This is a genomic window from Streptomyces sp. NPDC040432, from assembly GCF_055595445.1.
The window spans coordinates 1-57219 of sequence record NZ_JBVIVP010000036.1 but is presented as its reverse complement, the minus strand read 5'-3'; the positions used below and the strand labels follow the sequence as shown (position 1 = coordinate 57219).

47 protein-coding genes, 3 pseudogenes and 1 CRISPR repeat array are annotated in these 57219 nt (G+C 70.3%); of the genes and pseudogenes, 10 read left to right on the top strand and 40 right to left on the bottom strand.

Going from position 1 to position 57219, the window contains the following annotated elements:
• Positions 1 to 95: 95 nt before the first annotated feature.
• The 9 genes from ACZ58N_RS37255 to ACZ58N_RS37215 all read right to left on the bottom strand — a co-directional run bounded on the left by ACZ58N_RS37255 (position 96) and on the right by ACZ58N_RS37215 (position 17099).
• Positions 96 to 1730, bottom strand: coding sequence for a S1 family peptidase (locus ACZ58N_RS37255; protein WP_471169563.1), 1635 nt, complete (start codon positions 1728 to 1730; stop codon positions 96 to 98).
• Positions 1731 to 1844: 114 nt separating this feature from the next.
• Complete coding sequence (locus ACZ58N_RS37250) at positions 1845 to 2342, bottom strand: hypothetical protein (protein ID WP_471169560.1); 498 nt, start codon at positions 2340 to 2342, stop codon at positions 1845 to 1847.
• Between the two features lie 183 nt (positions 2343 to 2525).
• Positions 2526 to 6053, bottom strand: a complete 3528-nt coding sequence (locus ACZ58N_RS37245) for an ALF repeat-containing protein (protein ID WP_471169557.1) — start codon at positions 6051 to 6053, stop codon at positions 2526 to 2528.
• Positions 6054 to 6756: 703 nt separating this feature from the next.
• Positions 6757 to 7428: a TetR/AcrR family transcriptional regulator gene (locus ACZ58N_RS37240; RefSeq protein ID WP_471169554.1), complete on the bottom strand. Its 672-nt coding sequence runs from the start codon at positions 7426 to 7428 to the stop codon at positions 6757 to 6759.
• Between the two features lie 91 nt (positions 7429 to 7519).
• Positions 7520 to 8722 (bottom strand): cytochrome P450 family protein, encoded by a 1203-nt coding sequence (locus tag ACZ58N_RS37235; protein ID WP_471169551.1) that lies wholly within the window; start codon positions 8720 to 8722, stop codon positions 7520 to 7522.
• Positions 8723 to 8859: 137 nt separating this feature from the next.
• Positions 8860 to 9699 carry a patatin-like phospholipase family protein gene (locus tag ACZ58N_RS37230; RefSeq protein ID WP_471169548.1) on the bottom strand — a complete coding sequence of 280 codons (840 nt, stop codon included), beginning with the start codon at positions 9697 to 9699 and terminating at the stop codon, positions 8860 to 8862.
• A 769-nt stretch (positions 9700 to 10468) separates the two neighbouring features.
• Entirely contained in the window at positions 10469 to 10867 is a 399-nt protein-coding gene (locus ACZ58N_RS37225; RefSeq protein ID WP_471169545.1) for an XRE family transcriptional regulator, read from the bottom strand.
• Between the two features lie 721 nt (positions 10868 to 11588).
• The gene (locus ACZ58N_RS37220) at positions 11589 to 12284 is read right to left on the bottom strand and encodes an RES domain-containing protein (RefSeq protein WP_471169543.1); all 696 of its coding nucleotides are present in this window, start codon (positions 12282 to 12284) and stop codon (positions 11589 to 11591) included.
• 273 nt (positions 12285 to 12557) lie between these two features.
• Positions 12558 to 17099, bottom strand: a complete 4542-nt coding sequence (locus tag ACZ58N_RS37215; protein ID WP_471169540.1) for a hypothetical protein — start codon at positions 17097 to 17099, stop codon at positions 12558 to 12560.
• Between the two features lie 20 nt (positions 17100 to 17119).
• Here ACZ58N_RS37215 and ACZ58N_RS37210 point away from each other — a divergent pair, with 20 nt between their 5' ends.
• Complete coding sequence (locus ACZ58N_RS37210; RefSeq protein WP_471169537.1) at positions 17120 to 18610, top strand: alpha/beta hydrolase; 1491 nt, start codon at positions 17120 to 17122, stop codon at positions 18608 to 18610.
• A gap of 395 nt (positions 18611 to 19005) precedes the next feature.
• On the opposite strand, the gene ACZ58N_RS37205 is transcribed toward ACZ58N_RS37210, so the two are convergent.
• Positions 19006 to 19656: a DUF6461 domain-containing protein gene (locus ACZ58N_RS37205; RefSeq protein ID WP_471169534.1), complete on the bottom strand. Its 651-nt coding sequence runs from the start codon at positions 19654 to 19656 to the stop codon at positions 19006 to 19008.
• A 167-nt stretch (positions 19657 to 19823) separates the two neighbouring features.
• On the opposite strand from ACZ58N_RS37205, the pseudogene bla reads away from it, so the two are divergent.
• Positions 19824 to 20441 (top strand): annotated as a pseudogene (bla, locus tag ACZ58N_RS37200) (class A beta-lactamase); the annotation flags it as partial.
• A gap of 152 nt (positions 20442 to 20593) precedes the next feature.
• Here the strand turns inward: bla and ACZ58N_RS37195 are convergent.
• From ACZ58N_RS37195 to ACZ58N_RS37170, 6 genes are all read right to left on the bottom strand, one after another.
• Positions 20594 to 21016 (bottom strand): hypothetical protein, encoded by a 423-nt coding sequence (locus ACZ58N_RS37195; RefSeq protein WP_471169532.1) that lies wholly within the window; start codon positions 21014 to 21016, stop codon positions 20594 to 20596.
• 50 nt (positions 21017 to 21066) lie between these two features.
• Entirely contained in the window at positions 21067 to 21453 is a 387-nt protein-coding gene (locus ACZ58N_RS37190; RefSeq protein WP_471169529.1) for a hypothetical protein, read from the bottom strand.
• A 290-nt stretch (positions 21454 to 21743) separates the two neighbouring features.
• Entirely contained in the window at positions 21744 to 22253 is a 510-nt protein-coding gene (locus tag ACZ58N_RS37185) for a GNAT family N-acetyltransferase (protein ID WP_471169526.1), read from the bottom strand.
• Positions 22250 to 22669 (bottom strand): arsenate reductase ArsC, encoded by a 420-nt coding sequence (locus tag ACZ58N_RS37180; RefSeq protein ID WP_471169524.1) that lies wholly within the window; start codon positions 22667 to 22669, stop codon positions 22250 to 22252. The genes ACZ58N_RS37185 and ACZ58N_RS37180 overlap by 4 nt, the downstream gene beginning before the upstream one ends.
• Positions 22669 to 23442, bottom strand: a complete 774-nt coding sequence (locus tag ACZ58N_RS37175) for an aquaporin (RefSeq protein WP_471169521.1) — start codon at positions 23440 to 23442, stop codon at positions 22669 to 22671. Before ACZ58N_RS37175 ends, ACZ58N_RS37180 begins: the two co-directional genes overlap by 1 nt.
• A complete protein-coding gene (locus tag ACZ58N_RS37170; protein ID WP_471169518.1) occupies positions 23439 to 23819 on the bottom strand; it encodes an ArsR/SmtB family transcription factor in 381 nt (126 codons plus the stop codon). The genes ACZ58N_RS37175 and ACZ58N_RS37170 overlap by 4 nt, the downstream gene beginning before the upstream one ends.
• Positions 23820 to 23905: 86 nt before the next feature.
• Between ACZ58N_RS37170 and ACZ58N_RS37165 the strand changes: the two genes are divergently transcribed.
• Together ACZ58N_RS37165 and ACZ58N_RS37160 are read left to right on the top strand one after the other, a co-directional pair.
• Entirely contained in the window at positions 23906 to 24379 is a 474-nt protein-coding gene (locus ACZ58N_RS37165; RefSeq protein ID WP_471169516.1) for an ArsI/CadI family heavy metal resistance metalloenzyme, read from the top strand.
• A 215-nt stretch (positions 24380 to 24594) separates the two neighbouring features.
• On the top strand, positions 24595 to 25407 hold the full coding sequence (locus ACZ58N_RS37160) for an aldo/keto reductase (protein ID WP_471169513.1): 813 nt from the start codon (positions 24595 to 24597) through the stop codon (positions 25405 to 25407).
• A 147-nt stretch (positions 25408 to 25554) separates the two neighbouring features.
• Here the strand turns inward: ACZ58N_RS37160 and ACZ58N_RS37155 are convergent, their stop codons facing one another.
• A complete protein-coding gene (locus tag ACZ58N_RS37155) occupies positions 25555 to 26301 on the bottom strand; it encodes an AraC family transcriptional regulator (protein WP_471169510.1) in 747 nt (248 codons plus the stop codon).
• A 52-nt stretch (positions 26302 to 26353) separates the two neighbouring features.
• Here ACZ58N_RS37155 and ACZ58N_RS37150 point away from each other — a divergent pair, with 52 nt between their 5' ends.
• Positions 26354 to 27541: an MFS transporter gene (locus ACZ58N_RS37150; RefSeq protein WP_471169507.1), complete on the top strand. Its 1188-nt coding sequence runs from the start codon at positions 26354 to 26356 to the stop codon at positions 27539 to 27541.
• Between the two features lie 206 nt (positions 27542 to 27747).
• On the opposite strand, the gene ACZ58N_RS37145 is transcribed toward ACZ58N_RS37150, so the two are convergent.
• Complete coding sequence (locus tag ACZ58N_RS37145; protein ID WP_471169504.1) at positions 27748 to 27921, bottom strand: CsbD family protein; 174 nt, start codon at positions 27919 to 27921, stop codon at positions 27748 to 27750.
• A 145-nt stretch (positions 27922 to 28066) separates the two neighbouring features.
• On the opposite strand from ACZ58N_RS37145, the gene ACZ58N_RS37140 reads away from it, so the two are divergent.
• Entirely contained in the window at positions 28067 to 28537 is a 471-nt protein-coding gene (locus tag ACZ58N_RS37140; protein WP_471169502.1) for a hypothetical protein, read from the top strand.
• Between the two features lie 263 nt (positions 28538 to 28800).
• On the opposite strand, the gene ACZ58N_RS37135 is transcribed toward ACZ58N_RS37140, so the two are convergent.
• The 3 genes and pseudogenes from ACZ58N_RS37135 to ACZ58N_RS37125 form a co-directional block, all read right to left on the bottom strand.
• On the bottom strand, positions 28801 to 30084 hold the full coding sequence (locus ACZ58N_RS37135) for an APC family permease (protein ID WP_471169499.1): 1284 nt from the start codon (positions 30082 to 30084) through the stop codon (positions 28801 to 28803).
• Between the two features lie 109 nt (positions 30085 to 30193).
• Positions 30194 to 30545, bottom strand: a pseudogene (locus ACZ58N_RS37130) (arsenate reductase/protein-tyrosine-phosphatase family protein).
• Positions 30546 to 30793: 248 nt separating this feature from the next.
• Positions 30794 to 31399, bottom strand: a complete 606-nt coding sequence (locus ACZ58N_RS37125) for a dihydrofolate reductase family protein (RefSeq protein ID WP_471169496.1) — start codon at positions 31397 to 31399, stop codon at positions 30794 to 30796.
• Positions 31400 to 31791: 392 nt separating this feature from the next.
• On the opposite strand from ACZ58N_RS37125, the gene ACZ58N_RS37120 reads away from it, so the two are divergent.
• Positions 31792 to 32508, top strand: a complete 717-nt coding sequence (locus tag ACZ58N_RS37120) for a dienelactone hydrolase family protein (RefSeq protein ID WP_471169493.1) — start codon at positions 31792 to 31794, stop codon at positions 32506 to 32508.
• A gap of 350 nt (positions 32509 to 32858) precedes the next feature.
• Here the strand turns inward: ACZ58N_RS37120 and ACZ58N_RS37115 are convergent, their stop codons facing one another.
• From ACZ58N_RS37115 to ACZ58N_RS37040, 16 genes are all read right to left on the bottom strand, one after another.
• Positions 32859 to 33395: a hypothetical protein gene (locus tag ACZ58N_RS37115; RefSeq protein WP_471169491.1), complete on the bottom strand. Its 537-nt coding sequence runs from the start codon at positions 33393 to 33395 to the stop codon at positions 32859 to 32861.
• Between the two features lie 24 nt (positions 33396 to 33419).
• Entirely contained in the window at positions 33420 to 33887 is a 468-nt protein-coding gene (locus tag ACZ58N_RS37110; protein ID WP_471169488.1) for a hypothetical protein, read from the bottom strand.
• 216 nt (positions 33888 to 34103) lie between these two features.
• Positions 34104 to 34421 carry a hypothetical protein gene (locus ACZ58N_RS37105; protein WP_471169485.1) on the bottom strand — a complete coding sequence of 106 codons (318 nt, stop codon included), beginning with the start codon at positions 34419 to 34421 and terminating at the stop codon, positions 34104 to 34106.
• On the bottom strand, positions 34418 to 35590 hold the full coding sequence (locus tag ACZ58N_RS37100; protein WP_471169482.1) for a S1 RNA-binding domain-containing protein: 1173 nt from the start codon (positions 35588 to 35590) through the stop codon (positions 34418 to 34420). Before ACZ58N_RS37100 ends, ACZ58N_RS37105 begins: the two co-directional genes overlap by 4 nt.
• Positions 35580 to 36182 carry a recombinase family protein gene (locus ACZ58N_RS37095; protein ID WP_471169479.1) on the bottom strand — a complete coding sequence of 201 codons (603 nt, stop codon included), beginning with the start codon at positions 36180 to 36182 and terminating at the stop codon, positions 35580 to 35582. The genes ACZ58N_RS37100 and ACZ58N_RS37095 overlap by 11 nt, the downstream gene beginning before the upstream one ends.
• A 249-nt stretch (positions 36183 to 36431) precedes the next feature.
• The gene (locus ACZ58N_RS37090) at positions 36432 to 36734 is read right to left on the bottom strand and encodes a hypothetical protein (RefSeq protein WP_471169476.1); all 303 of its coding nucleotides are present in this window, start codon (positions 36732 to 36734) and stop codon (positions 36432 to 36434) included.
• A gap of 244 nt (positions 36735 to 36978) precedes the next feature.
• Positions 36979 to 37332: a hypothetical protein gene (locus tag ACZ58N_RS37085; protein WP_471169473.1), complete on the bottom strand. Its 354-nt coding sequence runs from the start codon at positions 37330 to 37332 to the stop codon at positions 36979 to 36981.
• A gap of 125 nt (positions 37333 to 37457) precedes the next feature.
• Entirely contained in the window at positions 37458 to 38804 is a 1347-nt protein-coding gene (locus ACZ58N_RS37080; RefSeq protein ID WP_471169470.1) for a competence protein CoiA family protein, read from the bottom strand.
• A gap of 337 nt (positions 38805 to 39141) precedes the next feature.
• Entirely contained in the window at positions 39142 to 39570 is a 429-nt protein-coding gene (locus ACZ58N_RS37075) for a helix-turn-helix domain-containing protein (protein WP_471169468.1), read from the bottom strand.
• A gap of 270 nt (positions 39571 to 39840) precedes the next feature.
• Complete coding sequence (locus tag ACZ58N_RS37070) at positions 39841 to 40026, bottom strand: hypothetical protein (RefSeq protein WP_471169466.1); 186 nt, start codon at positions 40024 to 40026, stop codon at positions 39841 to 39843.
• 130 nt (positions 40027 to 40156) lie between these two features.
• Positions 40157 to 41311: a hypothetical protein gene (locus ACZ58N_RS37065; protein ID WP_471169464.1), complete on the bottom strand. Its 1155-nt coding sequence runs from the start codon at positions 41309 to 41311 to the stop codon at positions 40157 to 40159.
• Between the two features lie 432 nt (positions 41312 to 41743).
• Positions 41744 to 42394 (bottom strand): class I SAM-dependent methyltransferase, encoded by a 651-nt coding sequence (locus tag ACZ58N_RS37060; protein WP_471169461.1) that lies wholly within the window; start codon positions 42392 to 42394, stop codon positions 41744 to 41746.
• A gap of 1376 nt (positions 42395 to 43770) precedes the next feature.
• Complete coding sequence (locus tag ACZ58N_RS37055; RefSeq protein WP_471169458.1) at positions 43771 to 44793, bottom strand: UDP-N-acetylmuramate dehydrogenase; 1023 nt, start codon at positions 44791 to 44793, stop codon at positions 43771 to 43773.
• A 16-nt stretch (positions 44794 to 44809) separates the two neighbouring features.
• Entirely contained in the window at positions 44810 to 45841 is a 1032-nt protein-coding gene (locus ACZ58N_RS37050; RefSeq protein ID WP_471169455.1) for a serine hydrolase domain-containing protein, read from the bottom strand.
• Entirely contained in the window at positions 45838 to 47157 is a 1320-nt protein-coding gene (locus ACZ58N_RS37045) for a UDP-N-acetylglucosamine 1-carboxyvinyltransferase (protein WP_471169452.1), read from the bottom strand. Before ACZ58N_RS37045 ends, ACZ58N_RS37050 begins: the two co-directional genes overlap by 4 nt.
• 5 nt (positions 47158 to 47162) lie before the next feature.
• Positions 47163 to 47891, bottom strand: a complete 729-nt coding sequence (locus ACZ58N_RS37040; protein ID WP_471169449.1) for a hypothetical protein — start codon at positions 47889 to 47891, stop codon at positions 47163 to 47165.
• A 189-nt stretch (positions 47892 to 48080) separates the two neighbouring features.
• Between ACZ58N_RS37040 and ACZ58N_RS37035 the strand changes: the two genes are divergently transcribed.
• Entirely contained in the window at positions 48081 to 49475 is a 1395-nt protein-coding gene (locus ACZ58N_RS37035; protein ID WP_471169446.1) for a sporulation protein, read from the top strand.
• A gap of 233 nt (positions 49476 to 49708) precedes the next feature.
• Positions 49709 to 50226: a CRISPR direct-repeat array (repeat unit 29 nt; unit sequence GGGTCCATCCCCGCGGGTGCGGGGAGCAG).
• A 297-nt stretch (positions 50227 to 50523) separates the two neighbouring features.
• Positions 50524 to 51144 carry a DUF4352 domain-containing protein gene (locus ACZ58N_RS37030; protein ID WP_471169443.1) on the top strand — a complete coding sequence of 207 codons (621 nt, stop codon included), beginning with the start codon at positions 50524 to 50526 and terminating at the stop codon, positions 51142 to 51144.
• Between the two features lie 164 nt (positions 51145 to 51308).
• Here the strand turns inward: ACZ58N_RS37030 and ACZ58N_RS37025 are convergent, their stop codons facing one another.
• From ACZ58N_RS37025 to ACZ58N_RS37015, 3 genes are all read right to left on the bottom strand, one after another.
• Entirely contained in the window at positions 51309 to 51725 is a 417-nt protein-coding gene (locus ACZ58N_RS37025) for a hypothetical protein (protein WP_471169441.1), read from the bottom strand.
• A gap of 51 nt (positions 51726 to 51776) precedes the next feature.
• Positions 51777 to 52484 (bottom strand): hypothetical protein, encoded by a 708-nt coding sequence (locus ACZ58N_RS37020; protein WP_471169438.1) that lies wholly within the window; start codon positions 52482 to 52484, stop codon positions 51777 to 51779.
• A 3655-nt stretch (positions 52485 to 56139) separates the two neighbouring features.
• Positions 56140 to 57098 (bottom strand): IS5 family transposase gene (locus ACZ58N_RS37015; RefSeq protein ID WP_471169435.1). Its coding sequence is split into 2 segments (ribosomal slippage): positions 56140 to 56759 and positions 56759 to 57098, totalling 960 coding nucleotides; the frame shifts between segments, so codons are not numbered across the junction.
• Between ACZ58N_RS37015 and ACZ58N_RS37010 the strand changes: the two are divergent.
• Positions 57003 to 57219: pseudogene (locus tag ACZ58N_RS37010) on the top strand (hypothetical protein); the annotation flags it as partial. The gene ACZ58N_RS37015 and the pseudogene ACZ58N_RS37010 sit on opposite strands and share 96 nt — an antisense overlap.

Here is a 57219-nt window from a genome sequence, read left to right as displayed (position 1 = left end):
GGTCGAGCCGGATTCACTGGTGCGGTCGGGCCGTTTTCACTGGCGTTGTCGATCCGATGTCACCGCTGTGGTCGGGGCCGGGTTGCGACGGTGGGTCAGCCGTTCCAGGTACCGGTGAGGGCGAGGTGACCCGGGGCGGCAGGCAGGCCCGGGGTGGGGACGGTGGTGGTGGCGGCCCAGGTGCGGTCGGTGCGGCGCGTGGTGTGCAGGAACTTTCCGTCGGCGGTGGTGACGGCCACCTGGACCTCACCGGCGATGTTGGCGGTGGCAACGGACTTCGCGGTGACCGTGCCGAGGATCGACTTGATCTCGGTCAGCGGGCTCCAGGTGCCGTTGAAGTTGCGTGCGGCGTGGTACTGACGGGTGCCGTTGTCGGTGGCGATGACGATGTGGGTCTCGTCGCCGGCGCCGATCGTGCTGAGCGAGGTGATGGGCCCGGTGGCGCCGGCGGCGCCGGCCACGTCGCCCCAGTTGAGCCAGTTGCCGTTGCTCTGGCGGATGGTGTGGTAGGCCTTGCCGCCGCTGAGGGTGGTGACCTGGAGTTCGCCGCGGACGACGGCGGTGGCGGCGCCGGTCACGTTGGCTACCTTGCCGGTGGTGATGTCCTTGAACGGCGTCCAGTGGCCGGTGGCGTTGCGAACGGTGTGCAGGGCCTTGCCGTCGGCGACGGCGACGACGTGGAGGTCCCATCCGATGTTCGTCGCGGTGACGCTGCTGAGGTTGCCGAGGGTGCCGGCGACCTCGAAGACGTCACCGAAGGTGCCCCAGGTGCCGTCCTGCTTGCGGATGGTGTGGAACAGCTTGCTGTCGTTGCTCACGGCCAGCACGTGGGTGTCGCCGTTCATACCGACGGCCGCCGAGTTGCGAAGCCCGCCGGGGACCGCGCCGGTCCGGCTCTGGACGTCGTTGAAACCGGTCCAGGAGCCGTCGTTGCCGCGGGTGGCCTGGTAGAGACCGCTGCCGGACTGCACCAGGGCCTGGGTCTTCCAGCCGGGGGTTTGCGGCAGGATCTCCTGCCGCATCCAGCCGCGGAGGTCGTCCGCCCGTGCGGCGATCGCCTGGGTGCGGGTTTCGGTGGCCGGGGTTCCCAGGCATCCCCCCTTCCAGGAACGGCTGTTGATGCCGATCAGTTCACCGTTGCCGTTGACGAGGGGCCCACCGGCATCGCCCTGGCAGATCGCGTCGGTGCCCTTGGCCGTCAGGGCCAGCGTCGTCGCATCGGCGGAGGAGACACCGAACGCGGCGGTGTGGACCTTGTCCTGCACCCACTCCGTCCTGGTCCGGCCGAAGCCTGCCGCCGACACGGAGGCGTTCACGGCGGGCTGCGCGGCGGCGAGCTTGACGGGGGCGACGCCGGTGACGGGGGCGGACAGCCTGGCGAGCACCACGTCCCGGTCGGCGCGAGGAACGATGCTCACCACGTCGAGCGTGGTCGTGCCGATCCTCGCGGTGGCCTTCAGCTCCGGCTTGCCCGCGGCCACCGACGTTCCAGGCGTTTTCGCGAAGCAACTGGCCGCGCTCAGGACCCAGCTCTCGTCGACGAGGACCGCGGAGCAGGCTCGGCCGTTGGACTCGTCCCCGATGGTCAGCCGGGCGGTGTGGGTGTAGGTGCCGGCGGCGGCGGGAGTGCCGGCGGCTGCCAGAGCCGTACCTGCGGGAAAGAGCGCGGTGGCGCTTGCGATGGTGAGGGCCGTGGCCGACCACTTCGTGCGCGGACGTATGCGGGACATGGTTTTCCTTCGATGTTTCCGAGAACTGTGGCGGATGACTGGGGCGCCGCTGGGGCGACCGGGACCGGGCACGCGTGGCGCCCGGGTCGCGATCTCGTCGTAGGGCGGCGCGGACTACTTGGTGACGCGGATCTCGACCAGGACGTGGTCCCGGCCGTCCACGGACTCGCCGACGCCTTCCCAGGTCTTCGCGGGGATGTTGTATTCGACGCGGTCGTTCTCGGCGGTCATCGCAAGGTGCGTGTTGCCCGAATCGTCGGTCCGCACTCCGTGCACGGACTTGAGTTCCAGGGTCAGGAAGCCCTCATCGCCGATGACCTTGAAACACACGTCCGCCCGATCACGGGCCAGGAACTTGAGGAGGTTCTCCTCGCTCCGGCAGTCGGCGAGCACGATGTGGCCATCGCCGCGCTTGAGGACGATGCCCTGCTCGGCCAGGATCTTGTCGGCGTTCGGGTAGTTGTAGTCCTCGATGGCGTAACCCGGCCCCGTTTCGGCGACGGGTCCGGCGCTGACGTCGGAGGACTGGCCCCCGGCCGTCACGGCCAAGGCGAGAACACCGGCCGCGGCAGCGGTTCCGAGAATGCGCTTCCATGCGTTGCGTGACTTCATGACGGTCCTATCGGTAGGGATGGATCAGAGTTGATGTCTGCATTGATCAGATTTGGTTCCTGAGGGGCGGCAGCGCGCGGCGTGGGCGAGGCCGCCCCTTCGGCGACGCTTCGGGGAGGGCGACCCGTCAGGATCGGGACGCCGTGGTGGCCTTGTGTCCGTGTGCGCCCGTCGTTCCGTCCGTCACGGCTTCAGCGTGACGTCGAACTCGATGACCTGGGTCTTGGGCGACATCGGACCGGAATCACCGACGATCTTGTCGATGAGCGCACCGACGTTGTTGCTCCACCAGTCCGTGTAGCCGATGACCGGGGGGTGGGTCGCGGACTCGATGTCCGACTCGTTGTACGCGGTGTACCGCCATACGACGGAGCCGTCCGCGTTCTTGCGGGTGGGCGTCATCCGGACCTGGTGCGAGCCCATGAACGTGTACGCGAGGTTTCCCGTGAGGCCGGCCGTGGCGAGCGTCCCGTAGTCCCTGATGTACTTCCCCACCCCGTCGAAACCGCCGAGCGAGTAGTCGTACAGATAGGAGCGGCCGAGTTCGAAGTTCCCGTTCCGGGTACGGTCGGCGAAGAAGGCGAGGGCCTTCTGCGTGTGCTCGTGCTCACGGTAGACGCGGGTGAGTTCGTCATTCGGGCCGAAGCACTGGGCCCGGGGCCCCGTTCCGCTGATCCAGTCGACGCCCAGTTCCCACGGATTGGTGTTGTTGTTGGACTCGATGGGCGTACCGAACGGCGTCAGGCAGCTCTCCGCGCCTTCGGGGAGGCCGTTCTTGCCGGGGACGATGGGGACCTTCGAGTTGTCCAGGGCCTTCTGGATCGCCTCGCGCATCGCCGCCTCGATGACGAGGTGCTTGGCCTCCGACGCGGCCTGGGAGGCCGCGCCGGCGCTCGCCCCGGCCGCGAGCGACGCCTTGCGGGCCGCGGCGGCCGAGGCCGCGGCATCGGCGGCATGGGAAGCGGCCTCGGTGGCGGACCGTACGGCGCGGGTCGCCGCGCTCCGGGCCACGCTGCTCGCCCTGCGCGCCGCGACGGCCGCCTGACGCGCGGTCTCGGCGGAGCGTGCCGCGGAGGCGGCGGAAGCCTCGGCGGACGCCGCGTTCTTGCGCGCCTCCTCGGCGGACTGTTTGGCGGCCGCGGCGTATCCCTTGGCGAGGTTGGCCCATTCGACCGCCTTGGCGGCGGCGTCCCGTGCGAGGGCCGCCGCCTCGGAAGCCCGTGCCGCGTTCTCCTGCGCCTCTTGGGCCACCTTGGCAGCGCCCGCGATCATCGCCCGGATGGCGCTGATGTGCGTGGCGTGGTCATGGTCGATCCGTGCGAACTCGTGCTGTGTGGTGCCGATGAACCGGCGCAGCATGTGGGTATTGCCCTCAAGCGCGATCTTGGCGGCCGCCTTGACGTAGGGGCCTCCGTTCGCCAGGAGGGTGGTCGCCTTCACGCGGTCGTCCTCGCGGACGGCCGCGGCACGCTCGACGTGCAGGAACACGTGCAGGGCTTGGGCGGTGCCCTTCTCCAGTGCCGCCACGGCCGCACGGCGCTCGGCCGGGCCGGTGTTGTCGTCGGCCAGGATCGTCGTGGCCTCGACCCGGTTGTCCTCCTTGGCCGCCTCAAGCGCCCCGTTTTCGAGGAACGTCCTCACCTTCGTGGGGTCCTCGGTCCTGAGCACGGCCACGGCCGCCACGGCCACGTTCTTCGTCGAGATCGCGGCCATGGCCGCGACGTTCTCGACGTTGTCCTGCCGCAGGGCGATCAGCCGATCGGCGTCGATCCAGTGGACGACGTCCTCGTCCGAGCCGGCGAGCGCGAACTCCGCGGCCTGATGGGTCCACGTTCCCGCCCGCCCGATCAGCTGGATCGCCGCCTTGCGCCCGGCCACCACGGCGTCCGCGGTCCTGCCGGCCTTCAGCGCCGCTTCCGCGGAGCCGATGAGCGCGAGCAGCTCCTGGGACAGGCGCGCTTCCTGGGTCCGCTCCCGGTCGTACCGTTCGAGCTGATTCGCCTCCGCGCTCGCCTCCAGCCGCGCCTGTTCGATCGCCTCGGCGGTCTCCTCGGCCAGTCGGGCGGTTTCGGCCTCACGGGCCGTCTGTTCGACCGCACGTGCCTTGTCGACGGCGTCGGCGGCCTTGTTCGCCGCCTCGACGGCCGCGTTGGCGGCTGCCGTCGACCGGTTGGCGTAGTCGACCGCCTGGCCCGCGTGGTTCGCCGCCTCCGTGGCAGCCGCTGCCGCCTTCTCGGCATGATCGGCGGCACTGTTGGCGGCGTCACGTGCCGCACGGGCGGCCGTGGCCGCCTGCCCGGCCAAGGTCCGCGACTTGCTCGCGGCCCGCGTCGCCCGGCCCGCGGCGGCCTCGGCCACGGCGGCCTCCCGCTGCGCCACTGCGGCCTCGGACTGCGCGGCGCCGGAGGCGACGGCCGCGTCGGCCGACGCGCGAGCGGCGGCGGCGGCGTTGAGGGCCGAGCCGGCGGCGGCCGCACCCGCGGCGTCAGCCGCTTCGGCGGACTTGGCCGCGAGATCGGCCTTCTCCGCCACGGCGCGGACGAACTTGACCATGGCCGTGGCGGCCTGCGCCGCCGCTCGGGCCGCGTCCGCCATGCCCGCGTCCTTGGAGGCGCCGATCGCGGCCTGGTAGGCCCGGGTCGCCGCCCGTCCCGCCGACGCGGCCGCTGCCGCGGCGGCGTGCGCGGCCGCCACCGAACGCTGCGCGGCGGCCTGCGCCGTCCGCGACGCCGACACCGCGGTCGACGCGGCGGCCGCCGCACCCCGGGCCGCCTGCGCCGCCTTGTTCGCGGCCCTCGCGGAACGCTGGACGTCCTGGTTGGCGGCCTCGGCCTCGGCCTTGGCCTCCAGCGCCGCCTCCTTCGCCTTCTCGGCGGCCTTGACGGCCTGCTGGGACAGCTCGACGGCCTCGTCGGTCTTCCGGCCGGCGCGCTGCCCCTCCGCCTCCACGACCTTGACCAGTTGCTGGATCGTCGCGGTCTCCTCGTCACGGGCACGGGCGATGTACTGGCCCGTTTCGAGGAACCACCGGATCGCCCTCGGCGTCCCGTCGTCCAGTGCCCGCTGTGCGTAGACCCGCACCTGTGGTGAGGCCGTCACGAGGATGGACGTCACCTGCACCCGGTCGTCCTCCTCGTGGGCGGTGAACTGTCCGCCGCTGAGGAAGGCGCGCAACGCGAATTCCGAATCGGCCTGCAGCGCGGCGGACGCGTCACGCTTCACAGCACGACCACCGCGGGCCATGACCGTGGTCACGGCCACCTTCAGATCCTCGCGCACCGCGCTCTGGAACCCGCCCTTGAGGAAGGCCTCGACCGACGCGGTGCCCCCCGAGAGCGCCGCTCCGATGCCGTCGCGGGTCGCCTTGCCGGCCATGACCAGCGACTGCGTGAGGGTGAACCTGTTGTCCTCGGCCCGGGCCGCGGCCAGCTTCTCGTCGAGGAACGCCTTCACGTCCGCCGCGCTGCCCACCAGGGCAGCGGCGGCAGCGGCGCGGACGGCTCGTCCGCCCGTCCGGTACGCCCAGACGACCTTGCCGCGGTCTGTGTCCGGCAGGCCGGATCCCTCGGGCACCGCGGCGGATCCGATCGGACCGGCCGCGTACGCGGACCGGCTGAGCACCGTGCAGTGGGGCAACGCACAAGCGGCCGCCACCCCGGCGAAGGCGGTGATCATCTGACGTCTGTTGAGCTGTCGTGAACGTGATGCCATCACGACTCCCTTCTCTTGCGCTGATCCCGACCAGGACGTGCTCCCGGCCTGACGGGTCGTCATGGTCGGTGGTCCGCACCGGGTGTGCCGTTCGGACTCCGGAACCACGACCGCGATGTCGTGTTCTCCGGTGATGCCGACCGGAGGTGCGTTTCGCTCCCCGGCGGCGATCACCACTCTCGGCGCTCCGAGGGGGTGGGCGGAAGGGAAAACAGCAGGCCGGAAGGGGCCCTGACCTGTTCCGGCCCGGGTGGGTCCCCTGCGGCCCGGCAGCTGGTCAGGGGCATGCCGAGTGCACCCACGGACCTGACCCGCAGGTCGGAAACGACGTCGGGCGACGCCGTGGGCCGGGGGGCGGCGGTTCCGGATGGTGCATCGCGATCGGTGGGTGCCCCTTGCCCACCACCACACGGTTGCTCCTTGCCCACGACCGCCCGGTTGCACCCTGCCGGCCGGAGCCGGCGGGCTCGGCCGACGAATCACCGGCTGCTCCGGTCCGGCTCGTACTCCGCCGACCCGCCGGCACACCACCTCAGCGGTATGGCGACCTCAGGTGTCGACGACCGGATCACCGGGGGTGGGCATCAGGGTTCATCCGGCGTCACCGCCGGTCCTGGCAACGCCGTGACCGCCGAGATCCCCGTCGAACCACGCGTGCGGCCTCACGGCCGGCGTCGGCGAGGTCGAGCCCGGTCGGATCGGCTCAAACGGGGCGGTGGGACCCCAGGTCGAGGAGGACCGCAGCCAGTTGCTCCGCGGTCGGGGCCGGCGCCGGCAGGCCCGACGGGGGGCGCGTTCCGGCGCGCAAACCATCGAGGAACAGGGCCAGTTGCCGACGCCAGGCGTGCGGCGGTCCCGCCGCTGCCAGGGAGGGGACCGAGCGGCCCAGCGTGGCCAGGTTCAGGAGCATGTCCTCGACGGTGACGTCGGTGCGCATCGCCCCGTCGCGCTGGGCGCGGCCCATGAGCAGGGCGATCGTCTCGTGGTTGTGGACGTGGACCGCGTCGAGGGAGGTCACGCCCTCGATCGGGGTGGTCATCAGGTCGTTGACGCCCCGGTCCGCCGCCAGCACGGTGAAGACCGCCTCCAGGTAGGTGGCAAGCCCCGCCCAGGGATCGGCCGCGCCCCGGGCCCCCTCCCCGGCGTCGACGGTGCCCTGGAGGGCGTCCCGGAACACCGCGTCGATCAGGGCGGCACGCGTCGGGAAGTGCCGGTACAGGGTGGCGTTTCCGACACCGGCCCGACGGGCGATCTCGTCGAGGCGGGCATCCAGGCCCTGGGCGGCGAAGGCCTTGCGCGCGGCGGCCAACAGCGACTCGCGGTTGCGCAGCGCGTCACGCCGTACCGGCGCCGGCCGCTCCCTGCCCGGGGTCACTGTCCACTCCTCGCGTCGTCGGTGCCCACGCGGGCGCCCCGGCAGCGGGGATCGTGGTCCGGTACGGATGCTATCCCCATCGGGGACGGCGTCACGCGGGGAGCCGGCGCGACCAGCGCACCGGTAGGGCGGCGAGGCCGCTGAGCATGGCGCTGCGGCGGTGCACGAGGGGGGCCGGATCCGCCGCGGGGGCGAGGTCCGGCAGCCGCCGCAGCAGGGTCTCCACGGCGATCCGCCCTTCGACGCGGGCGAGCGGAGCGCCCAGGCAGTGGTGGATGCCGTGGCCGAACGCGAGGTGTCCCCTGGGGGCGCGACGGATGTCGAAGCGGTCGGGGTCGGCGAAGTGCTCGGGATCCCGGGAGGCCGCTGCCAGGGACAGCATCACGGTGTCGCCGGCCGGGATCCGCACCCCCGCGATCTCCAGGGGCTCCGCGGCGTACCGGAAGGCCGCCGCGGTGACGGGCCCGTCGTGGCGGAGCATCTCCTCGACGGCGCCGTCGAGGAGCCCGGGGTCCGCCCGCAGCGCGGCGAGCTGGTCGGGGTGGCGCAGCAGGTTCATGACGCCGCCCGAGATCAGGTTGACGGTGGTCTCGTGCCCGGCGACCAGCAGCAGGAAGGCCATGCCGAGCAGTTCCTCGGCGTCCAACCCGTCCGGCGCCGCGGAGGCTCCGACGAGGGCGCTCATCAGATCCGGCCCGGGGTCACCGGCCTTGGCGGCGACGAGCGCGGCGAAGTACGCGCCCATCGCCGCGGCGGCGGCGCCGGCCGCGGCGGGGGAGGACGGGGCGACGAGCTCGGTCGACCAGGTGTGGAAGAGGTGCTGGTCCTCGACGGGAACTCCGAGGAGTTCGCAGATGACGGTGAGCGGCAGTGGGAGCGCGTAGTGGGCGACCAGGTCGACGGTCCCGGCCGGCGGAAGGGCGTCGATGAGGCCGTCGGCGATCTGCTGCACGCGCGGCCGCAAAGCCTCGATCCGACCGGCGGTGAACTCCCTTGCGACCAGGGCGCGCAGGCGGGTGTGCCGGGGCGCGTCGGCCTGCAGCATGTTCAACCCGATGGCGTTGCCGCCGTCGCTCTCCCACGTCGCGGAGTGCCGTATGTCGTTGCTCAGCCGGGGGTCGGTGAGCGCGGCCCGCACCTCGCGGCGGCCGAGGACGAGCCGGACGTCGCCGCTCCCGGGGATGTGGACGCGGTGCACGGGTCCCTTCTCGCGCAGCGCGGCGTGGACGGGGTGCGGGTCGGCGGCGAAGTCGAGCCGGGTGAGGTCGAGTTCACCGGGAATCGGAGCAGTCATGGCGTTCCTCCGGAGGTCGGTGGTGCAGAGCCCGGTGGGTGCAGGGTCAGGGTGGGTCGGTGGGCGACGGTGCTCATCGAGCGGGGTGATCGCCGGGCGGGCGCGGGACGCGTTCCGCTCCTTACGTGTCCGGTGTGTCAGGGGGTCCACACCGCGCGGACGGCCTCCGCGCAGGAGGCTGCCTGGGCACGGCCGGCCCGGGCGGCGGCCGGGCGGCGGGTCCGGTCGAGCATGTTGCGTCCGAAGGCCTTGCGGGACCCACGGTCGGGGGTGAGGACCGCCACCAGCGCCCCGGCGGCGGCGAGTTCGGCTCCCTGGGCGGTGGAGCTGGGGTGGGGGCCGACCGCTGCGGGGATCGGGGTGAGGGCGACGACGCGGCGGGCGCCGCGGGCGAGGTGCACGTTGGCCGTCGAACGGCTGCCTCCGTCCATCCATCGGCGGCCGGCCACGGATACCGGCGGCCAGACCACCGGTACCGCGCAACTGGCCGCCACGGCATCGGGAAGAGCGACGCCCGAGGCGGAGTCGAACGTCGTCAGGTCGCCGGTCCGCGCGTCCACGGCGGTCAGCCGCAGGTCGGCGGCGGGCCAGTCGCGCACGCCGGCCAGGAGGACGGCGACCGCGTCGTGGACGGCCGACTCGGGGACGGTACGGGAGGCCAGAGCGGCCCGCCCGAGGCGCTGGGCGGAACGCCGAGGATCACGCGAGCCGAGTGCGGCCCACAGGAACCGGGCCGTCTGGCCCGGGGTGACGGTGACGTCGAGCTCCGGGGCTCCGTCGAGTTCCTCGCGGTACATGTCCTCGGCGCGTGCGCCCGAGGTGAGCCGTGCACCGATCACCGCGCCGGCGGAGGTCCCGATCGTCATGTCGGCGCCGGAGAGGTCGAGGCCCTCCTCGGCCAGTCCGGCCAGCATTCCGACCGTCCAGGCGAGCCCGACCGCTCCCCCACCACCGAGCACCAAAGCCGTGGTTGCCATGATCCCCCACCCCCGCACGATAAACGGGGACCACTCCCCGTTTTGCCGACGGTCGGACAGTAGCACGGGAAACGGGGACCGGTCCCCGTTTCTTGCGGCTGCCCCGTCGCGTCAACCGCCGTACAGGTTCACGAGGTTGGGGAACCGCCCGTTCCGCGCGACTCGGGGCAGGGGGCGCCGCGCCCGCAGCGGCGCTGACGTCGGCGATGGTGACGACCCGGTCGATGTCGAGCCCAGCCCACCCACAACCCAACGCAGCCCGGCTGCCCGCCGGGCGGTACGGGCCTATCCGTCCGGCGCCCGTCCCGGGTACGGAGCACCGCCCGAGCCAACCCGCACCGGGAAGCCGCCCACGGCGCACGAGTCGCCCCCGGCACGCCACGAGGCTCACTCCAGCGGCCGTTTCCCGGGGGGTGCACAGGAAATACGGCGGCCGGAGCCCGAAGGCAAGAGAAACCGGCACTGTTCAGCGATCGACTGCTACAGAGCAGCGCGCGCAGCGGCACGGCGACCGCGGCCACCTCCGCCGTGCTCAACCTGCGCGGGAGCGGGCGGGGGCAGCCGGGTCACGGACCACCGGAAGGCCGCCGGCCGTGGCGCGCAGCGCCGCGGTGGCCGCCAGGGCCCTGCGCGCCGCGGCCCACGGCGCTTCGTGGGGCCCTCACCACGGAGAGGTGCAGCGCGGGCGCCTCACCACGGAGAGGTGCGGCGCGTACGCGGCTCCCCGCGCCCTGCCGACAGAGTCGGACGTGCGCCCGATGGCGGCTGGTCAGGTGCCGTCCACGTAGGCGCGCGCTGCGACCATGACGTCGCGGCGGCGTCCGGCGGCGATGCACAGGGCCGGTGCCTCGTCTTCGAGCTGGGGGTTCATCCCGATCATCCATGCGCGCGCGGTGTACACGCTTTCGGCGTACTGGATCAGCTGGAACACCTGGAGCGCGGCGCGCAGTTGCTCCTCGGCCTCGGGACGCGGATGGGTGGTGCCCGAGGCCCATTTGCCGACCTGCTTGGGGTCGCTGATGCCCGCGATCCTTGCGGTCAGTCGCTGGCCGAGGTTGTCCTGGAGGAAGCGGGCGATCTCGCTGATGTGCATGCGTACGGTGGCGACGTGCGCCAGTCCGGCGCTGATGTCGCTCTTGCTGGCCGGTGTGGTGGTTTCGATCGGCATGACGGGGTCTCCCTCGGTGCCCTGGCTACGCGCCGGTTCGGTGGCGGTCACGTGTCGGGCGGTGAGTGCTTGGATGCGCACAGGACCTGGCTGTCGCATGCTGCTGCGAGGGGACGAATGCATGGACGCTCGGTCTCGGCGAGCAGGCGAACGCTTCTGATGCACCTGTGATGTTCCTGCGAGGTGCCTGTCCCGCGGGGAAGCGTGACCACTGCGGGTGGGGTGGCGCCGGTTACAAGCCGGCGCTCAGCATCGTCGCTTCCCGGTCGGATGGGATCCGGTGCGCGGATGACTGAGCGGTTCCAGGCCAGGGGCCGGGACGGTGTCGGGCCCATCGGTGTGGATCGGCATCACATCCCAGGCGAACACCGCCAGGACGGACACCGGCCGGCAGGGCCGTAAGTACGAGCTCTTCGTGATCATGATTCCCCCTACATCTTCCGTGGTCGGTCTTACTCAGATTACCCATTATCACTACCCAACTCCACCCGTTAGCCAGAACCGACATGTCTCCTCATCACCTCCCAACAGGCCCGTTTGGAGCGGCAATTGCCAGCTGACCTGCGCAGATACCGCAATGCGCCGCGACCTACGACACCTTCCCGCCGGCGAACTCGGCAAAGAATCCTCCGTTCGGACCACGGACAACCAGGTTGTTTTACCGGTGGACTTTGAGTCGCCAGCCGGGTGGACAAACAGGTGGGCTTCGAGTGGGTGGCGGTCAGAGCATCCTGAGTCCGCATTCGTCGGCGACCTCGCGCAGCGCCTCCGCCTCGGGAAAGACGAGGCTCGACTCCACCTGCTTGAGTTCGACATCGCTGAAGACGGCCCAGCACTGGCGCAGGCCGAAGCGGGACCGGTAGGCGATGCCGTGGAAGAGGCGGTCCTGTCCTGACGGACCGGTGCGCTGGGTGATGGCCCAAGCCGAGATCTGACGTGTGACGCGTCGGTTGAACCCCTGGATGTCGGCGGTGGTCAGCCTCCGCACCCCGAGTGCGGCCAGTTCGTGGTGGAGTTCCCGGGAGAGGGCTTCCAGGGTCTCCTCGTCGTCGACGTCAAGGAAGCGGGCTTCCTTGACGGGCTGTAAGCGGACGAGGGTGTGGCGGGTGGACCAGTCCCGCGGAAGCTGGCCCGGGGCCATGTAGGAGGGGCCCTTCCAGTCCTCCGCGGCGTCCCTGAGCGTGGTCGGGTGGACGCGGAAGGGCGCCAGGGCCTCGGCGTAACAACCCTCCTGGTCCGTGGCGCAGTAGAGCGTTCCGTAGCTCACCAGGCTCCAGCGGTTGCCACCGCGGCTGGAGGCGTCCTCCTTGCTGATCGTGTCGTACTTCAGGGGTTCGTTCGCCTTGCCCAGCCGCCAGATGCCACGCTCGGGCGCCTGGATGAGACTGATGCCCTGTGGGGTCCTGTCCGTGGTCATGTAGCTGCTCCTTGCTCCGGCCGTGCCCGGCGAGGGCGTGCGCCGGTAACGCTGGTGGCTCGTCGGTCCGCTGTTGCCGGCACGGGTCGCCGAACAGCCGGGTTCGCGGAAGGGACCGGTGTGGTCGCGCGGCGTGGTGGCCGGGCGGTGGTCCCGTCACGTGCTGGTCCTGTGCACATGCCGAACGATCATTTTTATGCGCCGGCCGAACTGAAGCGAGCGGTTGATGCGATCAGTTGGGGGCGCACGAGGGATTTCAGGGGGCGCATCGTGTCAAGGGGTCTTGCGCTGCTGTTCGTCGAGTTCGAGTTCGAGGGTGGCGGCGCCGGCTTCGCCGGCGAAGGCGAGCACGATGCGGGTGGGGCCGGCCGAGGGGTGCGCGGAGAGCGTTCGGACGGGACTTCCGGTGGCGAGCAGCAGGAGGCAGCGGCCGGTGGCGGCGTTCCAGATCCTGATCGTTCCGTCGTCGGAGGCGCTGGCCAGGAAATTTCCGAGAGCGTCGAGGGTCCAGAGGGCGACGGCGCGCACGGCACCGGTGTGACCGACCAGCGGCTCGTTCAGCGGGCGGTGCTCATGGAGGTCCCACAGGCGGATGGTGCCGTCCTGGCCGGCGCTGGCGAGGTGCGGGGGCATGCCGCCGCCGGGGCCGGGATTGATGCCGATGGTGTGGATACGGCCCTGCATGCATCGCAGGGGCGGTCCCTGGGCGCCGTCCTCGATGTCCCACAGGCGGACGGTGCCGTCGGAGCCGGCGGTGGCGTACCAGTCCCGGCCGTGGTGGTCGGAAGCCGCGGCGACCGCGAGGACGCGCAGGTAGTGGCCGCTCCAGTCGCACAGCAGACTGCTGTCGTCCAGGTCCCACAGTTTGGCCGTGTAGTCGTCGGAGCCGCTCAGCAGCAGGTGGCGTCCGTCCGTGGTCGTCAGCGGAGCGAGTGCCCGTACGCGCATGATGTGGCCCTCAAGAGGGCGCGGTAGGTGGGTTCGCGTGCCCGCGTCCCACATGTGGATGCTGTGGTCCGGCCCGGCCCACAGCAGGGCGCGGCCCTCCGTCCGTCGTGCCCAGGCCACCGCTGCGGGTGGGGCCCCGGTACTGACGTCGGTCACGAGGGTCCCGCCGGCCACGTCCCATACGTCGATGCCGCGATGGTTCCCGCTCAGCGCGAACCAGGCAGGACCGGTGTGGTCGTCGTGGGTCAGGACCCCGTCGGTCACCCGTGGGGGTGTGGGAGAACCGTCTCCCAGCGCCTTGTCGAGGGCCGTGCGGTCCCACAGGCGCAGGGTGTTGTCCAGCGACGCCGAGGCGAGCGCGTCGCCGCCCTTCACGGTGACGCGGGCCAGGGCCGTGACCGGCGCGCTGTGGCCGCTGAGCAGTGCCGCCGGCGCGGTCCGGTCGGTGCTCAACAGGGCGATGTCGTTGGCCGAGCAGGCGGCGATCAGGTGACGGGAGCCGATGGCCAGGGCCGCCAGGCCGGTCACGGGCCCGGTCCCGACGTCCAGGGTGGCGGTCCGCCCGGCCGTGCCCCAGAGGGTGACGGTCCCGTCCACGTGGCCCGCGGCCACCTCGCCGGCCCGGGTGGTGGCCGTCAGGACCCGGACGGGACACGGCAGGTCGAAGGCCGCGGTGGTGATCCCGCACTCCTCCGGATCCCTGAAGGTCAGCGATGCCCCGTCGGCGATCGCGAGGAACCGCCTGCCCTGCTCGTCCTCGAAGGTGGTCAGGGCGACCTTGCCGGTCCGGGGCGTCTCCCCCGGCAGGACCATCAGGTCCTCCGCCCCCATGCGCTCGTTCCAGCGCACGACCGCGGCGCACCCGTCGACGGCGATGACGGCCAGTTCGTCCTCGGCGTCACGGTACGTGGTCAGGTCGTCGATCCAGATGCCCGCGGGCTGGTGGACCTGGTCGATGAGTGATCCGCGGACCGGGTCCCACGCGCGGACGGCGCCGTCGGTGCTTCCGGACACCAACACCGGTCCCTGGCCCGGCCTGGTTCCGCCGAGCAGGCACCGCACCTCGCCCTCGTGCGCGGTGATGCGCTCACCGACCGCGCTTCCGTCGACGGGGTCGATGATCTCGATGCCGCCGTGCTCGTCCCCCGCGGCCAGCAGGGAGCGGCCTTCCGACGTGGTCCATCCCACGAGGGAACGGACGGGGACGGCAACCTTCGCCAGGACGTTGACGGGCGGGCTCCACCGGGACCACAGGACCGCCAGCCGCGAAGTGGGGGGCGATGCCACCTCGGCGGGCATGCGCACCCGGGGCACCCGGGTGAAGTGCAGTCCCGCGTACGCCAGTTGAAGGCTCGCCAGACGTGAGGGCACGTCCGCCCGATGCAAGTAGGGTTCGACCGTGGCCCAGGCCTCCAGCCACGACCCCGGCTCCCGCGCCCCGGACGAGGCCAGCAGTCCGCGGATTCCGGCGCCCGTCGCCCAGGGCAGCAGGTCCGGCGGAACACGGGCATCGTCGAGCGCGTCCCCGAGTCGCGCGTGAGCGGCCAGGTACCGGCGCACGTACGGCGGCGGAGGCGTCTCCCCGTCCCTGGCGACCAACTCGGCCAATGCCTCGGCGATCCGTGCGTGCACATCCGGTTCGTCCGCCGGCTCCACCGCCCGGCTGTCATCGGCTGTCACTTCCGTTCCCCCTCCCCCAACGGCGCCGCCCCCGGGCCGGCACCTCAAGACCGCTGCCAGCCGGTCGTGCGCCGGGCGGTAGACACGACGGTCGTCCTCGCCGTCATGGGTGAGATACCCGGACAGGCGCCCGCCCAGCAGTGTGCGAATCTTCTCGTCGGCCCCCTCCAACGGCCGTTCCAGAAGAACCGCCGCCATCGCCGGCCACACCTCCCCCCACGGAATGCCGCGCCCCAGGCCGAACGCTGTCGCGCGCAGGAGCGCCAACGCCTCCTCGCCGCCCAGCCCGTCCTCCGCGACCCTCTCCAGGTCCGCGGCGAGCAGACCTACCGTGCCAGTGTTCAGCCGGTTGAGCCACCAGGCGTCCCCCAGGAGCACGGGCCCGTCCGCCTTGAGCTGCTCCGCGGCGACGCGGGCGTCGAGGAAGGACCGGCCGGCCGCGGCCGTCACCACCTGGGAGACCTCCCCGAGGTCCTGCCCCCGCCAGGTTTCCTCGCCGTCCAGGAGGGCGCGGACGTAGCCGGCGATGTCCTCCCTCATCCCTTCGAGATCGGTGCGCAGGACGGTGACCTCGGGGAAGGACTCCGTCAGTCCGGACAGCAGTTCGTGTGCGCCGTCCTTGTCGCCGCCCCCGCCGTCCCCACCACGGGGGATGTCGCCCGCGCGGGAATCGCGGCCCGGGCGGAACACGTCGTCGGCGGGGCTGCTGCTGCGGACGGCGATCACCAGTCGGACACCGCGCCCCTTGGGTATGGCCTGCGCGGGCTGCGCCGGCACGTGGTCCAGGCGCGTGCCGTGGGCCGTCCGATGACCGGCCAGGGGAACCAGGACGTTCCGTACGCATCCTGCGGGATCGTTCGCCTCGTCCAGCGAGTCGACGACGACCGTGACCATCGGCCCGGGTGTTCGCAGGAACCGGCTCAACCCGGCCTGCCACCTGCGCAGGGCGTCGGTCCCTCCGGACGGATCCGCGGTGGCTCCCAGCTTCACGGCGATGGCCCGCAGGAGGTCCAGCGGATCGCGGTTGTGGGCCGTGACCGCCACCGTCACCGAACCCTCGTCGGGCACCGTCTCGGGAGGGCAGTGGAGGACGGCGGCCTCGAACCGGTCGGAACGGCGGAAGCTCCCGTCGCTGAGGGTCACGGCCCGTCCGAGGATCGCCGACTTGCCACTGGCCGCGATGCCCGTCACGACCATGACGGCGGCAGGCCCCCGCAGGAACGACGCCAGTTCCTCGTTGAGCGGCCTGCGGCCGAAGAAGTACCAGCCGGCGTCGGTGGCGCTGGTGCGGCCGCTGGCCTTCTCCAGCCAGTAGTCGAGGTGCTCCAGCGTCGGCGCGAGTTCCTGCCGGCCCGGTTCGACGGCCGCCGCCGTCATCCGGTATCCCGGATTGGGCAGGGTGGCGGTCGGGACGTCCTGCTTGCCCGACAGGAGGACCCGAGGTCCCTCCAGCTCACGGCCCTCCCTCGCGTTGATGGCACGCGTGGCCTGGCGCAGGGCACCGCTGAACTCCTCCATCGTCAGGAAGGGCCGGGTGATCTGCTCGCTGGAACGCAACAGTTCGTGCGCCTCCCGGAGGATCGCCGCGAACGCGCCGGCCGCCACCTTCCGTTGGGGCCCGGCCGTGGCCATGACGTGGAGCGTCGCTGACCTCGTACGGTGGGTCAGGTCGCGTTCCATCGCCTGGAGTTCGGACCCGACGTCCGCGGACTCGCACATGTTCACGATGACCAGGACGTCCTGGGAGAGCGAGTCCAGTGCCGCGACGATGATCTCGGTGGTGCGCAGCCCCGTCGCGAGGAGCCGTTCGGGGACGGTGTCGGCGAGGACCGCGTAGTGCGTCGCCGCCCCCGAGGTGATCCCGTGCCCGGTCACGTACAGCACCAGCGGGACGTGGGCCTCCACCTCCCGGATGCGCGAGGTGGCGAGAAAACGTTCCACGTCGTGCCGGCCGGTCGGGGGACGGTCCGGTACGACCCGTCCGAACCCCGGTCCGTCGGGGGAATCCTGCGCCCACCAGGCGGCCACCACGTCGAGTTGATCGTCGATCGCGGCCCGCATCTCGGCGGTGCCGTCCTCCAGGAGCAGCAGGAACAGCGCACCCCGGCCCGGCACACGGGACCTCTCGGCGGCCTCCGGCTCATGGTTCGGTCGCGCCAAGCCGATCTCGCCCCGCTGCCCGTTCACCTTCCCTATTCTTCACACCCATGGACCAGAACCAGCACCTTCGGGTCACGGCGGCCGCCGGTGTGGCCGGCGAGTTACCCGATCACGTCACCCAGGACGCCGTCGTGATCGTCCCCGGCATCATGGGAAGCGAACTGTTCGACACCCACCTCGACAAACACCTGTGGGGCTTGGCAGGAATCTCCTGGCTGCGCAGGGCCTGGACCAGCCCCAAGGGCCTTGAGGGCCTGCGCATGACCGACGAGGAACTCGACGGCAAGCACACCCGGATCAAGGCGACCGGCCTGCTCAAGCACACGGCCTGGACGCCCTACCTCGCGGGCTCCGAGCCCTACACCGACCTCGTGGAAACCGTCGGGACGAGTGTCGCCGACCCCGCCGCCGTACTGGAATTCGCGTACGACTGGCGTCTGCCCGTCGCGGTCAACGCCCGTCTCCTGGCAGCGGCGGCACGCGAGCACCTGACGTCCTGGCGCCTGCACCCCGCCCACGACGCCGCTCGCCGGCACCGCGTCGACGAACGCGAGGCCCGACTCGTCTTCGTCTCCCATTCCATGGGCGGGCTCGTGACCCGTGCGGCGCTCGACGACCGGTACGACAGCGACCTCCGGGGCGACACCCGCGGCGTCATCACCCTGGGCACCCCCTTCCACGGAGCGGTCAAGGCGGCGGTCATCCTCAACACCGGCCGCGGAACACCCGTACCGCTCCCCCACCGCCGGCTCCGCGCCATCTGCGCGGACATGCCCGGCCTCCACGACCTGCTGCCCCAGTACAAGAGCCTGCGCAGCAACGGGGACGTCCGCCACCTGACGCCCGGCGACATCACGTCCATCGGCGGAAACGCGGAACTCGCCCGCAACGCGGCCCGCTTCCACCACGGCCAGAAGTCGATCGCCCTGCCCGATCACCGCTCCGTCGTCGGCATCAACCAACCCACCTGGCAGAACCTGACCATCCGTGACGGACAGGTCGAAGCACACCTCGACGGCGCCCGGGCCCACACCGACGGCACGTTCATCCGCGACGACAACAAGAACATCAAGTTCTTCCACGTCCACGGCGACGGCACCGTCTACAAGGAATCGGCCGACATCGCCCCCGCCGTCACCACGCTCCCCCTCCAGCACGGCGACGTCGCCAAGGCCGGAACGGCCCTCGACGCCATCACCGAAATCCTCCGCGAGGACGCCCACATGGGCCCGCCACTGGGCGAAGCCGGATGCGGCCTGACCGCACCCGACCTCGTCGAAGCCGGCCGTCCGTGGAAGCTCACGCTCAGCGGCCTCGACTCCCTCGCCGGCACCACCTGCCTCCTCACCAATCTCGAAGACGCCAAGGACCAGCAAAAACTGACCCTGAGCTGGGACGACGGCCAGGCCAGTGCCCTCGCGACCGTGACGACCCCGGGCCTCTACCGCGTCGCGATCCGCACCCCCGACGGCTTCACCGTCACCCAGCTCGTCATGGCCGACGAGCCCGAGCGGCGTGCGGAGGAGAGCCCGGAGTAGGTATCGCGGCGAATCCCGGACTTGGGCGTGGGGCGGCGGCGGCCCGTCACCGAGCTCCGCCGACTCCTCGTCGTCGCCGAACGCGACCTGACCAGCTTCCTCGCGCTCGCAGCCGGCCGGGCCACCAGGGCACCTACCCGACCGCGCCCACTCCGTCGCAGCGGTGCTCGCGCGCCCCTTCGATCTCCCCGCACCAGCCGTCCCGTCCAAGTGGTAGACGCCTTGGCTTTCTACTCCGACACGTCGAAACGGAGCGGCACGAGACCACAAGATCAGTGCCGGACGGGGAAGTGTCAGTGGTTGCCGACACCGCGTATGTCAGAACTGATCTCGTCGCAGTCCTGATACACGTCCGCTTGCCGTGCGCGTCCGAAAATGTCGATGGTGACGTTCTGTCACTCATCGACGGATTCCTCCGGGACTACCCCCAGCTGGTATTCGGAGTCCTTCAGCAGTTGCGCGGTCACCCGAACGCCGGTGAGATGCTCCGCAAGCGCCATGACCGCCGCCTTCGTGTCGATGCTCGGATCCGTATCCCCTGCCGGGTTGAGGCCGACCTCACCCATCAAGCCGGTCAGTTCATCGGGCGTGGCACCAGTCCGGTCCGCCGGCCGTTCGAAGGTGGTCCGCAGCTCGCCGTCTTCGTACCAGTGGAAGAAGTCCATGGGCTTCCCACCGTTGCTCGAATGCGAGACAGCACGCGTCCCGACGGACAATGCCTCCATCAGGCGCGGGCGCGTGCCCAGGTCGCCTCCGAACTCCAGGGCGAGCGTCCACTCGCCGCCGTCGCCCGGCACGGTGAACGCTCCCGTAAGGAAGGCATCGGGCCACTCCTCGGACTCATCAAGGAACTCCTGCTGCTCGAAGATGAGATCGCTGAGCCCCTCGCACTCCTCATCGCGCGGCTCGGCTCCCACAATCCGGAACAATGCCGAAGGCGAGACCCCTCGCACCAGCGTCAGGGTGTACCCGACCTCCAACCCGTAGGCGAACGGCGAGGCGGGGGAACGTATCCAGCCGTAGTCGGCTGCGGTGGCGGAAGTCATGAAGCGCATCCTGTCATCGCCCACTGACACCGGATGTGTCGGCCGGCACCGGAAGCGTCAGTCGTCCGTGCGGCCGTCGTTGGTCTCGGCATCGCCGCCGCGCGGCTCGGAGGGCCTGGTTTCTCCTGCGGTGCGTGCGCAGAGGACGGGGGCGGCCCCCTTCGTGGCACGCGTTGAGCGGCATGGACACGGTGATCAAGTACTCCCGGAGCGATCTCATCGACCACTCGCCGATCACCGAGAAGCATGTCGACACCGGAATGACCCTGCGTGACCTGTGCGACGCGGCCGTCCGCCACAGCGACAACACCGCGGCCAACCTCTTGTTCGACGCACTGGGCGGACCGGAGGGCCTGGCCGACGCTCTCGCAGCGACAGGTGACACCACCACCAAGGTGGAACGCCGCGAGCCGGAACTGAACCAGTGGTCGCCCGGTTCCACACAGGACACCACCACGCCCCGCGCGTGGGCCGCAGACCTGCGGACCTTCGTTCTCGGGGACGCCTTGGGCAAGGACGAACGCGAACAGCTCACCCAGTGGCTGCGGACCAACACCACCGGAGACGAACTCATCAGGGCCGGAGTGCCCAAGGGATGGGACGTCGGGGACAAGACCGGCGGTGGCGGTGTCTACGCGGTCCGCAACGACATCGCCGTCGTCTGGCCCCCGGACGCCGCACCCATCGTCATGGCGATCATGTCCAACCGCGGCACCAAGGACGCCGACTACGACAACAAGCTGATCGCCGAAGCGGCATCCGTGGTCACCAGGACACTGTCGTAGCAGAACAACTGGACAGCACGCACCGAGCGGCGACGCGGACTGCTCCTGGACGAGGAGGCGTACGTCCTGGATCCGTGCAGCGCCTGGCCCAAGGGGCTGCCACACCTCGAAGCCCGAGCCGGTATGCACGATCAACGGAGCCGTCACACACCTCACGGCACAGTGGGCGGGACCCGCCCCGGCACCCCCGGAGTGGGTCCCGCCCGTCCTGTGACGTTCGGTTCCGCTCCGCTCAGTGCACGGGCTGCCAATCGCCGAAGGTCTCGTCGAGCCGCGGACGCTGCGGGTCCTCCCAGACCAGGCACCCGTACACGATCCCGGGCGCCCATCGAGCCCATCGAGCCCGCCGGGCCGTCGGCGAGCGTACGGCCGACGGACTCCAGGTATGCGGCGAGCGACGGGTACAACGGGTCCTCCATGAGCATGCCCTCGTAGCTGCTCCAAGTGCCCAGGCCCGTGGCCGACAGGTACAGCCCGGCGTCGGTCGCGTCCCCGTAGTTGCCGACCGGAGCGGCCCACCGCGCGCCGTCCCAGTAGGCGCCGGTGCTGATCGTGGAATCGGACTCGACGAGCATCCCGGGTCGGCGTCCCGGAGTGCTTCACGCCGGGTCATCCGGCATCGCGGCTACGCCACTCCAACGCTCCCGGAGGGCTCCAGCGCTTCGGCGGCGTCGACGCTTTCGGTGGGGCGGGTCTGTCGCTTCAGCCGCATGCGGCTCTCCACCAGGGTGTCGACGGAGACGCTCTTCCAGTGAGGGTGGTCGACCACCTTGATCGACAGCTCCCGGATCTCGGCCCACATGCGGTCGACCTTCGCCTTCTGCTCATCGGTCCACCCCGGGCTGTCGGGGACGTCCCCGCGATGGGAGTAGCGCTCACCGCGAGCCCAGCCCTTCATGGGCTCCACGCTCCACGGCAGGGCCGCCAGCTCGACACGGTGCTCGGCGTGGGCGCGGTGGAGGCGCTCCTGCAGCTGCAGGAGGTCATCGGGGAAGGAGCTCTCGGCGGTCACCCCAGAATCGTAATTCTGTTCGATTACAAAAGGGAAGTCGACGCTCCGCTTGATGCCCCGTTCGGCAGACCGATCGGGCTGACAGCACGCTCGCGGTCCGTCGGGATGGTGCCGACCGTGGATCGGGTAGACGCCAAGCACCGGAAGAGGGGGCGACTGAAGGAGGTGGCGGCCGTGGCGCGTCCCTCTGGGCCGGAAACTTGTCGTTCGGGCCGGTCAGTTCTCTGAACTAGGCCCACCGGCAGGAGCGGCCGCCCGAGACTGGCCAGCCCGAAAGCGTGCGGCGCCCTTCAGGTGATCTGGGGACTGCGGCGTTCGACGAGGACGACGTCGCGCCACGTCCCGCGGTGTCGGCCGATGCGTTCGCGGGTGCCGATGACGCGAAACCCGGCGCGCTGGTGCAGGGCAAGGCTCGCGGTGTTCTCCGGGAAGATGCCTGACTGCACCGTCCAGGTGCCCGCAGCGTCCGTGGATGCGAGCAGGGCGTTCAGCACGACGAGGCCAACCCCGCGGCCCCGGGCGTCGGGGTGGACGTAGACGGAGTGCTCAACGACTCCGGCGTAGGCGCACCGGTCGGAGACCGGTGCGACGGCGACCCAGCCCAGGACCCGGCCGGCACCGTCGAGGGCGACCAGGCGGTGGGCGGGCAGCTTGGCCGTGTCGAACGCCTCCCAGGTGGGGGCGGTGGTCTCAAAAGTGGCGTTGCCCTCGTCGATGCCCAGCTGGTAGATCGCCAGGACCTGTTCGGCGTGCTCCGGCCGAAGGGGCTCGACGTGTACCCCTGGCTTCGCCCAGGTCATTCGGCGGGCCCGATGCCGAGTTCGGTGAGCAGGCCGCGGATGCGGTGTTCGATCTCGTTGCGGATCGGCCGGACGGCGGCGACGCCCTGGCCGGCCGGGTCCTCCAGCTGCCAGTCGAGGTACCGCTTGCCGGGGAAGTACGGGCAGGCGTCGCCGCACCCCATGGTGATCACCACGTCGGAGGACTGCACGGCCTCGGTGGTCAGCACCTTCGGGATCTCGGCGGAGATGTCGATGCCCACCTCGCTCATCGCCTCGACCACGGCCGCGTTGACCGTGGTCGAAGGGGCGGATCCGGCCGAGCGGACCTGGACCCGGTCGCCGCCGAGGTGCGTGAGGAAGGCGGCGGCCATCTGGGACCGGCCGGCGTTGTGCACGCAGACGAACAGCACGGAAGGAACAGCGGAAGTACTCATCAGGCCAGGGCGCTTTCTTCGGTGGTGCGGGCGGTGGGCTGCTGCCTGCCGTGAGGGACGGCGGACTCGTCCTCGTCTGCGGGGGTCGGGCGGCCGAAGCAGAGGGCGACCAGGCCGAGACCGGCGGCGGCGCCGACGAGCTGGGCGGCGATGAACGGCAGCACGGAGGCGGGGGCGATCCCGGCGAAGGTGTCGGTGAACGCGCGGCCGATGGTGACGGCCGGGTTGGCGAAGGATGTGGAGGAGGTGAACCAGTACGCCGCGCCGATGTAGGCGGCGACCAGCGGCGGCGCCAACTGGGCGCGGCCGGCGCGGGTCAGGCCGAAGATGAGCCAGACCAGCCCGGCGGTGGCTACCGCCTCGCCCAACCACAGCCGGCCGGAGAACCGGTCGTGGCCGGAGAAGTCGATGAGCGGCTTGCCGAACATGGCGTCGGCCAGCACTGCGCCGGCGATGGCTCCGGCGACCTGGGCGGGCACGTAGGCGGCGACGTCGCGCAGGGCGGGGCCGGTGCCGGTGCCGGTGCGCCAGCCAGTGAACCATGCGGCGAGGGTGACCGCGGGGTTGAAGTGCGCCCCCGACACCGAACCGAGCAGGGCTATCAGCACACCGAGACCGAAGACGGTGGCCAGGGAGTTGGCCAGCAGCTGAGTTCCGGCATCGCGGGTCAGGTCGGTGGCCTGGATGCCGGAGCCGACGACTACCGCGACCAGCGCGGCCGTGCCCAGGGCCTCGACCGTCGCCCGCCGCAGCAGCGGGGCCGGTGCGCTCATGCCGGGGCCTTCGCGGAAACGGCGGGGATCTCCAGCAGCGCGGAGAGCTTGGCCAGGGCCTCGGGGAGCACCCAGTAGTACACCCAGGTCCCGCGTCGCTCGGAGCCCACCAGCCCGGTCTCGCGCAGCACCTTCAGGTGGTGGGAGATCGTCGGCTGGGAGACGTCGAAGGGGCCGGTCAGGTCGCACACGCACGCCTCGCCGCCCTCGTGGGAGGCGATCAGGGACAGTAGTCGCAGCCGGATCGGGTCCGACAGCGCCTTGAACATCCGCGACAACTCGGCCGCAGCCTCCTCGCCGAGCGGCTCGCGGACCATCGGCGCGCAGCACGCCGCATCGTCCTGCCCGAGCACCGGCAGACCAGCTTGTTTCGACATTCCTCAATATTGACAGCCGTCGAACCCGGTGGCAAGGTCGGCTGTATCGACAGACGTCGAAATAACCCGTACAAGGGGAGACCGCCATGTCCCGTGTTCAGCTCGCGCTCAACGTCGCCGACCTAGAAGCGTCGGTGGCCTTCTACTCCAGGCTCTTCGGCGTCGAGCCCTCCAAGCGCCGTCCCGGTTACGCGAACTTCGCCATCGCCGAGCCCCCGCTCAAGCTCGTCCTCATCGAGGGCGAGCCGGGGCAGGCCACCCGCCTGGACCACCTCGGCGTGGAGGTCGCCTCCACCGAGGAGGTTGGCGCCGCCACGACCCGCCTGAAGGAGGCCGGCCTGGCCACCTTCGAGGAGAACGACACCTCCTGCTGCTACGCCCTGCAGGACAAGGTGTGGGTGACCGGCCCCGGCAAGGAGCCGTGGGAGGTCTACGTCGTCAAGGCCGACGCCGACCAGCTGGGCAAGAGCCCCCTCGCCGACGGCGACGCCTGCTGTACCGGACAGAAGCAGAGCACCGAGCCCGCGTCGGCCGCATCGGGCTGCGCCTGCGGCAGCTGAACAGGCCGCCGCGTCCGCTTCACCTCGTCCTGGCGGCGGCGGCCCGACCCGCGTCCTGAACTCCGGCTCGGGCCAAGCAGGGCACTGGCCGTAGCTGCGGCAGCGGGCCCAGGCCTTGCGTCGGCGACCGCCGGTGTGCGCGAGAGTGTCGGCGAGCTGGTCGTCACGTCCACGGCGCACCGCCCCCGTACGACGTCGAGGTACCCAGGTCGACCATGTTTCACATCGGTGGGGATCTGGCTGTACGGCGGCTCGGGTTCGGAGCCATGCGGCTTCCGAGTGAGCCGGGGCCAACCCGCGAGGCATCTCTCGCCCTCGCCCGGCGGGCCGTCGAGTTGGGCGTCACCCTGATCGATACCGCCCACATGTACGGCTGGGGAGCCAACGAGGAGCTGCTCGCCGAGGCCTTGTACCCCTATGCGGAGGGGCTGGTCATCACCACCAAGGTCGGTATCGCGCGATCGGCCACCTCGGCCGGATGGCAGCACGATGCCCGGCCTGAGAGCCTGCGCGGTCAGGTGGAACACGCCCTCCGGCGGCTGCGCGTCGAACGAATCGAGCTGCTCCAGCTGCACCGCGTCGATCCGAATGTCCCCCTGGCGGAACAGCTCGGCGCACTGCGGGAACTCCAGGCCGAGGGCAAGGTCGGACGGATCGGACTGTCCGAGGTCACCGTCACGGAACTGGAGGAGGCGCGGAAGGTCGTCGACATCGCGAGCGTGCAGAATCGATACAGCGTGCTCGACCGTGAGCACGAGCCGGTGCTGGCCGCGTGCGAAGCGGCGGGGATGGCGTTTCTGCCGTGGCGGCCGGTCGCCTCAGCGGCCTCGGCCGAAATCGCCCGCGTGGCCGCGGAACTCGACGCCACCCCGGCACAGGTCTCGCTCGCGTGGCTCCTCCACCACTCCCCGGTCGTTCTCCCGATCCCGGGCACCGCTCGAATCGAACACCTGGAGGTGAATCTCGCTGCGACGCATCTCTCCCTGGACCCGGACCGCCTTGAAGTCCTCGACCGGTTGGCCGAGTAGGACGCCGGCTGATCACTCCTACGGAATCCGTGCCGGAACCAAGTCGAACCGTCGATGCCGCTCCTCTCCCCCGCTCCTCTCCCCCGCTCCACAGCCCAAGCACCTCAGCCCAGCCGGCTCGCCACAGCTCGGCGACCGGTTCCCGCGTCACATGGTGGGACGGGAACCGGGAGTGTGGCCGAAGGTGCGGCGGAAGACGTCGATGAAGGTGCTGGCGGATGACCATCCGCAGCGGTGGGCGACCGTCGTGACGGGGGTCTCGTCGGCCAGGAGGATCAGGGCGTGGTGGAGCCTGAGCTGAGTGCGCCACTGCGGGTAGGTGAGGCCGAGGTCGGCGCGCAGGCGGCGCGAAAGGGTGCGGGCGCTGGTACCGATGAGGCGTCCGAGGTCGTCCAGGGAGCGGTTGTCGGCTGGGTCGGCGCGCAGGATGTCGTGGAGTTCGCGCAGCAGGGGGTCGGTGGGGATCGGCAGGTGCAGGGGTTGTTCCGGGGAGCGGGCGAGTTGGTCGAGCATGACGGCGCGCAGCCGTAGGCGGGGTGCGCTGTCGTTGTCGGGGTCTCGGGTGTAGGCGACGATGAGTTCGCGCAGGAGGGGGCTGACGGCGAGGACGGCCGGTTCGTCGAGGCGTAAGGGGTTCTCGTGCGTGGGCAGGCCGATGAGGTGGAGATCCAGTTCGCCGTGCGCCTGGTGTTGGTGGACGGTGCCGGCCGGGATCCAGAGGGCGCGGGTGGCGGGGGCGATCCATGAGCCGGCGTCGGTGGTGACTGCGATGGCGCCCCTGCCGGCGTGGACGACCTGGTGATCGTCGTGCCGGTGCGCCTCGATCTCGCCGCCGGCCGCGAGACGCTGGGTTCGGGTGGGGGCAACGGGTTCGTGGCGGATTTTCTGGATCATCCGTCAGTTTATCGAAAGCGCGACAGGGTGTGCCTCTCGCAGCATGGGGTGAATGCGAAGGAACACATCGATCTCCCTGCTGGCCGTGAGCCATGCCTGCGTTGACATCTACCAGGGCGCCGTCGCGGCGCTGATTCCGTTCTTCGTGGCCGAACGGGACTACACCTACGCGGTCGTCTCCGGCATCGTGCTGGCCGCGTCCCTGCTGTCGTCGGTGGCCCAGCCGGTGTTCGGCGTCCTCACCGACCGGTGGGCGATGCCGTGGCTGCTGCCGGTCAGCACCCTGCTGGGAGGGGTGGGCATCGGGCTGAGCGGATTGAGCGGTTCCTACGGGCTCACCCTGTTCTTCATCGCCATCTCGGGCGTCGGCGTGGCCGCCTATCACCCGGAATCCGCCCGCGTGGCCCGGCTGGCCAGTGCGGGCAGTCACAGCGCGATGGGCTGGTTCTCCCTCGGCGGGAACGTCGGCTTCGCACTCGCCCCGCTCATGGTGGCGGCCGTGATCGGGCACGGATCCCTCAGCTGGACACCGGTCCTCGTCCTCCCGGCGCTCGTCGGCGTCACCCTGTGCGTACCCGTCCTGCGGATGCTCGCCCGACCTGAGGTCGGCTCGACGAGGACCCGGGCGCCCCGCAGTGCCGACGACGTGGCTTCGTTCGTGAAGCTGTCCCTGGCGGTCGTCTTCCGATCCATCGTCTTCATAGGCCTCAGTACGTTCATCTCCCTCTACGCCCGGCAACGCGTGCAGGACAGCACCACCGCAGGAACCACCGCCCTGTTCCTCCTGTTCCTGGGCGGCGCGGTCGGCTCGGTCCTGGGCGGATCCCTGGCCAACCGCTACGACCGCGTCCGAGTCGCCCGCTGGTCGTACCTGCTCTCGATCGTCGCCGTCGCCGGAGTGATCCATGTGCCGGGCCCGGCCATGTTCCTCTTCGTGGCCCTCGCCTCGGCCGGCCTGTACGTCCCGTTCTCGCTCCAGGTGACCCTCGGCCAGGACTACTTGCCCTCCCGCATCGGCACCGCCGGCGGCATCACTCTCGGCCTCACCGTCAGTATCGGCGGCCTCATGAGTCCCCTGTGGGGACACCTCGCCGACACCACCTCCCTCAAGGTCGCCCTCACTCCCCTGATCGCCATGCCCGCCCTGAGCTGGCTCCTCTTCCGCACCCTGCCCGAACCCACCACCCCCGTGCTCGAAACCGCCACACCCGTACCCGCGCCCGTACGGCAGGACACGTAGAACTGCCCGCGGAGAGCGGCGTGAGTGGGTGCGCGTGTACGGCGAACGAGCGGTGGTCGGCGCAGCTTTCGTCTCAGCCCTGGGGCCTGGTCGGCCGACGAGTGGGTGGCCGGGCGGCGGACGGGTTGGGGGTGGACGCGGCTGAGCCCCGGCCCGGGGGGAGAGGGCCGGGACTCAGCCGGTCTGTGGGGTGTTCGCCCGTCAGGTCAGTGGCGGAAGGCGTCCTTGATGTCTTCCTTGGCGTGCCGCGCCTTGCCCTTGGCCTGGTCGGCCCGGCCCTCGGCGGTCATCCGCTCGTTGCCCACGGCCCGTCCGACGGTCTCCTCGACCTTGCCCTTGACCGTCTCGACGTGCGCCTTGCTCTTCTCCGTACCCGACATGGGGACCTCCTCGTGTAGTACCGGCTTGGTCGTGACGCTCTCCTGCTCCCGATCGCCACCGGCAAACCCCACGACGCGAAAGACGTTCCGGGTCCGGTCGACGGTCTGCGACGACGCATCCGGTCCGGTCCTGTGCGATGGGTTGGTGACGCAGCGGTCCGTCCACGACGGCCGATATCTGCGCGGGCCGCGGGCAGCCGCCGTTCGCGCAGTGTGTTCCTGCGGTTGGACGGGCGTCGAGCACCACCTGGACTGGACGGCGATCGGTATCCAGGAGCTCGTGGAGGCCGGTGATCCACAGGCGGACGCGTGCGTACGGGACTGGGACGAGCACACCGAGCAGGTCGAGGCGACCACCGTGCCCCTGCCGGATGCGGTCACCGGCTTGCCGGAACGGCTGGAGGAGGAGATCGAACGGCTGACGAGGACGTCGCCGGTCGCCGCTCTCCGTGCCGCCCGTCGGATGGAGGTCACCGCGGAACGCGTCGGCTACTGGGCGGCCCGCAGCACCCGCGCGGATCTGAGCACCGAGCGGGCCGCGGCGGCGCTGGGCCTGGACGAGAACGCCGCGCGCACCCTGCTGGCCCGCCTCGGCGGATGGAGCCCGTACGCCTGACCCGACGACGCGCGGCGCACGGCGCGGCACGAGGGCTGCCTGCGGCTTCCCGGTGCCAGCCGGGTGGAGGGACGGCGCGGTACCGGTGACGGGAGCTTTCGTACGGTCATCACGCCGGCGGACGGCCCGTCGGGCTGCGGCGTCCGACGGTGATGATCAGGGCTGATCAGGGGGTACGACGCCGATGCGTCACCGTCACGGGCGTCGCGCTCGATGAAGCGGGGCTGCAGCGGAGCACCTGCCGGTTGCCGATGATCGCGGGTTCACCGATCCGCAAGGCCGGGTTTGCCGGTCCTGGACCTCCGCAGCCTGTAAAGGACCGCGCCGAGGGCCAGGACCGCGACTCCGGGGGTCACGGTGCTCATGGGGAGTGCGAAGGCCAGGACGGCACAGCCGGCCAGGCCGACGACGGGGATGAGCCGGTTGGGCCGGTGCTCTTCCTCGCTGAGGGTGCAGGCGGAGGCGTTGGCGATGGCGTAGTAGACCAGCACTCCGAAGGAGGAGAAGCCGATCACACCGCGGACGTCGGTGGTCGCGGCGAGCAGGGCGACAACGGCTCCCACCGCCAGTTCCGCGTGGTGAGGGACGCCGAAGCGGGGGTGGACCGCGGCCAGGGCGCGGGGAAGGTGGCGGTCGCGCGCCATGGCCAGGGTGGTGCGCGAGACGCCGAGGATCAGGGCGAGCAGGGAGCCCAGGGCAGCGGCGGCGCCGCCCGCGCGGACGACGGGCTCCAGCCAATTCGCTCCCGCGGCCCGCACAGTGCTCGACAGTGGGGCGGCCGAAGCCGCCAGCTCGGCCGGGCCGAGCACTGTCAGGGTGGCGACGGCGATGAGGGCGTAGACGGCGAGGGTGGTGCCGAGGGCGATGGGGATGGCGAGCGGGATGGTGCGGGCGGGATCGCGGACCTCCTCGCCGAGGGTGGCGATGCGGGCGTATCCGGCGAAGGCGAAGAACAACAGCCCTGCGGCCTGGAGCACACCGCCGAGGGTGGCGTCCGGGCCGATGTCCAGCCGTGTGGTGTCCGCAGCCTCGGAGGTCAGTGCGGTGACGGCCACGGCGGCGAGCACGGTCAGGACGACCGCGACGATCACGCGGTTCAGGAGGGCGGACTTCTGCACGCCGGTGTAGTTGACCGCGGTCAGCGCCACGACGGCGGCCACGGCGACCGCGTGGGTCCGGTCGGGCCAGAGGTAGGCACCGACGGTCAGGGCCATGGCCGCACAGGAGGCGGTCTTGCCGACGACGAACGCCCAGCCGGCCAGGTAGCCCCAGAAGGGGCCCAGGCGTTCGCGGCCGTAGACGTAGGTGCCGCCCGACTGCGGGTAGAGGGCGGCCAGCCGTGCCGAGGACGTCGCGTTGCAGTACGCCACGACCGCCGCCAGGGCCAGCGCGAGCAGCAGTCCGGAACCGGCAGCCTGTGCAGCCGGGCCGAGCACCGCGAAGATCCCGGCTCCGATCATGGAGCCCAAGCCGATCACCACCGCATCGAATACCCCCAACCGGCGCTTCATCCCACCGGCGGCCCCCGGCGCGCTCCCCGCGTTCATCGTTCACTCCTTCTCGCAACGGTCTTCGGACCCGGCCGGCGCACCGTATCCGGGGAAGATGACGGGCCGGGGTCGCCGGCCGTGGCACCGGGTCCTGGTGTGGGTGGTGTCAGTGGGGCTGGAGTTGGGTGAGCAGGTCGCGGATACGGCGTTCGATCTCGTCCCGGATCGGGCGGTCCGCCTTGACGCCTTGTCCGGCGGGGTCGTCGGCGGGGGCGTCGAGTCTCCAGTCGAGGTAGCGCTTGCCGGGGAAGCGGACACGTGTCGCCACCACCCATGGTGACCACGACGTCGGATGCCTCAACGGCGCCCATGGTGCCGATTCTCCGGGTCCGGACGGATAGGTCGATGCCCACCTCAGCCATCGCGTCGACGGCGGCGGGATTGACCGTGACCGCCGGGGTCGACCCTGCGGAGCAGAACGATACTTGGGCGGGGTGGGTGAGGAAGGCGGCGGCCATCCGCGAACGTCGGGCGTTGTGGACGCACACGAACAGCACCGACGGCTTGGGCTGGAGACCGGACACAAGCGGAGGCTTCCGGGGAGACGGCAGGATCGGCTGCCGCTGCCGCCAAGCCTGTGATCACCGGCTTGGCGCCAATGGCGGTACCGCTGGTCCACCGAGGCCGTGTCAGGCCCTGCTCCGCACCCGCCGGCGCCGGCCCGGCCGCCGGCGCGGACGGCCGCCGGGCCGCGGACGGAGCGACGTCACGCAGGGACGCCGAGCGGCGGGTGATCGAGCACGCGGGGCTTGTACTCGACCAGCTGGATACGGCCGTCGAAGGTGCGGTGCTCGATCATTTCGAGGGCAACGTCCGGATAGCCGTCGTAGATGCGCTCCTCGCCCGTGGCCCCGGTGATCACCGGGAACATCACGACCCGGAAGCGGTCTACGAGCCCGGCTCGCAGCAAGGACCGGCACAGGCTGAGGCTGCCGATCGTGCTGAGGAGCCCCGCGCCACTCGACTTCATGGCGCGGACCGCCTCGACCGCGTCGTCGCGGACGAGCGTGGAGTTGGCCCACGTCAGCGGCTCTGTGAGCGAGGAGGAGAACACCACCTTGGACGCCTGCGTGAGCTCGTCCACGGACGCTTCTTCTTCGGGCCTGAACTCATCCTGGCCGGCCGGGACCTCGCCTGCGGCGAAGCCCGACATCAGGCGGTACGTGTTCGCTCCCATCAGGTAGGTGACCTCGGGCTGCTCGCCGAGCCACGCGAGGTACTCCGGGCCCTCAAGGCCCCAGAATCCGGGCCATCCCTCTCCCGACGCGTGGCCGTCGAGGGAGGTGATGAAGTCGACGAGAAGCTCCGACATGGCGGTGTCCTTTCCTGGGGTGTCACGAGCTTGGACCGGCGGGGAGCCACAAACTCATCGGCCGCGCGGTGAAGTGACGAGAAATCAGTGACTCCGACCAGGTGGACGGCCGACGCCACGCGAGGACCTCGACGTGCGAGCTCGACGTGCGAGCTCGACGTGCGAGCTCGACGTGCGAGCTCGACGTGCGAGCTCGGGGTGTGACCGAGGTGGGTTCCGTTCCGAGAGCACCAACTAGATGATCTTGAAGCTTCGGGCGCGCTCGGCCTCGTGTTTCTCGGAGGGACGCGAGGGACGTGAGGGACGTGAGGGATCCAAGGGACACGCACGTTGTTCTGCCGGTGGCAGAACGCCGACCGAACCGGGCGCGACGATCAGTACAGTCCAGCCTCATGACGACGATCACGACACGTACGGTCGAGTACCCGGCGGACGGATTGACGATGATCGGGCACCTCGCGCTCCCGGCCGGTGCCGACCGCCGGCCCGCGGTCCTGCTCGGACCGGAGGGCACGGGACTCAGCGACGTCGAGCGCCGCCGGGCCGATGCCCTCGCCGAGCTGGGATACGTGGCGCTGGCCTTCGACCTTCACGGCGGCCGCTACTTGCACGACCCCGAGGAGATGCTGGCCCGGTGCCTGCCGCTGCTCGCCGACCCCGACCGGATGCGGGGCATCGGCCATGCGGCGCTCGACGTGCTGCGCGCCGAACCGCGGACCGACCCCGACCGGATCGCCGCCATCGGCTACGGCACCGGCGGCGCGATCGGACTGGAACTCGGGCGCGACGGCGTCGACCTGCGCGCGATCGGGACGGTCAACGCAACCACCACGGGCCGACCGGGCGAGGCGGCGCGCATCCGCTGCCCTGTGTGGGCGGGGGTCGGGTCGGAAGACCCCATCATGTCGCCCGCACAACGGGACGCGTTCACCGCCGAGATGCAGGCCGCGGGCGTCGACTGGCGCCTCACCGTGTACGGCGGCGCCTTGCACGCCTTCCATCACCCACCGGTCGACCACCCCACGGTCCCCGGCGTCGGCCACCACCCACAGCACGCGCAACGAGCCTGGCGCGACGTCGTCGACCTGCTCGCCGAGTGCCTGTCCTGACGGAGGATCCGAAGGTGTTACTCAGGCGGGCCGCGTCGTACCCCGGTTTGGTCCGCCTCGGGTACTGCTGATTCCCCTGCCCCCTTCATCGCGCCTCTCGGCTGAACCCCAACTCCGGCCGACCATCCGACGGGAGGTGACGCCTACCCCTGTGGCCCTGGTCAGGGTGGCGGCCCGGAGTCCTCGCCCTCGTTGCCGAGGAAAACCACCGTCTGTTTCGAGGCGAAGATAAGCCTTTCATCCTGAAGTACCGGTTTCAGTGAAGATGAGTGGGCAGTTCAATCAGGAGGCCAGGCTCCGGATCACGATCGTTCATCGGTTCATTCTCCGTCGCCCCTGACCGGGACGGCTCAGACCTCGTCGAAGGCCTGGTTCATCTCATCGACTTCGCGCGGGTTCAGGGAATCGCGGAGGTCGAGGAGTTCCGCGGTCCATGCGGGGCTCCGCAGGGCAAGTACGCAGTGGAGGGTGGGGTGGACGGTCGCCTCGGCCCGGTAGGCGGTGTTCTCCGTGTGTCGGAACGTCATGTGCAGCGTGCCGTCGGCCGCCTCGGTGACCGGCACGGTGGGATCCGGGGCCCAGTCGTGACCGTGGCCACCGTCGATGCCTCGATGGCGGGGCAGCAACAGAGCCACGGGAGACGTGAACGATGGCGTGGAAGAAGGGCCGGTACGCACCGTACCGTCGGGTGCGACGTGGCGGGAGCCGCGCGGGGTGCTGACGGTCCGCCCGCCGTGGTCGACGTCCAGGATCCACCGGTCGGTCGCCAGGTACCTCAGGGTTCCCGTCTCACCGATCTCCCCCTCCGCGAAGACGGTGCGGAACCCGCAGACCACCTGCGGTGGATCGGCTGCGAGCATCAACCGGAGCAGCGTGTCGTGGTCCATGGTTCCGCCTCGTCCGTCGCGGGCTCAGGTGTCGCCCTTCTTGAACTTGCACGTCGTTGTTTTGTAGCAGGTGGCCCGGTCGCTCCGGATCGATCCCGCCGTGGACACGGCGGTGCCGTCGATTCGCAGGTGGAGGTTCCAGGCATCCCAGAAGTAGCGTTTGCCGTCGTAGGGCAGGCGGTTGCGCCCGTTGCCGTCGTGCCCCTCGGTGCGGGTGTAGGACTTCGTCGGGACGGAACTCCCGTAGATCTGGTCCTCGTATCCGTACACGGTGTCGTCCGGCCACTGCCCGACGTCGCGGCGGATCCGCAGGTTGTAGGTGAGGGAGACCGGATACGCCGACGACCACCGCATGTCCACTCTGCCCGAGTGGTGGTGCAGGCCAATCTTGAAGTTGAAGGAGATCGTGTACTTCTTCCGGTCCAAGAAGGCGATCACCGTCTCGGTGCTGTTCGCGTGGTGGTCGTCGACCCTTTCCGCAGTGCGTGCCACAGGGCGAACGGCACCCGATCGTGCGCCGTTCCCGCCGAAAGGCACCGCGCGGGGGTTTATGGCTGTACGGACCTCCGCGGGCTCCCGCGATCCGTCGGAGCGCACGGTGAGGAGGGTGAACGTGCTTCCCACGCAGGTCCAGTCCCGGTCCGGACGCTCGCGCGCGGGTCGATCTGACGTACTGCTGTCGGGCTCTTCTCAGGGTTCTACCCCGGGTCAGCAGGGTTGGCGGGCTGTGATCGCACGACGGGCGGCATCCCAGACCGCCTCGAATTCTTGCGCGGTGAGTTGCTCGGGGGCGTGGCCCTCCCACTGTGAGACCGGGAGCTCAGCGGTAACCCCGTACAACCTTTCGTATTCGGTCAGACCCCCTGCCTGCTGGGCACGCTGCCATTCGGCCAGGGACGCAGCCGCGATCGGGGCCGGCTCGGAACCCTGGAGTTCGACCTGTCGGGTCACCCAGCCGTCGGCGTCGACCTCGAAGTAGAACCAGATGGCTTCCTCGTCCCAGAAGCACCGCATCCACGTCGTCACCGGTCGGCCTGCCTCTGCGACAGGGCAATGCGGCGCCGTACGAGATCGACATCCATGATCTTCACGATGAGAGCGTCGCCGACCTCGATGGCGTCCTGCGGCGTTTGATCCAGCTCGTCGGTGTGCACGAGCCCCTCAAAGCCGTCCTCTCGGTCCCGGTCGCTGGGTGTCGGCTCGGTCTGCCAGCGCGCGCGGAGTACCCCGTCGCTGTCGGGTAGCACAGCGGTGAAGAGAGGGAGGTCTTCACCGGCATACATGGAAACGACGCCGGCAGCACGCGCGCCTGCAAGCTGGGAGGTCACGTCCTCGAACTGGGTTTCGTCCACGACCGTGCTGGTGATCTGCCCGTCTTCCTTCTCCCAGATGATCTCCACCAGGCCTTTGTCGCGCAGGGCGGCCACGGCCGTGTCGACGTCGGTGAGCAGGTCCGGCCAGACGGCCAACTGTGCGCGTGGAGTCAGCTGGGAGCGCACGGTCGCGATGTTGTCGCGGCTCAGGCGGTGCCACCGGGAGGCGTTGGAGGCGGAGGTCTCCTCCAGGAACGTGGCGCGGTGGGCGCTGACGGTCCAGTCGAGGCGGGCCCAGAAGTCGGCGTCGGCCGGGCGCTGTACGTATGCGGGGTCGTCGGGGGCGAATTCGTACGGCGATGCGTCCAGGCGTTGCGTGAACAGGCCGAGCGCTCGGGTGCGGGTCAGCGCGGCTTCGCAGGGCCGGCTGCTGCCGATGTAGAGGTACTGGTCCCAGCCGACGTGCACCGTGAACTCTCCCTCGACCTCCAGGCGGCACCAGGCCCCGTTGTCGCGGAGCATCGCTCGGACAAGTTCCGAGCCGACGTCGATCGGCACCAGTGCCCCGTCGTGGAAACCGGCGGGGCCGGCGGGGCCGGCGGGGCCGGCGGGGCCGGCGGGGAAGAGACCGGCCAGGCCGTAGCCGTCGATCTGTGGCTCCAGGCCGAAGTGGACGAAGCTTCCGAGCTGCGGCTCGCGGATGGCCAACTGGTCGACGCCGGTGTCCTCGGCGAAGGCGGCGACGGCCTGCAGGTAGGCGGCTTCGACCGGCCCGTGGTCGCTGATCGTGTCTTCGGTGCCGGCGTAGTGGCCGTGCTGGTCACGATCGGCGGGGTCGTACTTGGTGACCTGGTAGACGTAGGGCAGCACGTCACTGCCCACCGGAAGTCGACGGCGTGGCTGCGTTCCGGTGGCGTTCAAGGACGCGGTAGACCGTGGCGCGGCTGACGGAGAAAAGCTCGGCGAGGTCGGTGATGGTGTGCCCGCCGGACTGGTACTGCCGGACCAGGTCGGTCTGCCGGCGTGCGGTGAGCTTGGGCGGCTTCCCCTTGAGCTTGCCCTGGGCCCGCGCCACCGCCATGCCTTCGCGGGTGCGCATGCGCAGGAGGTCGACCTCGAACTCGGCGACGGTGGCAAGGATGTTGAAGAACATCCTGCCCATGGGGTCGGCGGGGTCGTAAAGGGTGCCGGCGAGCGAGAGCTTGACGCCGCGGGCGGTGAGGGAGTCGCCGATGTCGCGGGCGTCGGGTACCGAGCGGGCGAGGCGGTCGAGCTTCGGGACGACGAGGGTGTCGCCGGCACGGACTGCCGCGAGGGCCTTGGCAAGGCCGGGCCGGGCGCGATTGGGCCCGGTCAGCCCGTGGTCCAGGTGAATCCGGTCCGCAGGGACGTCCAGACCGAGCAGGATCTCGTGCTGGGCGGCGAGGTCCTGCTTGTCCGGACTGCATCTCGCGTAGCCCACGCGTTCACTCATGCCCGGAGCGTACGGTGAGCCCCCGCTCAGCCGTACAGATCACCGGACACCCCGAAGGAGACGCCGTCAGCGCAGGTCGGCTCTTCCCGCCGGACAAGATCATCACCATTGTTCGTTGAGGGCGCGTGTCCGGCAAGGCGGTGGCACCTCAGCCGGAGGCGGTGGCACCTCACGCAGATGGATGCCCGCAACTGAACTCGAACTCGTGACGTCGGTACAGCGCTTCGGCGCCCCCGGCGCCTCGGCTCTCTACGAACCGGTGCTCGGTAGCCGTGCGGCGACAGTTCCCACGAAGTGCTGCAGCACGGCGAACGGCAGCGTCTGCGTCCCGTCGAAGTAGACCTCTGGCGGCTTCTCCTCATCGGGGGCGTAGACGACTACGGTCACGGCTGTTGGCCCGGGAGCGGGTGAGTCAGGCATGGAAGGAGGCCCGCTCGCGACCATGCGGGCCTCGCTGAGCTCGAAATGGGTGGTCCGGCCCTCGCGGGTACCGGTCTCGGTGGTGAGAGCGCAGTACAGATCCCCGTCGTGGTTCCAGGTGAGCAGAGACATGGCGGCGATGCTGCCACACTCGTGGCCGCCGACGCCGGGCACATGGGCCGGCGGATCGTCAGCACCGTCGGCTTCTCGGTCTTCAAGTACACCGCGCGCACGGTCGACGGGACCGTGGGCCGCGGGGACCTGGGTGCCGCGATCGCAGGAGGGGCCGCTGCTGTACCCGGGACAGGCGCCACCGGCAGTGGTGCGACAGCAGGCGTGGGCGACCGCGAAGGCCGGTCAGAAGTCCTGGATCATTTCATGGCCCGTTTTCCGGGCATCGTGGATCGACCCCCTGGTCGGGAGGCTCCTCGGTGTTGTCGATGATGTCGTCGATGCGCTCGGTCGTGTCCGCGGGTGCCCGCCCGGACGGGTCGACGGGGCAACCGGGCATGCCCGGCCCCGCGGCCCGGTCCGCCTCCGCCATCAGCTCGGTGAAGATCCGCAGGCAGTCGGGGATTCCCGTCGGGGCTTGCTGATACACGTCCGCCATCAGCGAGGTGGCGGCGTACCGGGCCTCGGCCAGGCACGGCCAGATCGCGGCCGTCTCGGCTTCCCTCCCGAGCCGGACCAACACCCCGGTCCGTTCTTGGGACACGATCACGGTGTTCACGGCCGTTGCTTCATCACCGGGGGCGTCCTGACCGAGCACCACCCCTCGGGCGGCGAGTCGAGCCACACGGCCCGCATGGCCTGGTGTCGGCCCGCTTGCACCGTGAGGTGGCCGTCCGACCCTCGTCAGGGCCGGAGACGGCGCCACGGCTTGACGTACGGGCCGCCGCACCTGCGGCACGAGGCGGTGTAGACCGCGGCGGCCGGGGTCATGCGGTCGCAGGGCTCGGCCGGATGCGTCTGGCCGGAGATCACCGCCGTGAGCTGCGGCTGCGGGCAGACGCAGGGTCCTGGTGCTCGCCGGCACTGAGCCTCGGAGACCTTGCGGGGCGCTTTCACGGCGGGTGCGCCGACTGGGGCCGCTTCGGTGTGCTGCATTTTCCAGCCGTCGACGGGAACTCGTCGACTGCGGCGGCGGTTGCGGGTGTTGCGGTCGAACCGCTTCATGTCCTTGACCGTCGTGAACAGCAGCAGCATCCCGGCCAGCAGCGCGAACGCCTCGCCGTTGACCAGTCCCGACTCCGGGGCGAACACTGCGTACGGGACGCCGTCCTCATCGACCAGCGGAGTGCCACCCGCCCACCGTTGATCGTTGATGCTCAGCCCCACCGTCGTCGTGATCTCGTGCTCACGGGCCAGGAAGTCCACCGCTTCTCCTACGCCCCGGCGTGCCAGGAGCCGTGTCTGCCAGTCCTCTGCGGCCATGCCGCCCATGCGCTGGAATGCGTCCCGTTCCGAGACTGTGGCCCGCTCAAGGGCGGCTTGGCGGGAGACTGCGTTCTTGGCATCGATCTCGGCACGCTTCCTCGCCGCCTTGGCCATGGCGCAAGCCCGCCGTTCCTCCTGCTCGCGGTCCTGCTTCTCCTTCTCCACCAGGAACACGTCCTCGGCGGCGGCGTACTGGGGCGCCGTCCACACCTGCCCCAACTGCCGCTGGAGCGGGTAGCGGAGGCTGGTGCGCGGGGAGTGCGGGGCGACCTTGGCGGTGAACACCCAGCGCAGGAAGTCGGCGACCGGCACCTCCGGCGCGGCGGCCCACCCGCCCTGGGTGAACTTCACCAAGCCCTCGGCAACGAGCACCCCCTTGTCCGTCGTGGTCAGCCGTATGGAGGGCACCGTGCCCAGCCACGGCGGGCGGGGCCGGTCGCTGAACCAGCAGGACGTCACGCCGTCCTCGCGCATCCGCTCCGTGCGGGCGGATATGTCGGCTGCGGTGATCGGCGATAGCTGGGCCTCCAGCGCCATCCGCCATGTCCCGGCCGGATCGCCGGCCAGGACATCCGCCCGCCAGGACCCGTCCGCCGCCCGTACCTCCAGCTCCGCGTTGGCGCCGGCGTCCCGCGCGGCGCTGAGCAGCTCCAGCTTGAGGAGGTGATGGGCCTCCGACTCCCCTTGGAGCGCGATCTCGCAGAGCGGGGCGTGTGGGGCGTGGGCGAAGAACCGGAGCCCGCTGGTGGACGTCTTCGCGTGCATCGGGTGGCGGCATTCGGCACAGACGATCGGCGCTGCCGGCTTCACCTTCCACACCGCCTCCCACGACCGCCCGCACCCGAGATCTCGTAAATGTGCGAAGACGGTTCCCCACTCGGTGTGCACGGCCCGGAACGCCATTGGTCCTCCCCCGAACGGACTATCGACCCAGAGTCTTACCGCGGGCACTGACAGTCGAGACCACCAAATGGTGACTTACCAAAGAACATCGATCGAGTTCGTGCACCACGTCAGTACCTTCTACAACTTCCGCTCAGGGCCCAGTAGCGACCATGAACGGCACCAAACTTCTACTTCTGCCCCAGGTGCAAAGCAGTGGTCAGGACTTCGTGACTGCGGTCTTCTCGCGCGGGCGGGGCACGCTCCTGGTCTTGTCGAGGTGTCTGTACAGCGTCGACCGCGGCACTTCGAACAGGTCGGCCATCTGCTGGACGGTCTTCTCCCGGGCGTCGTAGAGCTGCTGGGCAAGCATCGCCTGGTCGTCGGTGAGCTTGGGGCAGCGCCCGCCGACCCGTCCGCAGGCCCGTGGTGAGGCGAGCCCGTCGTTTATGTTCGCCACGAGCTCGCGCTGGAGCTCGACGAGCACGGACAGCATCCCGATCATCGCCCGCCCCTCCATCATGGACGTGTCGAGGACGGGGTCGAGCTTCGGCCTGGACGCCTGCGCGCCGCTCGCGGTGTCGACGTGGATGTCGTCCCGGTCGACACCGACCCGCAGCAGGGCGTTGATTCGGTGGGTACTGGCCACGGCCGTCATCGAACCACTCGTACATGCCTGGGACCTCGCGCAGGCCGCGGGTGTCACCACGTCCCTCGACGGCGGGGCCGTCGAGGCGTGCCTGACCGCCATTGCTCCCATGGCGGAGCAATTCGCCGCCACCGGAATGTACGCACCCGCGCTGACTGCTTCGACCCAGGCCACTCCTCAGCATCAGCTGCTGGCTCTCCTGGGCCGGAAGGCTGCGTAACCCTCGGAGCACGGCACCCGCTCGCATGCCCCGCGCTCGATGGGCAGGCTTCAGCCGCGCGAACCTGCGGGAGTGGTGAACGTGCGGGGCCTTGGGACGGCCGCCCGCCCCTCGACCCTCGGGTGCCGTTCGCCGGCGAACTCGGTCGCCACGGCTACCTCGTCGACGACCACGGGGGCGGCGTCACCGGCCGGTACCGCGGTCGGCTCCGACGCCGCGAGTTCGTACACCCCCACCGCGGCCCGCCACCCTACTGACCGTCAGCGGGCCCTCCAGGCCGCCCGACCGAACGCTTCCGCCGCCCCGCCCAGCGCCTGCCACGCCTGGACCGTCTCACCGGCCATGGCCCGTCGTACCGTCACGCCGTCACGCTGACGGCGACTCGCCCTCCTCGGGGGTCCCGGCGGCGAGCGCTGCGGCGCGCAGGCGTTCCATCACGTCCGCCGGGGTGATCATGTAGGCCTTGCCCGCGATCGACTTCTCGAACCCGGCGCGGGTCAGTCGCCACACCCCGCAGGCCTCCCGGCCTGTGACGCCTAGGGAGTTCTGCACCCGGGGGTTGAACAGGTCGAGGTGGTGGAGGGTCAGGCCCGGCTCCACCGACTGCGCGGTGCGGGCGGAGCCCTCCTGCTCATGGTTGGCGAGGACGCTGATCACGCGCGCCACATATAGGGCGGGCAGCCGACCCTGGGGGGCGTCGGGGTGCCGGAAGATGTGCTGCGAGCTGTACGACTCGGCCTCCGGCCGGACCTCGAACGGCATGTCGACGAGGCTCCCGAGGAGGTCGAGGACGGATTTTCCGCCGGCGACGGCGCCGCCGAGGGCGTGCCGAACCCGGTCGACGGCGCGGTCCCCGTCCTCGAAGGCCTCGTACTCGGTCCGCGCCAGGTCGACCGCGTGCTTCTGGTACCAGTCCGGGATCCACTCCGGCACGTCGTTGGCCTCGTCGATCGGACGGGGCGTGACGCCGGCCATGTCCTGCAGGGCGTGCGCGTCGAGGCGGATCAGCGCGCGGCCGGGCAAGCGGGTGTACAGGGGGCTGTCGGGGACCAGGACCTGCGTGGCGTTCAACCACAGGCGCAGCTCCGGGCCTTCGCCGCCGGACAGGCGCCAGATCGCCTCCAGGACCTCGTCGTCGTCCTCCGCGACGCGAACGGGAGCGCCGAAGCGCTGCGCGACGGCGTCAACGTGTTCCCGCCACGCGGTACGCGCGAGGGCGAGGACCTTCGGGTTCTCCTCGGCGTTCTCCGCCTCGATCACGCAGGGCACGTAGCGAGCCATCCGCACCGGATTGAGGAAGTCGCTGCCCCGCCCGTACAGCTCGAAGGGGGTGCCGGAGCGGCTGTGCAGGGTGATGACGGAGTCGATCTCGATCCGGGTGAAGTACTGGACCTCGTCCATCCATCCGGCGAGGTCGCCCTCCCGAACCGGGGGCCCGGACCACAGCGCGGGGTTCGCCAGACCTATGAAGGTGGCCGCGTCCCGAACCTGCCCCGGTGTGTCCTGCCAGGCAAATCGCACGATTCTTCTCCCCGTTGATCGACTATCAGTTGATCATCCTAGGGGCGTCTTTCGGACACGGCCGCCGCACTTCCCGAGAACGCCGGGATCTCGCCCGGTCTTTCGGCCGGACAGGATCTCGTGACGTTCCCGAAAGCCACTCGTGAACTGTCGACACACGCTTCAGGGGGCATCAGCCCGTCGGATTCGCCAGGACGCACGGGATCGCACGCTCACAGGGCCACATCGGAGTCGGACAGCAGGCAGCTGCTGCTGCTCGCACGGCTCTCCGGAGGACGCATGGTCCAACCCCACGACCTCGAAACTCTGCAGGACACAGCCTGCAACGAGTGAACACCATCAGCACGTTGGTACTCCTGAGGGGCCTTCGACACGTCCGAAGTGACGACGAGCACGGCGCCGACCAAGGTGCTGCTCGTCGCCCGCCACGGATCAGACGGTCGCGCGCACCAGCAACGTGACGGTGCCACCCGACCCCGGCGCGGGCAGGATCTCGGCACGGACGTCGGTGAACCCGTGGTTCTCCAGCAGCGCGGTCCACTGCTCCGGGGTGTGTTGCCAGCAGCGCGCCGTCAGATCCGTCTCCAGCCATTTCCCGCTCACCACCTGCTCCCCGTACGGGCCGCCGTTCGCGGCGCGGTGGGAGAACGCGAACACCCCGCCCGGGGCCAGGCGTTCCCGGATACGGGGCAGGAGATCGACGGGGTCGGTGAACCAGACCGCGCCCCAGGACGAATAGATCGCCTCCCACAGTCGCTCGTCCTGGTCGAGGAACGTGCATGCCTCCGCGTGAACGAACTCCAGCCCCAACACGTCGCCCCAGAACGTACGGGCCCGGGCGATCTGAACGGAGGAAAAGTCGACGGCGACGACCTGGACGCCCTGGCGGGCGAGGTAGGCGGCGTTCTCGCCCTCGGCCGGCCCGAGGTCCAGGGCGGTCTTCGGCGAGCCGAGAACCTCCGCACCTGTCTCAAGGCCGGTGGTCCACCGGAACCGGTCCCCGGCCGGGCACACCTGGTAGGCGTCGCCGCGGTGGTAGCGGTCCCAGTACGCGGCCGCGGCCTCGGGCACGGCGTCGAACATCTGGGTCCTCCAAGAGGTGAGAAGGAGCACGGGCGGCAGCCCCGGTACTCCTCGTTACCTTGGACCAGGATGAAGGCGGCCGGGGCGGCTTCGGGGCGGAGCACCCGTCCGTGGCGTACCCGGGTGCCCCATCTCGCAGGTGAGTTGGCGCACCCGGCCGACGGTAGGTCTGGGCGCCTGCAGTTGTGGAGGGCGTTGCGCTACCGTCCCGCCATGACGACGCCGTTCGCCCAGGGCGAGGATCATCCGGCGTGCGGGGGCTGCCCAGCCCACCGGCTTCCCCGCGAGGGGTTCGTGGTCTACGACCGGCCGTCCCGCGAGTGCCCGTTCGACCCGGCCGACGGCCACCGGTACACCGCCAACGGCACGCCGGCCTGCGTGCACCCCCACAAGGTCGGGCTGGAGCCGGACCGCATCGCGCCGCACCCGGAACCGGCCCTGGCGCCCGATCCGGTCCGACGACCGTGGTGGCAGCGGACGGCAGGCTGGGCAGCCGCAAGGCCGATGTCGCGCTCGCGCCCGGCCCGGCCCATGCCGACCGAGGCGCAGCGGGCGGTCAGGATCGCGACCCGCCGGTCCACCTCGGGCGGGGCCGCCTTGGGGGGCCATTGCTGCGGGTGCGGGGAGCAGGTGGCGGGGGGGGTGGCGGCGTGCTCGGGGTCCATACCCGCGGGTGCGGGGAGCAGAGGCGCTCGACGCTGACGGCTCCGTACACGGTGGGTCCATCCCCGCGGGTGCGGGGAGCAGTCGACACCGCGCGCCTCGTCGAGACCACCCTCGGGTCCATCCCCGCGGGTGCGGGGAGCAGGCTTCCTGAGCTGGGAGTCTATGTGCGGGGTGGGCTCATATTCTGCACTTTCAGCGACTCAGACATTCGTGAGCTATTACCTGTATCGACACAAGGCCCTCCATAGAACACCGGTCGCTTTCCTCAAGAGGTCCGAGGTCGCCCATCCCAGTCACTCCCCGGCGGTGCCAGATCGACGGGCCGGCGTCCTCTGTGCGGGGCTCTCCCCATCGGGGACAAGCCGAACCCGGAGGCGTCGGAGCACCCGGTGTCGGGCCACGGGCCGGCGGTAGCGCCTGGCCCACCAGAAAGGTGAGCTCCGCAACGAAGGGGCATTCGAGAGGCTTCGGGACCCGGTCCCTGACGCGCTCCGCCCTTCCCGCCTCGGGGCGGGCCGCGCCAACCTCGGGGTCGGGCACGCCGTCGATGTACTGGGCGGCCGTGCCTGCGCCGCTCGCCCTGCTGCCGTGGCCGTCCGTGCATGCGTACGTCTGGGGGCAGAAGAGGCGTCAGGCCTGTGAACGGGTGAACGGTGAACGAACTCCACCCCGCGAAGTGCCTCGCTTTCACGGTCGGGTGAGCGGCGGCCTCACACGGTGACGGGCTCGGCCTGCAGGCGTATCCCTGTGGCTGTGCGTACGTGGCCCGCCATGCTCTCCAGGGCGTGGCGGAAGCTGTGCGCGGTGGCGCCGGGTTGTGCGGTGAGGGTCAGGGTGCGGTGGGTGGAGCAGCGGACGCCGCAGGTGATTTCGACGCCGGGTCCGTAGCCGCAGGCCTCCAGCAGCCATCCCGCGCCGGCCCGCCAGGCTTGCGACGGGCCGCGGTGAACGGGGGCGCCTTGGGCGCGCAGGGCGCGGGCTTGGTCGTCGGTGACGGTGGGGTTGAGGAAGCAGGAGCCCACTTGGCGGTGATCGTGGCCGCTCTCGGGCAGGAGCAGCCCCCGTTCGGCTCGGTCGTGGACGACGGCTGCTGCGGCTGCTGCGAGCGGGGGTCTGCTCGCGAGCGGGCACCGGAGTGTCGTGGCGAGGTGTTGGTAGGTGACGGGAGCCGCCGTGGTGGAGCGGGTGAGGTGGAGGGTGAGGGACAGGATCGTCCACCGGCCGGGCTGCCGTTTGAACCGGCTGGTGCGGTAGCCGAACCCGCACTCGGCGGCGGGGATCCGGGCGGTACGGCCGGTGGTCCAGTCGTGTGCGGTGACGGTCGCGAGCCGGTCGGCGATCTCCTGCCCGTACGCTCCGGCGTTCTGCACCGGGGCGGCGCCCGCGGTGCCGGGGATGCCGCCGAGGTATTCGATGCCGGAGAGTTCCTCGGTCACGGTGTGGGCGACGAGTTCGGCGAGCGGGTGTCCGGCGGCGACGGTGACCTCGACCTGCCCGTCGCCGAGGTGCCGGGTGCGGATGCCGCGGGTGGCCATGTGGATGACGGGCCGGGTGGTGCCCTGGTCGGGGGCGAGGGTGTTACTGCCTCCGCCGAGCGTGAACGGCCGCTCGGCGTGGGCTGCGGCGGTGCGGGCGAGGTCGGGCCAGTCGGCGTCGTGGGTGTGGCTGAGCCAGAGCGGCGCGGGGCCGCCCAGGCGCAGCGTGGTGTGGTCGGACAGCCGGTGCTGTCCCATGGCGGCCTCCCTGGCGTCAGGTGGCGGTGATGGTCTTGAGGGCGAGGGCGCGCAGTGGTGCGATCCGGCGGCGGGCTTCGCCGTGGTAGACGGCGTTCGTCAGGACGGCCAGGTAGCGGCCCGCGCCCGGGTTGAGGTAGAGGCTGGTGCCGGTGAAGCCGTGGTGGTAGGCCACGTTGCCGGGGGCGCTGATCCAGGACAGGCCGCGGTCGAGGCCGGTCTCGATCGGCGCGAACGGGAGCATGGAGGCGCGGAGCCAGCCGTGGAGTCGGCCGGCGGGGTCGATGAGGTGGTCGGCGTAGCGGGCGAGGTCGCGGGCGGTGGAGAAGACGCCCGCGTGGCCGGCGACGCCGCCGAGCAGGGCGGCGTTGTCGTCGTGGGCCTGCCCCCAGATCCGGGGGGCGCCGGGAATGCGGCGTTCGGTGGGAGCGACGTGAGGGTCGCGGGCGACGGGGCCGTAGGTGGTGCCGGTCATGCCGAGGTCGTCCCACAGGGCGCGGCCGAGTTCGTCCAGGGGACGGCCGCCCACGTGCGTGAGGGCCAGGCCGAGGAGGATGTAGCCGCGGTTGATGTACCGGTGGACCCCGGGCTCGCCTTCGAGGTCTTCGCGGCACAGGAGTTCGTGGAGGGGCTGGTCGGCGCCGCGGTAGTGGTCCAGGCGGGTCGAGGCCTTCAGCCCGGCGGTGTGGGTGAGGAGCTGCTCGATCGTGGCCTCGCCGCTGGGCGCCGGTCCGTCGATCGGAGGCAGGAAGTCACGCACCGGTGCGGTCCGGGAGAGGGTGCCTGCGTCGAGGGCCTGGCAGACCAGCGGCCAGGTGGCGGCCACCTTCGTCAGGGACGCGATGTCGTAGACGGTGTCCGGACCGGGGGCGGTGTCGCCGAGTTCGTCGGCGACGTGGCCGGCCGTGAGGTAGCGCGGGGGTTCGCCGAGGGTGCCGAGCGCGAGGACGCCGCCGGGGGTGGCGCCGTCGGTGATGGCCTGGTCGAGGGCTTCGGCGAGGCGGGCGGTGTCGGTGGACGTGAACGGGACGAGCGTCATCGGCTTCATGCCTCCGCGGCGGTGGTGGTGATGTCGGCACCCAGCGCAGCCAGGTTGGGCAGCAGGCGGCCGTAGCCTCGGGCCAGGTGGTACATGCCGCCGATCGTAGAGGTGCCGTCGGCCGCGAGGGCGGCAATCAGCAGGGCCGTCACCGCGCGGATGTCCGCCGCCCGCACGTGGGCCGCCCGTAGCCGGGCCGGCCCGTGGATGCGGATGTCCTGGCCGTCGGCGGTGATGTCGGCGCCGAAGGCGCGCAGGGGTGCGACGTGGGTGTCGCGGCGGGGGTAGACGGCTTCGAAGACGTGGCTGGTGCCGGCCGCTCGGGTGAGCAGGGCGGCGAGTTGCGGGGCGGTGTCGGTGGGCAGACCGGGGTGCGGGCCGGTACGGGCCCGCACCGCGCGCAGGCCGTCCGGTCCGACGGAGGCCCGGATGCCGCCGTCGTGGGAGGTGAGGATCAGGCCCGCTTCTGAGAGGACGTGACGTTGGGCCTCGGGGAGTTCGGGCAGGGCGATGCCGTCGAGTTCGATGGCGCCGCCGGTCACCGCCGCCGCCATGATCATGGTCGCGGCCTCGATCCGGTCCCCGGCGACCGTGAACCGGCCGCCCTCGATCCGGTCGACGCCGTGGACGTGGAGGCCTTCGTCGCCCCAGGCCGCCCGTACGCCGCGTTCGGTGAGGAAGCGGAGGGTTTCGGTGACCTCCGGTTCGATGCTCGGGCTCGTGATCAGGGACTCCCCCGGGATCCGGGCGGCCAGCAGCAGCGCGCCGACCGTGGCTCCGAGGGACGGCCCGTAGGGGGTGGAGACGTCCACGCGGAACGGGCGCAGCGCGCGGCCCGCGGGTAAGGCGGCGTGGATGCTGCGACCGTGCTCGTCGACGGTGACCTCGGCGCCGGCGGCCTCCATGGCGGCGAGGTGACGGTCGATCAGGCGCGGGCAGAAGGCGTCCCCGCCCGGAACGGGGAAGTCCACCTGCCCGGCGCGGGCGAGGACGGCGGCGGCCAGTACCGCGGTCGTGCGGACCTTCGTACCGAGGTCGTGGTGGATGATCGGCCGCAGGCGCGGGGCGGGGACGACGTGGAAGGTACCGTTCGGCGCGTGGGTGCGGGTGCCGGTGTGGGTGAGGATCTGCGCGCAGACGCCGGTGTCGAGGATCGCGGGCGCCTGGTGCAACACGAGTTCGGTGTCGGCCAGAAGGGCGGCCGCGTACAGGTGCAGGGCCACGTTCTTGCTTCCCTGCACCCGGATCCGACCGGCCAGTCGAGGTCCGCCGATGATCCGGACGAGCCGCCGGCCGGCTCCCCGGGTGGCGAGGGTGGTGGTCATCGCGGTCACCGGACCCGGGAGCCGGTGGGCATGAACCCGCCGAGCTGGGTGCGGGGGTATATGACGGTGCCGGGGCCGATCAGCGTGCCGGGGCACAGGATGGTGCCCGCGGAGAGGGTGACTCCGTCGCCGATCACCGCGCCGAACTTCGTCTGCCCGGTGCCGTACTTGCGGCCACCGAGGCTAATGGTGATCTCCTTGACCGCCGGTTCGACCACCGGGCCGTCGCCGGCGATCAGGCCGGTGGTCGAGGAGAAGGCGCCGAAGTTCACCCCGGAGCCGACGACGGAGTCGCCGATGAAGCAGGCGTGCTTGGCGAAAACGGCCGCGCCGAGAAGGCTGCGGGTGATCTCGGCGCCGAAGCCGACCTGTGTGCGCGGGCCGACGACGACGTGGTCGCGTACGTACGCCCCGGCGGCGATGACCGCGCCCTCACAGACCAGCACCGGGCCCACGACCCGGGCTCCGGCCTCGATGCGCGCGCCCGGCTGGACGATGACCGTGCCGGTGACGTGCGCGCCGTCCTCGATCACGCCGCCCCCCATCAGGCCGTACCGGTCCGGGCGGGTGAGGTCGGCGGTCAGCGTGGGCTTGATGTCGAACACGCTGGCGCAACGGTCGAGCAGGCCGGCGACGTACACGCCGAGCGGGTCGTGGCGGAGGTAGTAGGCGGGGGTGAGCTCGTCGACGACGATCTCGGACTCGTGGGCAGGAGTGAGCAGGGTGGGACTCATGGCGGCTCCTGTGGCGATAGGCCGGTGGGACCGCTCCAGGAAACCGCCGCTGTCCCAGGACTGGGAAGGCTCACAAGGGGGGCTCACAACTCACAAACCGGCAGCGGCCCGTGCCAGGCGGGCCTACCCTGCTGCTCCGGCCACGGGACGCTCCGCCGCGGCCGGGTCTTCGTGAAGGAGGTGCCCGTGATGGCTCCGACCCCTCGCCGGGCCAAGTCGCCCAATCTCGCCCTGGAACGCTTACTGACGTCCAGCGGCATGAGCCACCACGCGCTGGCTCGCCGCGTCAACGACCTCGCCGGGCAGGCCGGGCTGCACGTGGCCTACACCCATACGAGTGTCGTGAACTGGACCCGCCGCGGCATGGCCCCCAAGGCATCGGTGCCCTCCCTGATCGCCCGTGCGCTGGGCGAACGACTCGGCCGGCCTGTCGATGTCGCGGAGATCGGTATGCGCGCGGTGCGCGAGAGCACGGCGGAACTCGGGTTGGATTTCGCGCGGGACACCGCCGAGGCAGTCCGTCACGCCGTGAATTTCTGGAGCACCGTGGAACACCTGGACCGCCGCGCCTTCCTGAACAAGCCCTTCGCCGTCGGCGCGTACGCCACTCCCGTCACCCGCTGGCTCGGCGTTCCGGCCGATCCCGGAGCCGAACGCATCGGAAGCGGGCGGGTCGGTCGGGAGGATCTGGCGGAGCTGTGGCAGGCCGCCGACGAAGCCCAGCGGTGGGATTCGAAGTACGGGGGCGGGACCTGGCGGGCCTCCTCGGTCATCCACTGCCTCACCCGGCGGGCCGTCCCGCTCCTGCACGGCTCCTACACCGACGAGGTCGGCCGCGGCCTGTTCTCGGTCACCGCCGAGCTCGGCCGGGTCGCCGGGTGGAGCGCGGTCGACACCGGACACCACGACGTCGCACAGCGGCACTTCATCCAAGCGCTGCGGATGGCCAGGGCCGGCGGTGCGGTGGACATCGGCTGCCACATCATGGCGAACATGGCGCTCCAGGCGCTGCTGCGCGGCTACCACCAGGAGGCCATCGACATGGTCCAGGGCGCCTACGACCGCGCCCACGGCCGGGCATGCCGGCGGGTCCTGGGCTTCGCCAAGCTGATCGAGGCCCGCGCCCACGCCAAGGCGAACGACGCACGGTCCGCCTCCGCAGCGCTCGCCGCCTCCGAGCGCTGCCTCGAAGCAGCGGAGCAGGACACCGACGAGCCCTGCTGGATCCGGTACTTCACCCACGCCCGACTGGCCTCGGACGCCGTCGAGATCCATCGCGACCTGCGCAACCCCTCCGCGGCCCGGCGATGGAACGCACAGGCCGAGGCAATGAACCCGGACAGCTTCGCCCGCTCGGTCGGCCTGCGCCTGACGGTCCTGGCCACCACCCACCTCCAGCAGCACGACCTCGACCAGGGCCTCGCCGTCGGACACCGGGCCATCGACATCCTCGGCGGTGTCGCCTCCGCCCGCTCCCGCGACTACGTCGCCGACATCACCACCACCATCGCCCCCTGGCACCGAGAACGCCCCGTCGCCGAGTTCCTCCACCGCGCCCGCACCGAACTCGCGCTCGTCTCCTGAACGCGGCTGGGGCACCGCCGCTGGGTGCGGGAGCTCCGCGTTGCGGATACCGGTCGGGCGTGGATCCTGGAACGCGGCTAAGGGCCGCAGGGCTTCTGTCTCCTGGCAGATGGGGCTGCGCCGGCGCCCTGGTCGACGACTCCTGAGCCTACGTCAGCTGCCCGCGCGGGCCTTCGACGTCAGCGGGCTCCGGCAAGGCGCCGACGGTGTCCGGGCTCAGGTTCCGGGGCTGGGTGAACATCCCCGCGGGTGCGGGGAGCAGGCGGGCGAGCAGGTCAGGACGATGTCCCAGTCGGGTCCATCCCCGCGGGTGCGGGGAGCAGGTGTACCCGGCGAGCGTGCCGACGCGTCGCACGGGTCCATCCCCGCGGGTGCGGGGAGCAGGCCCGCGCGGAGGCACGGGCCACGCTGGAGCTGGGTCCATCCCCGCGGGTGCGGGGAGCAGACTGCCGGCACCCGCACCCATGCCCGGGGCCGAGGGTCCATCCCCGCGGGTGCGGGGAGCAGTGAACACAACATACGTAAGGGTTGCCACCTTTGGGTCCATCCCCGCGGGTGCGGGGAGCAGCCGCCGCCCGGCATCACGTAGCCGTGGGCGCAGGGTCCATCCCCGCGGGTGCGGGGAGCAGGTGCTCCTGGTGCTCGGCGTCGGCGGGGCCGCGGGTCCATCCCCGCGGGTGCGGGGAGCAGGGGGAGAACTTGCCGTTTTCGCAGGTCAGCGCGGGTCCATCCCCGCGGGTGCGGGGAGCAGGCTTTCTGAGCTGGGAGTCTATGGGCGCGGTGGGCTCATTTTCTGCACTTTCAGCGACTCCGGCAAATGCGACAAACGGACGCCTCTTGAAGCGGGGCACGCACAGAGCAGTCATCGCCTCCCCCAAGCGGTCCGAGGCCGCCGCATGTCGGCGCCCTGCTCCGCCCGGTCGGGGGCGCGGCTGGCCCCGCCTCTCCCCCGCTCGCCCAGCCGTCGCCTCCCCACCCGAGCGCGGTTGACAGGTGTTGCTGAGGATCCGTCATCCTGACTCCACAGCACACACTCCCCGGGGGATTCATGCGCCACAGCAGTGCCAGAGCCATCACGGCTCCCATCGGTATGGTCGGTACGGCATTCGTCCTCGCCGCGCTCACCGCGTGCGGTGGTCCTGTCTCGGAGTCGGGCAAGGGTCAGGCGTCGCCCGGTGCCGCCGGGTCCAGGAGTCCGGTCGCCTCGTCCGCAGCCGTGGCATCGGCTGCGCCGACGCAGGCCAAGAAGCGGTTCGCCGTGGGTGAGGTCGCCGAGTTCGCCGACGGCACCAGCAAGTTCAGCGTTGTCGTCCTCGCCTACGCCCAGCCCGTCGCGGGGCCCCAGCCGCCCGACCCTGTCACGCAGGGCGGTGACGTATGGGCCACCGCGGAGGTCAAGGTCTGCAACACGGGCGGAGCATCCTTCAGCGTCAGCCAGTTCCCCTGGTCACTGGCCTACGAGGACGGTACGCGCATCAAGGTCACCGGGCTCAACGGCGGCGACCTGCCGAAGCCGGAGTTCCCGACCGGCGATGAGGTGGTCACCCAGGGGGACTGCGTCCGGGGCAAGATTCCCTATCCCGTGCCGGGCGACAAGCGGCCGGTGCGCGTCGTCTACGCGCCCCAAGGGCTCGACGAACCGATCGACTGGGTCGTACCCGCCGCTTAGGGCCGGGGCGCATCCCCCACCGGAGACACGGTCAAATCGGGCAATGCCGCACAGCCGCCCGCTCCCCCGGCCCGGTGGATATACTTGAGGAACCATTCTGTTACTCAGGCGCGGAAGGCCCCCCACTTCGGTGGGGGGCCTTCCGTCTTTGGTGCGCCGGTGCCCTACGCGACCTGCAACTTCGGCCGGCCGGTCGGGCTGGGCGGCGTCTGCTGGTACGTCGGGAGCTTCAGGTTCGGCAGGTCGCCGTTCTGGATGCGGACCAGCGTCGAGCGGAACGCCGCTTCCATGTCCTCGGGGCTCTCGTACTTCGCCGCGAGCGGGTGGAGTCGGTACGAGTTGCCGTTGCGCTCCTCGCTGCGCGGTCTGAGGACGATGTTCAGGTCGCACAGCGGCGCCATGAGCCCGCTCACGGCCTGGGGCGTGACCCCGTACTCGGCGGCCATGTCCTTCTGCCTGACCGGGAGAGTCCCGCCGAAGTCGCTGCGGGAGACCAGGTACTGGAGGAACTTGACGGCGGACCCGGACAGCGGCAGGGCCCAGATGCGCTCCGCGATGATCGGAGACATGACGTTAGCCATGGGAGAGCCTTCCTCGTGAGCGGGCGCCCGCGCAGGGGCGTGGCAGAAGTATCATCCGGTACGCCTCCTACCCTCAAACCGGTCTTCGTCCTCACGTCCGAAGTCGAGGTCGAGCTCCTCCTGGTGGGCACCTTGGGGACCCACCGCGTAGGGGAACGCCTCGACGTCGTGTTCGTGCCGGTCGGAAATCTCGGCGAGCACGTCGTGCTGTGCCGTGCTGTTGCCGTTGAACCACAGCCGTACGTTGATCTGAATGCGGCCGTTGCCGGCCTTCTCCACCCAGTTGTAGCCGCACAGCCCTTGGACGGCGCGGTTGACGGTGGAACGCGTGATCATCTTGCCGCCCTTCTGGGCGGCGATCTTGTTCAGTCCGTCCGTGATCTCCTGCTGCGTGTACTGGGTGATGCCCGTTCCCGGCACCTGCCCACCCGCGACGAAGAGGAAGACGCACAACTGCGACTTGGTGATGCTGTTCGCGACGGCCAACTGCGCCAGCAGCTGCGTGAACCAGTTGCTGGCCAGGCTGTACCCGGAGCCCCCGGCCATGTCGTGCACGGCACGCGGGTCGGCGGCGTACTCGAAGTGAACTCCCTTGAGCCGACGGCGCCCTCCGGGGTCGGTGGCCTCGGCCACCTTCTCGCCGAGCTGCCGGCCGAGGACCGCCAGGATGTCTCCGTACTCGGCTTCGTTGCCCGCGGCGGTGGGAGCGGGTAGCGGCCGGGGCCCGCGCCGACGACGGGCGGGCGGATCAGATGTCACAGGACCTCCTTGTTACTCAGGCGGTCCGAGACTATCCAAAAAATCAACGTGTGCTTGTTTTTTGACGCTCCGACTCGCCGAGCGAGGGCTCCCGCGACGACCCCGTTCGAACACCGCGCCAAAAGTACACACCACGTGAAGTTCCTCCGCACCAAAGCCCCGAAAGTACACCGCTGCTTGATTTTGATTGTCGCGATAGGAGCACACATTTGTAACGCGCACACATGAATTCCGACCCACGGCGACTCACGCCACAACGCTCTGACCTGCGACGCTTCTCGGCCTGTTGGGCCCTTCAGAAACTAAAGCCCTGCTTGATTTTTTCGCGAAATGTGCTCTCCAGGTACACATTTCAGGACCCGAAATGTGTTCTGGGGGACACATAGGGTCGGACATAACCGCAGGTCAGAGGCTTAAAATCGCGGCGCCCTCTTATTAAAGAGCAACTGTCCCCGACGGCCTCCGCGCCCTAATGACCTTGTCCGATGGATCGTTCATGGCTCCATCCGCAGGTCGTGGTGTGTCACCTGGCAGTTGGCGAAGTCCCAGCACTTACCCAGGAAGCCACCGCCGCACCACGAAACTCAACGAGCGCTGTACTTCTTGTGATCGGTCACTTCCGCCACACAACCACGACTCGGCCCAACGACCTTGTGCAGGCTCACTCATACCCAGCACCGGCACCCAAGGGTTTGGCCAGGGATCTGGGGGCGAGGAGCTCGACGCTGTCGCTTGAAGTCCTGCTCGAACCTGCACCATCGAAGGCCAGCCCCTACGCTCGGCTCGTCGAACGAGCACGGCCGGTGGCCATCCGCACCACAACGGACCTCAGCCACGCTGCCGCCTTCCAAACCGACCTCCACCAGCAGTCGCCCACGACGACCAGCCGCCCCGGCGGGGCACCGCAAGCCCGCCAGGGCTGAGGAGCTACCGACCCTCGCCAACCGTGGATTCGGCAAGGTCTCGTCCGGCGCCGGGGCAGGGCTTCCTTCTATGGGGCCACGAGACGACACAGCAGGCAATCTCCGCCGACTGCCAGCCATTTGCGACTGCGCGCCGGCTCCGAATCACAGAAGTGGACAGCCGTTGGCCCTCGTATCCGACGACAAGGCCGTCGAACGCCTGAAGCCGTCCGTGCGTGCATCCGCCCGTCCGTCCGGGAACATCAGGCCGCCACCAGACCACCAAGCACAACGCCACGAGTTGCACGAGCCGCAGGGCAAACGGTCCACCCCGCGATCAAGGCCGAAGTGTGCCAACGGTGTTGCTTGCGGCCCTCGCCAACCGAAGCGGAACACGTTCCCTGAGTCCTCTCAACTGAACTGCTCCAGCCGTGCCCCCGACCCGCCCATTCAACAGGGGTCGGCCGGGATCGCCACGTCAAGGCCCTTGACCCCGGGAAGGGAGGAAACGGTCTCAACGTTGACCTCAAGGCAAGACAGCGGCGCTGCGCGGCGAGGGGCCGCCGGCCCACCTCCGGTCAGAATCCGAGCTCGGGCGAAGCGAGACAACGTTGCACGCCAAACTCGCAAACAGGTCAAAACGGGAAATAAACGACCTCCAGAATGGTACCCAGGAGGCTCGTTCTCAACGGCCCTGGAGTGATTGCCTTACCTCGGGCCTGAAAGGCCGCCAGGGGGGTTCCTGTGCCCTTCAGTCGACGCAACTGCGCTATGAAGGCATGCCCAAATCACCTCAACAGCCCAATACGGCTCGCTCCTCGGCCCATGCGCATGTAGCCAGAAGCCCGGGACCCCGCTGCTCTCTCCTGGCTCCGAGTCCGCAGCAGCAGTATCAGTTCTCGTGCATGCGGGCCGAGCCGGCGACGAAGTAGACGATCTTCGTGCAATCCACGGCCATGTCGCCCGGCGCTGGATCCTGCAACTGCCCCATGCGGTAGCTCAGCGTCCCCTCCCCCAGTCTGCGAGAACTGCCTGGCCCCCCTCGACGCGGATCCTTACCCGGCACCGGACCGCGCGTTCGCGACCCGCCAACTGATCGAAGTCAGGTCCTTGAGGCTCCTGAACTGTTGCACGCCATCAGTCCCGACGGCCCCGGCGAAGTCTTCTGCCGACTGCACATCCGCATCAAGGCGAGCGCGAAGAAGTCACCTGGAGCAAGCTGGTCTCCACCCGCATTCGCGACACGATGCAGCCCGAGCACCGCAGAGTCCTCCCGGCCGGTCCCTCAGAGGAAGAGAAGCTCGACGTCCTTCGCGACTCAGATCCGCAGAACCTCCGTCAGCTGTTGAGCCGCCTCGATGTGCGTCCGGGGGACGTCAACCTCATTGCGCCGCTGATCGACGATCGCAGCGAGTCGGGGCTGGAGCGCATCGCATTCGATGGGTGAGAGCTCGCCTCCAGCGTCGTCGGGGCGATCCAGGAATGGTTCGAGCGGAGAAGAGACGTCGCTCCAGGGGCGTTCGCCGCCAAAGCCCTGCATCCCCCGTCGAGCTCGAACCCCTCGGTTCGCGCCAGCTGCCGCCGAAACGCGGCGAAGCCGCTGTAGGACCAGCCGACAGCGGGACCACTGGTCTCTCCATCTCCTGGAAACAGCGTCAGCCCCATGTCGTTCTCCCCCGGATCGTCGAATGGGTAAAGGGTCGGTCGGCATCAGCAGCCGCCGCAATTGGTCTTGGGCGGCCCTACTCGTGCACCAGCCTGACGACGCAGCATCTCGATCCGCGATGAGCATCACGTCCTTGGGCGATTTCTCTGGCGACTGAAGTGCGGCGGGACAACCCATGGCGGCCGTAGTGGCGGCGCCGCCGAGGGCTGGCGTCGTCAAAGCGCACCAGTCCAGTTCCTGATCCGCCCTGTGAGTGGGGGCATCTCCGCCATGGCATGGCATGCACAAGTTGACATGCCCCTGGTTTTCGTTGTGACCGTGATGGGCCAGTTCCGCTGACTTGATCTGACGCCCCGTCGCTTCTCGCCGTGGGATACCGGGTGGAGCCGTGGGCACCCGTGTTGGCCGGGGTCGCCACCAGGTCAAGCCTGAAGGCCACGCGTCCCTACGGTCCGTCAGGGTTCGATCCAACTCCCGCGCACATCGTCTGGCTTCGGTCTCCTCCAAGATCCCCTCATTGCTGTCTGCTGCGTCAGAGAGCAGATGCTCCGGAACCAAGACCGACAACGGGGCGGAAGCTACATCGGTACGTCCATCAGCGGGTTGCCATACTCCCGCCGGCAGCGGGCCACCAGGGGCTGGACTCCGACGCCTGTCCCCCGCCGTACAACTCAGCGGGCACGTCTGGTGAGGATGAAGATTCCTTCGGGCGGTGCCGCCCTGAGGACGGAGACCCTCCGACCGGCCCGCTCCATCGGATCGTCCAATGCCGGTTCGTCATGCGGAGGGAGCTCGGGCGGCTGCCCTCCCCCGCGGCACCAAGGGTCGGACCGAGGGCGACTCCACGAGGGTTTCTTCTGGGCAGCCAGGAGACCTGGATTTGAGGGGGTGTCCGGCCCGGGAAGGGCCGAGCCTGCTGATCTCCCAGACGCTGACGGTCGACCTCGTAAAGCTGTTGAGGAAGAAGCCTGATGAAATCACCCACTCCTACTGCCCAGGCCTGAAAGCAGAGCGGGTTCCGTCCCCGGCGCCAATCGACTTGCTGGGCATGGGGCCCTCTCCCCCACGGGTCTGGGTGCTAACGCCGTTAGCACCCAGACCCGGCTCGGTACTCGATTGATCGGCCAGTAGCTGAGGACCTGTCTGACAAATGATCACCGACGGGCTCGCGGAGCCACAGGATCAGAGCTGCCACGACGATTCCAGCCCGATAGCGATCGGCAAGCTTGTCGAACCTCGTCGCGATCGCACGGAACTGCTTGAGACGAGCGGCGAAGCATCGTTCGACCACGTTGCGGTTGCGGTAGATGTCCTTGTCGAAGGCGGGTGAGCGACCGCCGTGGGTTCCGCGTCGTCGTCGGTTGGCTATCTGATCGCGGCGCTCGGGGATCGTGGCAACGATGCCCCGACGCTGCAGCAGGTGGCGTATCGCCCGGCTGGAATACGCTTTGTCGCCCAGCACCCGCGCCGGTGTCGTGCGAGGTCGGCCCGTAACGGCGCGCGGGATGCGGATGCTGTCGAGGACCTGGCCGAAGGCGGTGCCGTCGTTCACGTTGCCGAGTGTGAGCACGATGGACAGCGGGAGGCCACGGCCGTCGACGGCGAGGTGGACTTTGGCGGTCAGCCCGCCCCGAGACCGGCCGAGGGCCTGACGCGCCCGCGAACGGCCCGGATCTTCCAGTTCGTCCCCGCCCGCAGCCCCCTTTTGCGGGCACCGGCCGCGTGCTGGTGGGCTCGGTTGATCGTGGCGTCGAGAGAGACGATCCACTCCACCCGGCCCACCGCGTCGTCGCGGACCTGCACGTGTTCCAACAACTTCGCCCAGGTCCCGTCCGCTTCCCAGCGGGCGAACCGCTCGTGGACGGTCTGCCAAGGTCCGTACCGTTCGGGCAGGTCGCGCCAAGGAGCCCCGGTCCGCAGCCGCCACAGCACCCCATTGACCACCTGCCGGTGATCACGCCACGGGCGACCCCGCCCATCCGCCCGCGGCAACAGGGGCTCTACTCGCTCCCACGCCGCATCCGTCAGCTCACCTCGACCTGCCACAAGATCAATGATCACACCGGCCGTAGAGTCCCGCCTGTGACAAATCATCAGGACGAAACCAGGGTGGCCTACGACGAAGTCGTCGAGCTGTACGCATCGCTGTTCGCGGACCGGCTGGAGA

Excerpts from the sequence above, each read along its gene's own strand:
- ACZ58N_RS37255 (WP_471169563.1), bottom strand. The coding sequence starts at position 1,730 with ATGTCCCGCATACGTCCGCGCACGAAGTGGTCGGCCACGGCCCTCACC.
- ACZ58N_RS37175 (WP_471169521.1), bottom strand. The coding sequence starts at position 23,442 with ATGAGCGCACCGGCCCCGCTGCTGCGGCGGGCGACGGTCGAGGCCCTG.
- ACZ58N_RS37235 (WP_471169551.1), bottom strand. The coding sequence starts at position 8,722 with ATGACTGCTCCGATTCCCGGTGAACTCGACCTCACCCGGCTCGACTTC.
- ACZ58N_RS37220 (WP_471169543.1), bottom strand. The coding sequence starts at position 12,284 with ATGACCACGGACAGGACCCCACAGGGCATCAGTCTCATCCAGGCGCCC.
- ACZ58N_RS37095 (WP_471169479.1), bottom strand. The coding sequence starts at position 36,182 with ATGAGTGAACGCGTGGGCTACGCGAGATGCAGTCCGGACAAGCAGGAC.
- ACZ58N_RS37135 (WP_471169499.1), bottom strand. The coding sequence starts at position 30,084 with ATGAACGCGGGGAGCGCGCCGGGGGCCGCCGGTGGGATGAAGCGCCGG.
- ACZ58N_RS37210 (WP_471169537.1), top strand. The coding sequence starts at position 17,120 with ATGGACCAGAACCAGCACCTTCGGGTCACGGCGGCCGCCGGTGTGGCC.
- ACZ58N_RS37250 (WP_471169560.1), bottom strand. The coding sequence starts at position 2,342 with ATGAAGTCACGCAACGCATGGAAGCGCATTCTCGGAACCGCTGCCGCG.
- ACZ58N_RS37055 (WP_471169458.1), bottom strand. The coding sequence starts at position 44,793 with ATGGGACAGCACCGGCTGTCCGACCACACCACGCTGCGCCTGGGCGGC.
- ACZ58N_RS37120 (WP_471169493.1), top strand. The coding sequence starts at position 31,792 with ATGACGACGATCACGACACGTACGGTCGAGTACCCGGCGGACGGATTG.
- ACZ58N_RS37185 (WP_471169526.1), bottom strand. The coding sequence starts at position 22,253 with ATGACCTGGGCGAAGCCAGGGGTACACGTCGAGCCCCTTCGGCCGGAG.
- ACZ58N_RS37040 (WP_471169449.1), bottom strand. The coding sequence starts at position 47,891 with ATGAGTCCCACCCTGCTCACTCCTGCCCACGAGTCCGAGATCGTCGTC.
- ACZ58N_RS37225 (WP_471169545.1), bottom strand. The coding sequence starts at position 10,867 with ATGCCGATCGAAACCACCACACCGGCCAGCAAGAGCGACATCAGCGCC.
- ACZ58N_RS37025 (WP_471169441.1), bottom strand. The coding sequence starts at position 51,725 with ATGGCTAACGTCATGTCTCCGATCATCGCGGAGCGCATCTGGGCCCTG.
- ACZ58N_RS37050 (WP_471169455.1), bottom strand. The coding sequence starts at position 45,841 with ATGAAGCCGATGACGCTCGTCCCGTTCACGTCCACCGACACCGCCCGC.
- ACZ58N_RS37195 (WP_471169532.1), bottom strand. The coding sequence starts at position 21,016 with ATGCTCGTCGAGTCCGATTCCACGATCAGCACCGGCGCCTACTGGGAC.
- ACZ58N_RS37060 (WP_471169461.1), bottom strand. The coding sequence starts at position 42,394 with ATGTTCGACGCCGTGCCCGAGGCCGCGGCCGCGTACTGGGACCGCTAC.
- ACZ58N_RS37045 (WP_471169452.1), bottom strand. The coding sequence starts at position 47,157 with ATGACCACCACCCTCGCCACCCGGGGAGCCGGCCGGCGGCTCGTCCGG.
- ACZ58N_RS37150 (WP_471169507.1), top strand. The coding sequence starts at position 26,354 with ATGCGAAGGAACACATCGATCTCCCTGCTGGCCGTGAGCCATGCCTGC.
- ACZ58N_RS37180 (WP_471169524.1), bottom strand. The coding sequence starts at position 22,669 with ATGAGTACTTCCGCTGTTCCTTCCGTGCTGTTCGTCTGCGTGCACAAC.
- ACZ58N_RS37160 (WP_471169513.1), top strand. The coding sequence starts at position 24,595 with ATGTTTCACATCGGTGGGGATCTGGCTGTACGGCGGCTCGGGTTCGGA.
- ACZ58N_RS37145 (WP_471169504.1), bottom strand. The coding sequence starts at position 27,921 with ATGTCGGGTACGGAGAAGAGCAAGGCGCACGTCGAGACGGTCAAGGGC.
- ACZ58N_RS37205 (WP_471169534.1), bottom strand. The coding sequence starts at position 19,656 with ATGACTTCCGCCACCGCAGCCGACTACGGCTGGATACGTTCCCCCGCC.
- ACZ58N_RS37115 (WP_471169491.1), bottom strand. The coding sequence starts at position 33,395 with ATGGACCACGACACGCTGCTCCGGTTGATGCTCGCAGCCGATCCACCG.
- ACZ58N_RS37155 (WP_471169510.1), bottom strand. The coding sequence starts at position 26,301 with ATGATCCAGAAAATCCGCCACGAACCCGTTGCCCCCACCCGAACCCAG.
- ACZ58N_RS37230 (WP_471169548.1), bottom strand. The coding sequence starts at position 9,699 with ATGGCAACCACGGCTTTGGTGCTCGGTGGTGGGGGAGCGGTCGGGCTC.
- ACZ58N_RS37245 (WP_471169557.1), bottom strand. The coding sequence starts at position 6,053 with ATGGCATCACGTTCACGACAGCTCAACAGACGTCAGATGATCACCGCC.
- ACZ58N_RS37090 (WP_471169476.1), bottom strand. The coding sequence starts at position 36,734 with ATGTCTCTGCTCACCTGGAACCACGACGGGGATCTGTACTGCGCTCTC.
- ACZ58N_RS37030 (WP_471169443.1), top strand. The coding sequence starts at position 50,524 with ATGCGCCACAGCAGTGCCAGAGCCATCACGGCTCCCATCGGTATGGTC.
- ACZ58N_RS37080 (WP_471169470.1), bottom strand. The coding sequence starts at position 38,804 with ATGCACGCGAAGACGTCCACCAGCGGGCTCCGGTTCTTCGCCCACGCC.
- ACZ58N_RS37170 (WP_471169518.1), bottom strand. The coding sequence starts at position 23,819 with ATGTCGAAACAAGCTGGTCTGCCGGTGCTCGGGCAGGACGATGCGGCG.
- ACZ58N_RS37035 (WP_471169446.1), top strand. The coding sequence starts at position 48,081 with ATGGCTCCGACCCCTCGCCGGGCCAAGTCGCCCAATCTCGCCCTGGAA.
- ACZ58N_RS37165 (WP_471169516.1), top strand. The coding sequence starts at position 23,906 with ATGTCCCGTGTTCAGCTCGCGCTCAACGTCGCCGACCTAGAAGCGTCG.
- ACZ58N_RS37125 (WP_471169496.1), bottom strand. The coding sequence starts at position 31,399 with ATGTCGGAGCTTCTCGTCGACTTCATCACCTCCCTCGACGGCCACGCG.